Source organism: Pseudoclavibacter sp. JSM 162008 (assembly GCF_041366455.1).
In the GTDB taxonomy this organism is placed as follows: Bacteria; Actinomycetota; Actinomycetes; order Actinomycetales; family Microbacteriaceae; genus Pseudoclavibacter.
In genome coordinates this window covers 1-53,821 of sequence record NZ_JBEWYX010000004.1, presented here as the reverse complement: position 1 = coordinate 53,821, position 53,821 = coordinate 1, and the positions used below count along the sequence as shown (strand labels likewise).

Here is a 53,821-nt window from a genome sequence, read left to right as displayed (position 1 = left end):
GATCCCTGAGACGAGGCCGTCGGCGACCCAGCCGACGCACCCGCGGATGTCAGCGGGGTCGCCGGCGTCGACGACCCGGACCTCGCGGTCGCTGAGCTCGAGCAGCAGCTGCACGAGGTTGTAGGTGTAGGAGTCGCGGTTGTCGACGACGACGATCACGCGCCGCGCCCGTCAGGCGGGCGGCCGTCGAGGAGCGGCACGGCGCTCGTCTCCTCGAGGCGGGGCCGCCAGCGTCGCACGCGGGCGACGTCCAGGCCGAGGCGGGTGCCGTCGAGCATCGAGACGGGGCTGATGCCGTGGAGCGTGTTGAGGTACCAGAGCTCATCCCACCCCCGGTCTGCGGATGCGGCGAGCGGGTCGGCGAGCAGCTCGCCTTCCACGCGCGGGATGCCCGCCGTGGCGAGCAGCTTCTCGAGCACACCCAACGTGGTTCCCGGAACGCGCCGACTCGCGGCGGGGATCACGAGGGTCTCGCCGCGCCAGCCGACGACGGTGCCATAGGCGGCCTCGGTGATGACGCCGCGATCGTCGACGAGCAGCGCGTCCGCGGCGCCTTGCTCGGCAGCGCTCGCACGGAGCTGCGACAGGGACGGGAAGTCGGGGCCCTTGACGGTCGGCCAGCGGCGTTCGTCGAGGCGCGTCGCCAGCTTCGTGAGCGGCCGCGCCTCCGGGGCCGGCCGCAGGGCGAGCTCGATGAGCACGCGGTCGCCGCCAGCATCGCCCTCGCCGTCGAGGCGTGCCGACAGTCGCGGGAACCATGAGTCGGCGAGGGGCACGCTCTCGAACACGTCGGCCCAGATTCGTCGCCAGTCGGCGTCGATGGTGTTGGTGCCGGCGGGGCTTCCCGACCAGAGCAACGGGTGGGCGGTCGCCGCCTCTCCGAACAGCTCGCCGACGGATCGCTCGAAACGCTCGCGGTGGGCGGCGTGGGCGATGACGCGGCCCGAGTCGACGCGCCACGATTCGACGACGCTGACGGCCGCGGACTCCCGGCCGGCGGCGTCGCTGTCGTCGCGCGCGGCACCTTCGCTGGCTTCGGCTGCACCATGACCCTGCATCGCCCCATTCTGCCCCAGGTGCCGAAGGCGCGTCCTCGACGCCGCAACGGTGTGACCCTGCGCTGAGCACCAGAATCCGTCGGGGTCGTCGAAGGCGAGGGCGGACTTGCGGTCGCTTCCCGCCTGTTTTGATGACCACAACGCCGCCCTCGGTAGCGACTCCGCGAGGGCGGCCATCCGTTGCCCGATGACCTCACGGCTACCAGCGTGACGCAGAATGCTCACATGAGCAGCATGAGCACCCCAACGAACGTCGTCTTCGTCTGCAAGAAGAACGGCGGCAAGTCGCAGCTGGCGGCCGCCCTCCTGCGCGCGCTCGGCGACGAGTCGATCAGCGTCACCTCCGCCGGCACCGCGCCGGGCGGCTCCCTCAACGCCGAGTCGGTGGAATCGCTCGCCGAGCTGGGCATCGACGTCGGCGACGAGCATCCCAAGCCGCTCACCTCGGAGATGCTCGACGACGCCGACCTCGTCGTGGTCCTCGGCGACGAAGCGCAGCTGCCGGACGGCGTGACGGTTCCCGTCGAGCGCTGGATCACCGACGAGCCCTCCGAGCGCGGCATCACCGGCATGGAGCGGATGCGGCTCGTGCGCGACGACATCCGCGCGCGCGTCGCGGAGCTGCACACGCGGCTCCGCGACGCCTGAGCGGACGGCCGCCCGTTCCACCCTCAGCTCACTGAGTCCGCGCAGCTCCATCACTCGCGGAGGTCGCGAAGCTCACGAGCCGAGCCACGTGTCGCGCGAGGATGTCTGTCTCGACGTTGACGCGGTGGCCCACATCGAGCGTGCCGAGCGTCGTCGCGCTGAGCGTCTCGGGGATGAGCGACACCTCGAACCAGTGACCGTCCCCGGGCGCGCCGCTCGAGCCCGCAGCTCCCTCGGCGCTGACGGCCCCGACCGCGCTGACCGTGAGCGACACCCCGGACACCGCCACCGACCCCTTGTCGACGAGCAACCCGGCGTGCACCGGGTCGATGGCGAAGCGGATGCGCCGCCACGCGTCGAAGTGCTCGACCTCCAGCACCTCGCTCGTCGAATCGATGTGCCCCTGCACGATGTGGCCGCCGAGCCGGTCGCCGAGCCGCATGGCCCGTTCGAGGTTCACGGCGTCACCCTCCGCTCTGCCCCCGAGGGTGGATGCGCGCAGGGTCTCCCCCATGACGTCGGCCGTGAAGGCATCGGCGTGCAGCTCGGCGACGGTGAGGCACACGCCCTCGACGGAGATGGAGTCTCCCACCTTGGCGTCGCTCACGCTGAGCGGGCCGCGCACCGTGAGGCGCGCATCCGTGTCGTTCCTGATGATGCTCGTGATCTGGCCGAGCTCCTCGATGATCCCAGTGAACACGCTACTGACCCGCCGTTCCAGCTGCTGCCGGGAAGTCGCGAAGGGCGACGGCCGTCGCGATCGCGGCGAGCGCCGCGTCCGCCCCCTTGTCCTCGAAGCTGCCTGGCAGGCCGATGCGTGCCTGCACCTGCTCCTCGTCGTCGCAGGTCAGCACGCCGAACCCGACCGGAATGCCCGTGCGCACGGCGACATCGGTGAGGCCGTTGGTCGCGGCAGAGCACACGTACTCGAAGTGCGGGGTGCCGCCGCGGATGACGACGCCGAGGGCGACGATCGCATCGGGCCCGCTGGCGGCGACTCGGCTCGCGGCGACGGGCAGCTCGAAGGCGCCGGGCACCCGCACGACCCGCACGTCGGTGACGCCGGACGTCTCGAGCGCCCGGTGCGCCCCGTCGAGGAGCGCCGCCATCGCCGTGTCGTGCCATCGAGCCGCGACGATCACGACCCTCAGCCCGGTGCCGTCTGCCTGCACCGCTGGTGCTCCCTGTCCGCTCATCGCCGTGCTCCTCTCGTCAGCGTCTCAGCGGCGCGCGTGCTGGTTTCGTGGTGGTGCTGGTGCTGCGTGCCAGGGAGAGCCGGGAATCCCGGGTGCCGCATCCGGTGGCCGACGATGTCGTCGACGTGCAGCAGCACGAGGTCGTGTGCCGATGCGAGCGCGCCCGCTTCGGCGTACGAGAGCATCTCGCCGTCGTCGCGCACGAGCTCCGAGATGACACCGACCTCGCCTGCACCAGTCAGGCGCACGAGGTCGACGGCGGCCTCCGTGTGGCCGGGCCGCTCCAGCACGCCGCCGTCGACGGCTCGCAGCGGCAGCACGTGGCCGGGGCGGATGAGGTCGCGCGGCGTCGAGCCGGCGGCCGCGAGCGCTCGCACGGTCGTGGCCCGGTCGCTCGCGGAGATGCCGGTCGTCACGCCAGCGGCCGCATCCACGGTGACCGTGTAGGCGGTGCGGCGCGAGTCCTCGCTGTGTTCGACCATGAGCGGCAGCTCGAGCCGATCGGCGAGGTGGCCGGGCAGCGGCGCGCACAGCAGTCCCGACGAGTGGCGGATGATCCACCCCACCCATTCGGGCGTCGCCGTGTTGGCGGCGAGGATCGCGTCGACCTCGTTCTCGCGCGAGGAGTCGTCGGCGACGAGCACCGGCCGTCCGGCCCGCAGCGCGTCGAGTGCGCGGGCGAGCTGGCCGCTCATGCTGCGACCCCCTCGGCCGCGACGGCGCCGACGTGCTGGGGGTGCGCGCGCGTGTCCCGAACGAGGTGGATGAGCGTGTCGACGCCAAGCGGATGCACGGACTCGGTGGTCCACCGGTTCGCGTCGCGCAGACGCCCGACGTCGAGCGACGCGACGGAACTCGCGCCGTCGCCCAGGAGGATCGGCGCGAGGTAGGCGTCGATCTCGTCGACGAGACCAGCTCGCAGGAACGCCGCCGAGATGGTCGGACCGCCCTCGACGATCACGTGGCGGGCGCCGAGCAGGTGCAGCTCCTCGAGCGCGGTGACCGGGTCGTGGGTCCTCAGGTGGACGAACAGCTCGGGGTCGGCGCGAACGGCGGCATCGGCGGCCACATCCCGCATGCCCACGACGACGCGCAGAGGCTGGGGCGCATGGAAGGCCGCGGGCCCGCGGACGGAGAGCGTCGGGTCATCGGCGCGCTGCGTGCCCGTGCCCACGAGGATCGCGCAGGCCTCGGCCCGCCGCTGGTGCGCGTGCAGCCGCGCGGCTTCCGAGGTGATCCACCGGCTCGACCCGTCTGCGGCGGCGACCCGCCCGTCGAGGGTGGAGGCGAGCTTGAGCGTCACGAAGGGCCGGCCTTCGGTGACGCCGGTGAGCCAGGCGCGCAGGAGCGCCTCGCCTTCGGCAACCCGGAGCCCCTCGAGCACCCGCACGCCGTTCGACCGCAGCCGCGCAGCTCCCCCGGAGGCAACCGGGTTCGGGTCCGCGACCGCGAACACGACCTCCGCGAGGCCGGCCTCGAGGAGCGCGTCCGCGCACGATGCTGTCCGCCCGGTGTGGGAGCACGGTTCGAGCGTCACGACGGCGGTCGCGCCCCGCACTTCCGCCCCGGCAGACCGGGCGTCGTCGAGCGCGGCGGCCTCCGCGTGCGGGGTGCCCGCCCCTCGGTGGAAGCCGCGTCCCAGGATGCGGCGCGGGCCGCCGCCCGGAGACGGCGGTGCGAGGAGGACGCACCCGACCCTGGGGTTGGGGTCTCTGATCGGCCCGCGGGCCGCGAGGGAGAGCGCCAGTTGCATGGCGGCGTCGACAGACTCGACGCGGTTGGATTCTTGGATCGGCATCGCCGGTGACCTCCGCATTTCGCGTGCCACGGGGCCATATCCCGGTGCCGGCGCAGCCGGAGATTCCGGCAGCCGACGCCAACGGAGGCCCTCGCCGAAACGAGCGCCTCCCATGCACCTACCATCCGGACTTTAACCGTCGGTCCCGCCTCCTCCCCCAGATAACAGGGGCCGCTGGGTCAACCGCTCGCGGACGAGCGGGTCGCGGACTCTCACCGCCGGTTCGGACTTTCACCGACCCCGGAGCATGTTGCACGGCGAGCCTAAGCGAGACGACCGTCGGAAGACAGCGTGTGACGCCCGGAAACCGACTTCGTCGCGATGTTTCGGGAAGGCGGCCTACGCGACCACTTCGCGCAGGCCAATCGCGAGGTGCACGTCCTGACGCTGACCGCCGGAGTGCACCAGCGCGGAGCCGTCATCGTCGACGGTGAGCTGCGTGCGGTGGCTGCGCAGGGCCGCGACGACGGCGTCGCGGTGCTGCTCGAGGTCGAACCATTCGAGGTCGCCGATCTGGGCCGCGAGATCGCGTTCGCTCTGCTCGACGAGCTCAGCGAACCGCAGGCCGGCGCCCTGCGCGGCGGCGAGGCTCGCCTCCCGGGCTCGAACGTGGTCGGGGTGCCCGTAGCCGCCCGTCGCGTCGTAGCTGATGACGAGGTCGGGGCCGTCGTGGGCGATGACGGCGGCGAGGTCGGCCGTGACCTCCTCGATCGGGGCCACGCTGAACGCCCGCAGGTCGGTCTCGTCAGCGGGACCCGCAAGACCTGGCCGCAACCAGCGCATCCCGGAGTCGTGGTACTCGCGCGCCTCGAGGCCCGCTGCGCGTGCGGGCGGTGTCCCGAGCCACCGGTGCTCGTCGATGCCGAGCGCATCGAGGGACCCGCGCAGCTCACGCTCGCGCACGTCCGCGAGGTCCGCGACCGACGTGTCGGCGGGAAGGACGCCGTCGACGATCTCGCCGAGCTCACCCCGCGTGCAGGTCACCAGCGTCACCTTGGCGCCGCGCTCATGCAGCTCGCGGAGCAAGGCGCCGCCCGCGAGGGCTTCGTCGTCGGGATGCGCGTGCACGATGAGGACGTGGCGCACGGAGTCGAGCAGGCTCGCACGCCGCTCAGGCATGTGTCGGTCCCGGCTCTGCGCGGGCGACCAGCTGGCGGAACACGGCCAGGAGCCCTTCGGCGCTGAGGTCCCATGAGTGGGCGAGCGCGTGCTCGCGAGCTGCGACGCTCATGCGCTCGGCACGCGCCGGGTCGCGCAGGATGCCCGCGATGGCAGCCGCCCAGTCCGCGGGGTTGCGGGTCTCGAGCAGCGTGCCGGTGACGCCGTCGACAACTGCCTCGCGCAGCCCGCCCGCGGCGGAGGCCACAACGGGCACTCCTGAGGCTGCGGCTTCGAGGGCGACCAGACCGTACGTCTCGGAGTGCGACGGGATCAGCACGACGTCGACGAGCCGCAGCTGGGCGGCGAGCGCCTGCCTGCTGAGCGAACCGATGTACTGCACGTGCTCGGCGAGCCCGTGCCGCGCCACCGCCTCGTGCAGCTTCGCTTCGTAGGCGCGCCCGTCGTCGTCCGGAGGGGCGGCGCCCACGAGCACGTAGTCGGGGCGCACGTCGTCGTCGATCTCGGCGATCGCGTCGAGCGCCAGGTCGAAGCCCTTGAGCGGATGCAGGCGACCGGCGGACAGGGCGCGCTTGGGTCGCGACTCCCGGGCGGCTGGCTCGGCCCGCGCATCCCGGGCCGGGAAGAAGAGGTCGGCGTCGACACCGGGCGGCACGATGTGGGTGATCGCCGGGTTGCCGCCGAGCCTCGAGAGGACGGTGTCGCGCTCCGCTCTGCTCACGACGACGATGGCGTCGACCGACTTCGCGAGCATCGCCTCGCCGGCGAGGCGGCCTGGCGACTCGGCGCGCTCCCCGTCGGCGAGCGGCGTCGAGCTGCCGGCGGCGATGGAGTGGAAGCTCTGCACGATCGGGATGCCCAGCTCGCGTGCGACGGGGAGGGCGGCGACGCCGGAGAACCAGTGCTGGGCGTGGAGCACGTCGACGGACAGCTCGACGAGGAGGACGGCCAGCGCATCCCGGAACTCGTCGATGACGTGCTCGTGCTCGCCTTTCGAGATGAGTCGAGCGGGGCCCGCCTGGAGATTGTGGAGACGCAGATTGTCGCCGAGCCGAACGGTCGGCGCGGAGCCGTCGTCGCTGCGCCTCGTGATGAGCTCGACCTGGTGGCCGCGGTCCGCGAGCGCCTCAGCCTGCGCCAGCACCACGACGTTCATGCCACCCGCGTCCTTGGTGCCCGGCTCGTCGAGGGGGGAGGTGTGGAGCACGACAAACGCGATGCGGAGGGGGTGCTCATCGGGGAGGACGTCAGGCATGCCTCCGACCGTAGGCGTCGCGGCCCCGCGACGCCATTCGGGATGCCCCGCGTTACGCGGCCCAGATGAGTGCGGGTTCGGCCGCGCTCAGATATGCAGGCAACGGCACACGGCGTGGCAGCCGTCGAACGATCGCCCGCGTGCGTTGCGGAGCACGTTGATGGCCGGCGGCGACAGATGGCGGCGCACGGCCTCGCGCAGCAGATCGTCCCCTGAGGCCGGATACTCGATCTGCCACAGCAGCTCTCGGATCTCGCCGCGCAGGGGCGCCTCCACAAACGACTCCCGAATGTCAACGATCCCGGCGAGCGCGGTTTCCGATGTCGAGCCGGCGGCGGCTGGACGCTGGTTGGCTTTCATGAGGACCTCCCTGTCCGTCTGATTCCAGGGTCCCGCATCCGGGTCACGGGCGGCAGTGGTAGCACGATTCGAGGGAACGTGGTAGCGGATCCAGTGTCGAGCTCGCTTGGCGAGCTGCCAGGCGGCGCAGCCCGCGGCGCACGCCCAGAGCACCGCGAACTGGATGAGGGTCACGACCCCCGTTAACTCGAGAACCGTCATCGATCACCACCTCCTCGGACTCGGCACCCAGCGAACCTAGAGGGGGACGGAGGAACCTGAAACGGCTTGCGCCAGCGTTGCCGTGCCGCTAGTGATCGCGACGGCTCGCCGGCAGCCGACCGCCTGGGTGCCCCCGCCCCTAGCGCGAATCGGAGCCGGGGGGGAATCCCCGCGTCGCCGTTCGGCGCACTTCCTAGGCTGGACGCACGTGCCACACGCGCGCCGACCGGAAAGGCAGCACGATGGGAACCCTCACGTACGCGTCCTTGCACCTGGAGTTCGAGGACCGACTCCTCCAGCATCTGCAGATCGTGATCATCCAGAAGTTCCGTCGTCACGAGGCGTTTCTCATGTCGTGGAAGGAATCCGCGAGCGCGGGTGATGGGCGGGCGGCGATCTGGCTCACGCCGAACGTCCCGATCTCCTTCAAGTTCTATGGCAGCAAGGCACCGTCGGTGAATCGCGACTGGCTGTCGGCGCTCGGGCGTTCCGCGGACAGCTCGACGGGCCTGATCGTCACCGGGGAGGACGGCGAGCTCGCGCTGGCGTCCCCCGACAGCGGGCAACCAGGAACCGCCCACCATAAGTGGCGCTAGCACAACTCGCCAGCGATCTCTACCCCTCGAATTTTCAACTTCGCCTCGGGACGCTACTAGGAGGCCACGAGGATTGGGGGACCGCCATGGGATACCTGTACTACGGGGCGGACGCCCACGCGATCGAGATCGAAGACCGGCCGTTGGCGCACCTGCGAGTCGCGATCTTGAGCCTCCTCCGGGCCGGGCACAGCGTTGCCTTCACCTGCCCGCGGTCGAAGGACCTCGGTGGCGGCCGCGAGTCGATCTGGATCACACCGCAGACCGACCTCCGCTTCCGCTTCCGTGGAAGCCGTGCACCGAACCTGAACGAGCACTGGGTGCGCGCCATCATCGCGACGAACGACTCAGCCGCGGGGTTGCATCTGGTTCCCGAATGCACGCAGTCCAACGAGCCGGTCCCCTATCAGCCGGCGGCTCGGCAGAGCGCGCCACCGCCGGAATCGAAACTCGAGCATCGGTCAGCACACGAGCGTCAGCTCTCGAAGTCGTAGAAGGAGATATCCGCGAACGGCGCGCCATCATCCTCCTCGGCGGCGGCGACCGGCACCTCTCGGACACTCACGGACGAGGCAGTGGTGATGAGCTCCCACCGCTTGAGGCGCCCGCGCGCCGGGAACCGAACCAGGTCCCCTCCCTGCCTGACCGCATCCACGATCATGTGCTGCAACGTCGGCATCACGTCATCGTCGACGTAGTGCGCACGGTCATCAACCGTCACTAGGAATGGCATGTCCACCTCCGCCGGGAAAAGATGTCTCCGTCAAGTGAACGCCCTCGCGGGCCAGGAATCTGGGCCTGGATCGACGCGAAGTCATGTGCTAGCGAATACGCCCCGACAAGCTGGTGATCTCCCCTAGGATTGTTCCGAGCTTTTCGAGACTGAGAACGGAATCAACATGGCACGAGACGCTTACGACGCGGCAGTGCAGACGCTGCAGGCGCCGCTCGATTCTGTCGATGGCGTGGCTGACTCCCTCGTCGGCCTGTTCCCCGTCTCGGGCGCGGCCGTCTCCACGATCGGCGAGCTGCTCGGCAACCAGACGGTCTCTGCGTCGAACGAGGTCGCCGCACGGCTGGACGAGCTGCAGTTCGACCTCGGCGAGGGACCATGCTGGGACACCCTCGCCACAGGGCGCCCTGTTCTCGAGCCGAACCTCCGAGAGCTGCCAGACACCCGCTGGCCGGCGTTCGGCCCGGCCATCCCTCGCGACAAGGTGGGAGCTCTCTTCGCGTTCCCGATGCTGGTCGGCCCGCTGCGGGTCGGGGCCATCGACCTCTACGCCGCCGCCCCGATCGGCTTCGAGCCGCTCCAGACGCGTCAGGCCACTCACCTCGCCTCGCTCGTCGCGCGCAACGTCCTCCGCCTCGCGCTCGCCTCCTCAGGCGACGAACCCCAACCGGAGGGCAAGCACTCGCGTCGCAAGATCCATCAGGCGACCGGGATGGTGCTGGCGCAGCTCGAGACGACCGCGGACGAGGCGACCCTCGTCATCCAGGGACATGCCTTCGCGACAGGTCGATCCATGATGGAGATCGCCGAGGAGATCCTCGCCGGACAGCTGGCGTTCCGAGCGGGGCCGTCCGGAATCGAGGAGCGGCGATGATCCGCGATGCAAGGGACACGCAGCTGCTCGAGACCTTCGCGGTGCTCGCCGACACGCTCGTCGCGGGCTACGACGTCGTGGACCTGCTGCAGACGCTCGTGGACCGCTGCCAGTCGCTGCTGGAGGTGACGGCGGCTGGGATCCTGCTCGCCGACGAGCACGGCGACCTCGAGCTGGTGGTCTCCACGAGCGAGGCGGCGAGCGTCGTCGAGACGATGCAGATCTCCGCGGATGCGGGTCCGTGCATCCAGAGCTTCAGCGAGGGACGCATCGTCGCGATCGAGGACATCCGGGAGGCCCCGGAATCATGGCGAATGTTCAAGGAGAGTGCGCTCGAGCACGGCTACCTGGCCGTGCAGGCGGTTCCGCTGAAGCTCCGGGACACCACGATCGGCACCCTCAACCTCCTGCGCGCGGCGCCCGGTGAGTTCCCGCGCCAGGAGACCGTCGCTGCTCGCGCGCTCGCGGACGTCGCGACCATCGGCATCATCCAGGAGCGCACGATTCGTCACGCCGACACCGTGCGCGAGCAGCTGCAGGACGCGCTGAAGAGCCGCGTCGTGATCGAGCAGGCAAAGGGAGTCGTCGCCTACCGCCGCTCCATCACGCCCGAGGAGGCGTTCGATGTGATCCGCGGATACGCGAGATCGAATCAGCTGTCGCTCTCGCAGGTCGCCGCGCAGCTCGTGGCGCGCACGCTCGACATCTGACCCACCCATTCTAACGTTGAGGGCGTGCGCTCTCGGTGTTGGCCCAGACCTCGCCGACGCGCCCCGTGCACTCCGCCGGGGGCGCACGGTCGCCGCCAGCCGCTGAACTCGGATCTTGGCGTCGAAACACGAGAGGCCTCCGCCGGGAGGCTGAACCGGGGTCAGCCATGTCCATTCTCATCGCCGTCAATCGTGAGCAGTTCGTGCTGCGCGACCCGGACGCGATCACTCGTGTGCGTGCGGAGATCGAGGACGCGGCCCGGTCCGGTGGGCGCATGCTCGTGATCGGCGACACCGCGGACGGCCCCGAGGTCCTCGTCACGCCGTCCACGAACGTGCGCATCGACATCCTGCCGCTCGACTCGCCAGACCCAGGCACGAGCGACCACCGCGACGACCGCGACGAGATCGTCTTCGTCGACTTCGACGAGTACTGATCCAGACGGGACACTCACCTCGCGCGGAGTAGTTCCCCAGCGATCTGCCGAGGGGATTTGCCAGCCTGGAGGCATGTCCGACGCAACCGCACTGGCCACCGACAACCGCTCGACCGGAGATTCCGACGCCCCTGCCTGGCGGGCTGCCCTCGACGACGATTCACTGTCGTTGATGACGAGAGGCTACGGGTTCGGGGCACACATCTGGAGCAGGGCTCGCGCGCAGGCCAGGGCGGTGCCACTGCGGCTCCTCGGCAGGGAGGCCCTGCTGGTGCGCGGCAGCGACGCCGTCCGGCTGTTCTACGACGAAAACAGCATCGCGCGCCACGGGGCGATGCCCGCGTTCGTGCAGGAGTCCCTCTTCGGCCACGGCTCGGTGCACAGTCTCGACGGGGCCGAGCACCGGCACCGGAAGGCGACGTTCCTGCGCGTGGCCTACGACGACGATCGTGTCGAGGAGCTGGTCCCCCACTTCGAGCGTGAGTGGCGAGAGCAGGTGGAGGCCCGGGCCGGTGGCGACCACGACGCATCGGCGTACGACGCGGCGGTGGCCGCGTTCGGTCGGGCATCCATGACCTGGGCGGGCTTGCCGGGCACGGCGGCCGCGAAATCGCGGTGGGCGGCGCGTCTCGCCCAGATCGTCGACGGGTTCGGTGTCCCCTACTCTCCCGAGTTCCTGCTCGCGTTCGGCAATCGGATGTGGTCGGACCGGCACGCTGCACGCCTCGTCGAGGCGGCACGCGCAGGGACGATCCCTGCCCCCGCTGGAACCGCGCTGCACGAGTGGGCCTGGCACGTCGACGAGCACGGTGAGCTGCTGTCGCCGCGACTGGCGGGGATCGAGCTGCAGAACAGCATCCGCCCGATGATCGCCGTCGCCCGCTTCGTGGCCTTCGCCGCGAAGGAACTGCACGATCGACCCGACTGGAGGCGACGCATCGGCGACGAGGCGGCGGCCCGCGGCTCCTTGCACGGGGGCCCACTCGCCACCGCGTTCGCGCAGGAGGTGCGGCGCACTGCGCCTTTCGTACCGTTGCTGCCCGGCTGGGCGCGCCACGACATCGAGCTCGACGGTGCGCGGGTTCCGGCCGGTGGACGGCTGCTCCTCGACATCCTCGCCACGAACACCGACGACAGCTCCTGGGAGGACGCTGGTGCTTTCCGGCCGGAGCGCTTCCTCGACGTCGACGACTACGAGTCCATCACCGAGTTCATCCCCCACGGTGGGGGCGACGTCGCGGCCGGGCACCGCTGCCCCGGAGAGAAGCTCGCGATCGCGGGCCTCGCGACCGCCATCGCAGCCCTCAGCGACCCCCGCGTCGACATCTCGGGCGTCGGCCTGGAGGTGAACCGGAGGCGACTGCCCACGAAGCCCTCCTCCGGAGGCCTCATCCGCCCGGCTTCGCCATCGGGCCGGTCCAGGTCGGAGCCCGCTGCAGGCCGCTGCCCCGTGCACTGATCGTGCGACGGGACGCCGCGGGACGCGTCAGCGCGTCGAAGCGCCCGCATTCCCATCCGAACCGGCTGGGGTTCCGAAGAACCTTGCGACGCCCCCGTCGGTGGGGGCCGAAGCGAGGTCACCGATGTCGATTGTGCTCACGGTCAACCATGACCGGTTCGTGCTCCATGACGCCGAGTCGATCTCCCGCCTGCACGGCGACATCCGCGCCGCCCTTCAGGCGGGCGGCAGCCTCGTTCCCATCGGCAGCCGGCCGGGGAGCCCTGAGGTGCTGATCACGCCAGCCACGCATGTTCGCATCGACGTCCTCGATGTGCGCGACGTTGATCGCTCCGTCGACGGCTCCGTGGACGGCGCCGACACCGAGGGTGCCGACCATGGCGACGTGGTGTTCATCGACTTCGATCAGTACTGACCCGCCTGTCAGCTCGACTCGCTCAGCGGAGCATGCCGGGGTAGGGCGCGTCCGTGCCGACGAGTGCGAGCTTGCCCTCTTCATCCGTCACGAGAAGCCCCGTGCTGCTCTCGGCTGACTCGCCGAGCCGCTTGAGCCACTCGCGATTGATCTCCGGCACCTTGCCGCCCAGGAACTTGAACTGCATGGACGTGTTCGGGGTCAGCCAGATCGCCGAGCGACCGTCGCCGACTGATGGTGAGTCCTTCCAGGACATCAGGAACGACTCGTTGCGACTCAGCTTCTGGACGATCACGATCTGCAGGTGGGTCAGCAGACGGTCGTCGAAGTGGATCGACGTGCTGTCGTAGACGAGCGTGCCCATGGTGTGCTCCTGTCAGCCTGGGGGATGCGTCCAACGATACGGACCGTCGCCGGGAACGCCCAGGGCTTGTGCTGGGTGCGCTGAGCAGTCAGTCGGCCTCGACGCTGCTCGTGCGGTGCGGCACGCCGACCGGCTTCGACTCGCTGGAGCCCCGCTGGCGCAGGTAGATGGAGAACACCACCATCGCCCCGACCGCGAGGAACTCGGACTGCCAGTTCTGCAGTGATCGATTCCAGAAGTCGGCCGACACCACGTACTCGACCCAGGTCGCGGGAGGCTGGCCGTGCTGCGCACCCTCCTCGTTCGCGACCACACGCCCAGCGATGGACTGCGCCAGCCAGGAGGCCAGGAAGACGCCGCCCATGACGAGCAGCAGGGAGTTCGAGTAGACCCACAGCCTGATCCCTCGACTCTTCGCCCACTTCGGCGAGTCGGCTCGGGCGTGTCGGCCGACGGACTGCTCCGCGTCGGTGCCGACGCCCTCATCACCCGGCTGCTTCGATTCCGGCGATCCGCGCTGCACGAGCCAGATCGTCGCGAGGATGAAGAGGAAGAACTGCAGGAACTCGGACTGCCAGTTCTCGGCGACGTCCACGATGAAGTCCGAGGAGGACACGTACTCGAGATACCCGACCTTCGCGTCCCCGTGCTGCGCCTGCTGCTCGTTCAGGTATGCGTGACCCGCGATCGACTGACCCAGGAGCGCCAGGACGAAGATCACGAGGAAGGCGAGGCTGAGCCCCGCATCGCGGATGCCGCGCCGCATGGTCAGCGCCCCACCAGAGGCAGGATCAGCATGGCCGCGAGACCGGAGCCGATGAGCAGCGTCCAGGCCCAGAACACCACCCTGGGCCCCGACACAGCGGTCCTCGTGCGCTCGCTCATCGCCTCGCCTTCCCGTTCATCGCTCCGCGTCCTAGAACGCGGGCGTGCCTCCGGCGATCGTGATCGTAGCCCCGCTCGTGTAGCTCGACTCCGGGCTGACCAGGTGCACGTACGCGGCGCCCAGCTCAGCGGGCTGTCCCGGTCGCCCGTACGGGGCCTGCTCCCCGAAGTGCGCCACGGTCTCGCCGTCAGATGAGGCTGGCTGCAGTGGCGTCCAGATCGGGCCCGGCGCGATCGAGTTGACTCGGATGCCCTTCGGCGCGAGCTGCTGCGCCAGTCCAGCGGTGAAGACGCCGATCGCGCCCTTCGTGAGTGCGTAGTCGAGCTTGTCAGGCGACGGCTCGGCGCCCTGGATGGAGCCGGTCGTGACGATGGATGAGCCCGGTTCGAGGTGCGGGAGCGCCGCCTGCGTCAGCCAGAACAGCGAGTAGACGTTGGTCTTCATCGTCTGGTCGATGCTCTCGGTGGTCATGGTGGTGATGTCGCCGTTGCTCTCCTGGTGGCCGGCGACCATCACGAGCGTGTCGAGCCCGCCGAGCTCCGCGACGGCGCGTTCGACGAGGTCACGGCAGAACTGCTCGTCGCTGATGTCGCCCGGCAGGAGCACGACCTTCCGCCCCTCGCGGACGAGCAGGTCGCGCACTTCCTCCGCATCCGCCTGCTCGCTGGGGAGATAGTTCAGGGCGAGGTCGGCGCCTTCTCGGCTCAGGGCGATCGCTGCCGCTCGGCCGATGCCCGAGTCGCCGCCCGTGACGATGCCGCGGAACCCCTTCAGCCGACCGAGGCCGACGTAGCTCTCCTCGCCATGGTCTGGTCTGGGGGTCATCTTCCGCGCCAGGCCGGGGAGCTGCTGCTCTTGTTCGGGGAACGGCGGCTTCGGGTAGAGGTCGAGCGGGTTCTTCTTCTCGTAGTGGCTCATGCCCGCGACGCTAATTTCGGGCAGGGCGTGCCGACAACCGCTTGACCTCCCAGCTTTCGCCCGCCGTGGCACCGGCGAGGGTCCACGTCAAGGTCTCGCGGCGCGTGGGCGCATTCGTGACACTGATTCGGAGTCGACCGATGGGTCGCGCGTGACGGCGAGGAGATTCCAGTGGGGAGCACGGGCCGCACGCACCTGCCACAGGAGCAGCGGGAGGCGCTGAGGGCCGCGGTTCGCTGGGAGTGGGCGACCATCGCCTTCACGGCCTGCACCATCACGCTCGTCGCGTTCGTCGTGGGCAACTCGCAGGCGATGAAGACCGCCTGGATCGAGGACATGCTCTCCCTCATCCCGCAGTTCGCGTTTCTGATCGCGCTCGTGTTCATCCGGCGCAAGCCGACCCGCACCTTCCCGTTCGGGCTGCATCGGGCAATGGGCATCGGGCATCTCGTCGCCGGTGTCGCTCTCCTTGCCGTCGGCGGCCACCTCGCGGTGGAGTCCGTCCTGGGGTTGGTGAACGCCGAGCATCCCACCATCGGCAGCGTCCAGCTCTTCGGGACCGTCATCTGGCAGGGGTGGCTCATGGTCGCCGTCATGGCGGTCATCGTCGTCGGACCGCTCGTCTACGGTCGCGCGAAGGCCAGGCTCGCCCCGAATCTCCACAACAAGCTGCTCGCGGCGGACGCCGACATGGCGAAAGCCGACTGGCAGACGAACGCCGCGTCGATCCTGGGCGTGCTCGGCATCGGGGTCGGACTCTGGTGGCTCGACGGCGTCGCGGCGCTCTTCATCTCCGCAGGGATCGTCTGGGACGGGGTGAAGAACACCCGTTCCTCGGTGCGCGACCTCCTCGACGAGCAGGCGCGCACCCACGACGATCAGGAACCGCATCCGCTCATGAAGCGGGTGATCCTGCGCCTCCAGGACGAGACGTGGGTCGACGACGTCGGCGTTCGGATGCGCGACCAGGGTCAGGTGTTCCACGTGGAGGCCTTTGTCGTGCCCGTCGATCGTCGTCCCCCGACCGTGGATGCGCTGCAGGACGTCGCACGGGATCTCGCGCGACTCGACTGGAAGATGCAGGACGTGGTGCTGGTTCCCGTCGCGAGCATCCCGGACGGGGCGCAGACGCTGGCGTCCATCCGCGGGTTCAAGCAGACCTGACGCGGGCGCGCCGCTGCATCCTCACCACCATGAGATGTTCAAGGGGACGTCGGTACCCTCTCCTCATGTCGAACGGCACCCCGGGCATCCCCGCGCGCACGGCCCAGCCCGTCTCGCCGGCGCGCGTCGCGGTGGTCGGGCAGGCCGGCCGGGATCTTGTGCTGCGCGTTGCGGGGATCCCGGACGCGGGGGCGAGTGCCGTGGTCAGCGAACGCATCGAACGTCTGGGCGGAAAGGGCGCGAACATCGCCGTCGGGATCCGCCAGCTCGATCCCACCGCGCGGGTCTCGCTTGTCGCTGTCCTCGGCGACGACGGTGCCGGCGAGGAGATGCTGGGCGACGCCGCCCGCCAGGGGCTCGACACGGGACACGTCGTCAGACGCGGGGTGACGGCGCTGCTCACGGATGTCGTCGCCGATGGCGGCGTGCGCCGACTGCTCGAGCACATCCCGGAGCAGGCGCTCCTCACCCCTGACGACGTCCGCGCCGCGACAGCCCTGACGACAGCGGACGCCGTCGTCCTGCAGCTGCAGCAGCCCTTCGACACGCTGCTCGTCGCTGCGCAGCTCACGAGGCAGCGGCCCGCGAACGGTGCCCCGAGAGCGCTGCTGGTCCTCGACGGAGCCGTCGACGCGACCGAGGACAGGGCCGGACGAGACGAGCTTGTCGGATTCGCCGATGTGGTGCGCGCGAACGCGAGAGAGGCGTCGATGCTGTCCGGGTCCGAGGTCAGGAACCGAGAAGACGCGCTCCGCACAGCCGAGACGCTCCTCGACCTCGGCCCCCGCGTCGTCGCGCTCACGGTCGACGATGCTGAGCTCATCGCCTGGCCTGGTGACCACGTGTTCCTGCCGCACGAGCGCACCCGAACGGTCGACCCCACCGACGCGTTCGTCGCGGCGCTCACGACCGCACTGCTCTCTGGAGCGAGCCCCCGCGAGGCAGGGCAGCGCGCGACGCAGGCCGCCGGCGCGAGCGTGCAACGCCTTGGCGGGCACCCCAGGCTCCGACGGCTCTCTCCCGACAGAAAGGGCAGCATGCTCCCCTCTACCGACCTCCCCTCGACCGACGGCGAGACGCTCGCGTGACCGGCGCGATCCCCTTCGATGTCGCACCGTGGAGCATCGGCTTCACCGGGCTCGACCTCGACGCACCCCAGCTCGCGCATCTCGAGTCGGTGTTCGCCCTCTCCAACGGCCATATCGGCTGGAGAGCGAACTTCGACGAGGGCGACCCGCACGAGGTGCTCGGCACCTACCTGAACGGCGTCTTCGAGGACCACCCGATGCCCTACGCCGAGGACGGCTACGGGTATCCGGACACGGGGCAGAGCGTCGTGAACGTGCAGAACGGGCAGGTGCTCCGCCTGCTCGTCGGCGATGAGCCGCTGGATCTCCGCCGGGGCACGGTCGTACGCCACGAGCAGCGCCTCGACTTCCGCGCAGGTACGCTGCGGCGCGATCTCGAATGGACGTCTCCCGCTGGGCGCACGGTGCGGGTCACCAGCATCCGCCTCGTCTCGCTCACCCATCGCTCGCTCGCGGCCGTGCACTACGAGGTCGAGGCGCTCGGCGATGGCGTGCACGTGAGCGTGCAGTCCGAGGTCGTCGCCAACGAGGACATGCCTGAGGTGCACCCAGACCAGCGGGTCAACGACCAGCTCGACGAGCCGTTCGAGGGCCTCGGACACTTCTCGCTGGGAAGCGCGGCCACGCTCGTGCACCGCACCCTGAGGAGCGGCATCAGCATCGCCGTCGCCATGGACAACGTGGTGGCGGGCACCTGCGCGACGCCCCCGAGCGTCGAGACCGAGACATCCCGCGACCTGGCGCGCACGACCGTGAGCGTGGAGCTGAAAGCCGGGGAGACCCTCGAGATCACGAAGTACGTCGGCCACGAGTTCTCGTCGACGCTCTCCCCGGAGGCGCTGCGCGACCGGGCGGAGGGCGCCGTCGACGACGCGAGACGGGACGGCTGGGAGCGGGTGCTCGCGGACCAGCGCGCGGACCTCGACGAGTTCTGGGCGTGCGCGGACGTGGAGATCGACGGATCGCCGCGACTGCAGCAGGCGACCCGCTTCGCGCTCTTCCACGTCTACCAGTCGGCAGCCCGGCTCGAGGCGCGTTCGGTGCCGGGCAAGGGCCTCACCGGCGCCGGCTACCTTGGTCACACGTTCTGGGACTTCGAGAGCTACGTGCTGCCGCTCCTCTCGGCGACGGTGCCGGCTGCCGCCGAGCAGGCGCTGCGCTGGCGGCACTCCACCCTCGAGTACGCCCGCGAGCGCGCGAAGCTCCTCAAGCTCGAGGGGGCCGCGTTCGCGTGGCGCACGATCGACGGCCGGGAGAGCTCCGGGTACTGGCCTGCGAGCACGGCCGCGTTCCACGTCAACGCGGACATCGCCGCGGCCATGGTTCACCACATCCGCACGACGGGTGACGAGCGCTTCGAGCGGGAGGTCGCCGTCGACGTGCTCGTCGAGACCGCCCGGCTCTGGTGCTCGCTCGGTCGATGGGACCCGGACGGGGGCCTGCACTTCGACGGGGTGACCGGTCCGGACGAGTACTCGGCGCTGGTCGACGACAACACGTACACGAACCTCATGGCGCGCCTGAACCTGCGCGCCGCGGCGTCCGTCGCGGAGCGACACCACGCCGAGGCGGGCGCGCTCGGCGTCGATGACGACGAGATCAGACGGTGGATGCGCGCCGCTGACGCCGTCGTGGTGCCCTTCGACGAGCGCCGCGGCGTCTACGCGCACGCGGCCGGGTCGACGGACCTCGCGCTGTGGGACTTCGCTGCCACCTCCGCCAGCCAGTACCCCCTGCAGGAGCACTTCCCGTACTTCCACCTGTACCGCAAGCAGGTGATCAAGCAGGCCGACCTGGTACTCGCCCTCTACTTCGCGCACGAGGCCTTCACCTTCGAGGACAAGAAGCGGGCCTTCGAGTACTCGGAGGCGCTGACGGTGCGCGACTCGTCGCTGTCCGCCTCCGTGCAGTCGATCCTCGCGGCCGAGGTCGGGCACCTGCAGCTCGCCGCCGACTACCTGGCCGAGGCTGCCACGCTGGACCTCGATGACCTCCGCGACAACACCTCGCAGGGGCTGCACATGGCGTCGCTCGCCGGCATCTGGACGGCCGTCACGGCTGGTCTCGGCGGCTTGCGCGAAAGCGACAGGGGGCTCCGATTCGCGCCTCGCCTCCCGGATCAGCTGACACGCATCCGCTTCGGGATGCTCGTGCAGGGTCGACGGCTGCACGTCGAGATCAGGCCAGAGGCGACCGTCTACCAGCTCAGTGCCGGCGAGCCCCTCCTGATCCGCCACTTCGACGAGGAGTTGGAACTGCGGGCGGGGGACCCGGTGAGCGCATCCACTCCCCCGCTGACCAACCCGGGCACCGCCCCGGCGCAGCCGAAGCACCGGGCGCCGAGACCCTTCGCTGAGGCCATGCGGGAGGAGTGACTACCGCCGGTAGCTCGGCTTCGGCAAGTCGACGCGGTCCGGGTTCCGGAGCACCCACGTCACGGCGAGCTCCGTGAGCGTGTCGACGGCCGGCTCGTCGAAGGATCCGCCGGCGAGCCGATCGACTGCCTGGTCGACGCTCACCAGCTCCTCCTCCTCGAGCGGTGCCCCCGTGCGCACGTGCGCACGGTACGCCTGGAGCATCTTGTCGAAGTCCCTGTCCCAGTTGCCGCCGCCGTTGCCGTTGCCGAGGATCTCGTTGCCGACGCGACCCGCGATGCGCACGACCTCGCCCTGCACGCTCTCGGCGGCGCCACCCCCTGGCACCAGCATCTTCCACAGCTCGCTGTACTGCGCCTTCCATCCCTCAGCGGTGACGGTGATGGGCTCGCCTTGCGCGAGGACCCTCGGCGGCACCGTCGGTTCCACGCCGAGCAGCTCGAACAGCTCGAACAGCTCGAACAGCTCGAACAGCTCGAACAAAATCGCGAGATTCTCCTCCGAGCCGTTCCCCTTCGCAATGAACCCCTGCAGCTGCGACATGGTCTGGCGCAGGTACTTGGGGGTGTCCCCGGAGACCGTCGCACCACGGGCGACGAGGATCCGCGCCACCTCGATCGCGCGAGGCGCCTGGTAGTCGTTCATCCTCGTCATCGCGCGGTCGAGCGCCGTCTCACCGCGACGCCCGAAGTTCACCAGCGGGTCCGCGCCCGCATCCAGGAGCAGGTTGAGGCCATCGATGTTCATGTACTCGGCCGCAGACGCCAGCGGAGAGGAGTGGCCCGTGATGTTGGGATCGGCGCCATGCTCGAGCAGCGCGGCCACGACGTCGAGCTTCGCCTTCCACATCGAATGGTGGGTCAGCGCGGTGTTGCCGAAGCGGTCGACGGCGTCCACCTCCGCGCCGTGCTCGATCAGCCAGCGGATGCCAGCCGCGTCCAGCCGGTCGCTCATGAGCGCGGACTCCTTGTTGAAGTCACGGCCGAGGGCGGTCGTCTCGACCTTCTCGAAGATCTCCTCGAGCTCGGCGACCGTGTAGGTCTCGCCCCGCCTGAATTCCTTTGGCAGGGTGATGCGCTTCTTCGGCAACGTCGTCTCCTCCGGTCGGTTCGCTCTCGTTTTCGAGCGAATTCCCCAAGGGTGATCGAACCCCCTGAGCGGTTCGTGCACGTCGTCAATGTGGGTCAACAGCGAACCTCGTACACATCCCGTTTGCCTTCACGGCGCAGTATGGTCGCCGCATCCCCCCGCCGCAGGCCGCGGCGGGTGGATGCGCGGCATCTGAACCTCGGAGGAACGCATGGCCATCGAACAACCCCAGGACCTGCGCGAGTACATCGAGCACCTGCGCACGCTCGGCTACTCGGTGCGCTACGGCCACACGAACGACCCGGATCTCATCGACCCGCAGGGCAACCCGGTGTACACGTGGCAAGAGGGGTACCCGTACGAGGAGCGCCTCAGCCGCGACGAGTATGAGAGCGAGAAGTACCGCCTGCAGGTCGAGCTGCTGAAGTGCCAGTACTGGATGGAGGACAACGACCAGCGCGCCGTGATCCTCTTCGAGGGGCGAGACGCGGCAGGCAAGGGCGGCACCATCAAGCGCTTCACGGAGCACCTCAACCCGCGCAAGGCGCGCGTCGTGGCTCTCGCGAAGCCGAGCGACCGCGAGCGCGGCCAGTGGTTCTTCCAGCGCTACATCCAGCACCTCCCCACCGACGGGGAACTCGTCATGTTCGACCGCTCCTGGTACAACCGTTCAGGCGTGGAACGCGTGATGGGCTTCTGCACCGACGACGAGTACACGCAGTTCATGCAGCAGGCGCCGGCGTTCGAGAAGATGCTCGTCGACTCGGGCATCCACGTCACGAAGTTCTGGTTCTCGGTGTCGCGCACCGAGCAGCGCACGCGCTTCGCGATCCGCCAGCTCGACCCGGTGCGCCGCTGGAAGCTCTCCCCAATGGACCTCGCCTCGCTCGACCGTTGGGAGGACTACACGGCGGCGAAGGAGGAGACGTTCCGCCTCACCGACAAGAAGCACGCGCCGTGGACGATCATCCGCTCCAACGACAAGAAGCGCGCCCGACTCAACGCCATGCGATTCTGGCTCGGGCAGTTCGAGTACGAGGGAAAGGATCACGACGTCGTCACGAAGCCGGACCCGCTGCTCGTGATGCGCGGCAAGCAGGAGACCGCCGACGAGTAGGCGCGGCGTCACGGCCTAGGATCCGACCATGCGCCACGCAGACTTCATCGACACGACCGAGGACGCAGCGAACGGGTTCGCGCTCCTCCTCGAGTCTGCGGACCACACCACCCCCGTCTCCTCGTGCCCCGGCTGGTCGCTCGTCGAGCTGGCGGTCCACCTCGGCGGCGTGCACCGGTGGGCGTGTGCTCAGCTGCTCGGCGGTGGGCAGCAGCTCGACAGTCAGAAGCCGGATGCGCCGCTCGCCGACCGGGACGCGCTCGTCGCGTGGTTCCGCGGGGGCGCCGCGGACCTCGTGGCGACGCTGCGCGAGCTGCCGGAGGACGCGCCATGCTGGGCCCTCTACCCTCCTGCGCGTGCCTCGACGTGGGCGAGACGACAGGCGCTCGAGACGGCCCTGCACCTGTGGGACGCGAGCGACAGCCTCGGCCTCGCGGTGCCGATCCGCCCAGATCTCGCCGCCGCCGGTGTCGCGGAGGTCGCCGAGGACATGTACCCGCGGCAGGTCGCGCTCGGACGGATGCCGTCGCTCGAGGAGCGCGTCGACCTGCGGATGCTGGACCGGCTCGAACGCCCAGGCGACGGCGGCAGCTTCGGCCTGCGCGTCCGGCTCGGCCCCGTCGACGAGACACCGGCGGGCACCGCGAACACCCTCGGTGGCGCGAGACCGGCCGACGCGACGCTCGAGCTCACGGCCGAGGCCGCGCTGCTCCTCCTCTGGAAGCGCCGCGACCTCGCGGCGGTGGATGCACGGGTCACCGGCTCCCGAGAGGTGCTCGAGCGTGTGCTCGGCAACCCGTTGGCCCCGTGAGCGCAGGAGAGCAAGCCCCTAGACGCTGAGCGTCGCCGCGAACGGGTCTCGCGTGTGGTCGACGAGCGGGACCGGATCGACCGTGCTCTCGATGACCACGACCTCCCCGGCGGCCGCCGATTCCTCGATGGCGAGCATGATGTCGAGCACGTGCAGCGCCAGGTCCCCGGTCGCGACGTGCGGGAGCCCCTCCCGGATGCCCCGCGCCATGTCGAGCGCACCGTAGCCGCGGCCCGTGACCGTGCCCTCCTCCGGGTAGTCCTCCCAGGTCGGTTCGAGCACCTCCGCGTACTCCTGCGGGTGCCTGGCGACCCTCGTGCCCCCATCGGCGTGGTTCGGGTCCGGGGTCAGGAGCATCCCACCCGCCCCGATGATCTCGACCGTGCCCATCTCGGCGAGCGGGGAGTCGTTGCTGAAGGTGAGCTGCGCGCTCGCCCCGCTCTCGAACGTCACCAGCGCATCCACGTGCGTCAGCACCGAGACGGGGAACGACTGCCCGGTGAGCGGGCCGAGCTTGACGGTGCGCGTCTCCTTGGCCGTCGATCCCGTCGCGTAGACCTTGCGGACAGGGCCGAAGGCGCTCACGAGCGTCGTCACGTAGTACGGCCCCATGTCGAGCAGGGGGCCGCCTCCTCGGGCGAACAGGAAGGCCGGGTTCGGGTGGAAGAGGTCGGGGCCCGAGTAGCGCATCATGGTGCGCGCTGTGAGCGGGGTGCCGATGGCACCCGCCGCGAGGTGCCGCAGGGCGGTCTGGATGCCCGGGTTCAGCACCGTGTCGGGCGCCACTCCCACGCGCAGGCCGGCCGCGTCGGCGGCCACGAGGAGGGCCTTCGCCTCCTCCCGGTTGATGCCGATGGGCTTCTCGATCCACACGTGCTTGCCCGCCGCGATCGCGTCGAGGGCAACCGGCACGTGCGCCGCGGGGATGGTGAGGTTGATGACGATCTCGACTTCCTCGTTCGCGAGGACCGACGCCGGCGAGTCGGAGAAGGGAACGCCGTAGGTCTGCGCCTTCTCGGCGGCGAGCGCCTCGTTGAGGTCACCGAGCGCGACGACTCGCACGTCGGGGAAGCGCACGAGATTGACGAGATACGCGTCGCTGATCATGCCAGTGCCGATGATGCCGATGCCCACGGGTCCGCGCTTGGCACCCGGCGCTGATGTGGATGCTGCAGCGGCTGCTGCTGCCTGCGGGAGGCTCATGCGCGGTTCTCCAGGTAGTCGAAGCTGGCGGCGATCGCGGCGAAGATGTCGCCGTCGAAGTGGTCGAACTCGATGACGGCGAACTCCGCCGACGGGGCGGCGTCGAGGGCCGCACCGAGCGGGATGACGCCCTGGCCGGCCGGAACCTGGCCGAGACCGGACGGGTCGAAGGGGGCATCCGTCAGGAACGGGTTCTCGACCTGGGGGCCGTCCTTGATGTGGAGCGCCTTGACGCGGTCGCCGAGGCGAGCGAGCAGAGCGGGAGCCTCCACGCCGCCGATGTGCGCCCAGTAGACGTCGATCTCGAGCACCACCTCGTCGTCGAGAAGCCCAGCGAAGTACTCGAGGGCCGGGACGCCGTCGATGCGGTTGCTGAGCTCCCACGCATGGTTGTGATAGCCGACGCGGAGGCCATGCTCGGCAGCGGCCTTCGAAGCCTCGTTGAGCGCCGCGGCCGTCGCCTCCACAGCCTCGCGAGTCGACCAGTCGAAGACGGCGGGATCGATGACGTACCGCATGCCGAGCTTCTTCGCCGCCTCGAACGTGGTCGCGTGGCCCGGCACCGGCGTCGTCACGCCGTCTCGCATGACCTCGTTCGCGACGAGCATGGCGTGCCCCGTCGGGGCGGCGATGCCGTGCAGCTCGAAGGCCGCGGCGAGCTCCTCGGCGCGGTCGACGAACGCGAACGCCTCGACGTTGCGCACCCCGATCTCGGCGAGTCTCGCGAGGGTGCCGTCGAGGTCGGCCTCGAGGTGCGAGTTGATGCTGTAGAGCTGCAGCGACGTCGCCGGGCGCTGCGATTCCTGTGGGGTGCCGGGTGCTGCTGGTCGGGTGGTGGGCACGTTGACTCCTGTGTCGGTGGGCGCCCGCCGCGTCGCGGTTCGCTCTCACTGGAGACGCTACAAGAAAATTGCCAATTGGCAACTTTCTTTCTCGGCTCAGCCGGTTCGGCCGAGCCTCTCGAGCAACCCCAGCGTGCCCGCGACGTCGACGCTCGGGTCCAGGAGCCAGCGAACCTGCAGCCCGTCGGATGCGGCCATGATCAGGTCGACGAGCATGGCCGCGTCCGCGCGGCGCTCCTCGGGCAGCGCCGCGAGCTGGCCGCCGACCTCGGCCGCCAGCTCGACCCTCGCCCGGGCGAACCGAGCCGTGAAGAACGAACGAGCAGGACCATCCCCAGCCTCGACCGACTTCGCGAGCATCTCCGTGAACAGCGAGACCATGCCGGGGAACCGCACGTTGAACTCGGCGCTCAGGCGCATCCGCTCCACGAGCGAGACGGAATCCGGCATGCGCTCGTCGTTGACGCGGTCGTGCTCGCGGATGACCTCGACGAGCAGCCCCTCTCGGGAGCCGAAGTAGTGCGTCAGCATGCCGTGAGAGACCCCGATGGACTCGCCGATCGCGCGCAGCGAGGCCCCGCTCGCGCCCGTCTCGCGGAGCGTCTCGTACGCCACCGCCAAGATCTCGCGCTTGCGCTCGACACCCTTCGCGTACCGACCCCGCGCTCCGTCTGCTGCCACGCCCAGCATCGTAGCCGGGAGGTGGCAGGGCTGGCGGGAACAAGCCGGACGCACTGACCCCATGGTCCAGACCGATAAGACCTGCTGCCTGATCGGGGTTTTCTCAGCCACTGAGGGCTCGGCGAGCCGAAATGTCGGTGGTGCGGTCCAAGATTCGGGTATGAACTCGTACGACGGTGAACCACTGAAGGTCTTGGGGCTTGATCCTCACGACCCGGTGTCGGTGTTGGCGTGGCGGAAGTTCTTGCTGGATTGGGATGCGGATCTGGCGGTCATGGCGGCCGCTGTGGCCGCGGATCAGGTGCGGGTGCGTGCGAAGTTGGCGGAGATGGCGTCGGTTCTGGATGAGCTTGATGGCACCGAGGAGCATGCCATGCACGTGCAGTCGCTCGCGGCGGAGATCGCGTTGATCGAGCAAATCGGGCAAGCGGCGGCTGAGGGGGCTTTGTCGGATGCTGGGATCGCGGTGCGCGAGTTCCCTGGCTTCGTGGACGCGCTCGGGGAAGGCAAGCTCAACGAGGAGCAGCTTCGGGTCCTCACGGGTGCTGGCTTGTCGGTGTCGCATGCGGACGCGGCTGAGCAGTCCGCGCGACGGGGTGAGTTCGTGCGGGTGATGCTCGCCGAGCTGGATTCGCGGGTGTTGCCGCCGAAGGCATTGCGGATGGCCGCGGCCCGCGTCGCGGAGTCGCTGACGGAGGAGTCCGTCTCCGAGCGGCACGAACGGGCGCGGAAGACGCGGTACGTGTCGGTGACGGCGACGGAGAACGGCATGTGCATGCTGCGTGCCCGGCTCCCGCTGATCGAGGGCAAAGCCATCGCGGACCGGCTGCGGAAGCAGGGCAAGGCGCTCATCAGGGCACGACCGAAGCCCGACCAGGCACGGCGAGCGCCAGAGGCTTCAGACGCTCCGGACGCACAAGAGGCTTCGGGCGTGCCGGACTCTTCAGATGGGCCGAATGTTTCAGACGCGCCGGATGAGCGCACCATGGACGAGGTCAAGGCCGACCTGTTCACGGACATGCTCCTGACCGCCGACCCGATGTCCTGCGCGGCGGCGGCAGGTATCCAGGCGAACGTGCAGTTCACGATCCCGATCCTCACCGCCCTCACCAAGCTGGGCGGGAACGGTGCTGTCAGCGGCACAGGCAGCGGACCAGGCAGCGGCCGAGGCCCAGGCCCAGGCCCACGCGTTCGTGGTGGTGGTGCGGCGAGCTGTGTTGCTGGCGCGGCCCGTCTCACCCCGGCTCCGGCGCTGCTCGATGGCATGATCCCGGTGCCCTTCGAGGAAGCGATCCGCCTCGCCGGCACCGCAACCTCGTTCGTGCGCATCCTCACCCACCCCATCACCGGCACCGTCACGGCCGTCGACACCTACCGACCCAGCGCAGCCATGCGCGCCTTCCTCGCTGCCCGCGACATTCACTGCCGCTGGCCCGGTTGCCGACAGCCCGCGACCCGATGCGACCTCGACCACACCCACGCCTGGGAACACGGCGGCAAAACCACCCTCGAGAACCTGTGCGGCTTCTGTAAACACCACCACGTCATGAAACACGCCACCGCCTGGACCGCCACCCAACTAGACGGCGGCGTCATGCAACTGCGCACCCCCAGCGGCAAGATCCTCACAGACAGACCCGAACACCACGACGTCTACTTCACACGCAACGACGAATACGAGACACCTGCGGCACCGCCCCAAGACTCTGTTGCGGAGACCGAGCGCACCCGAGCCCCAGAACCCAACGATGTTCCCGGCGACCCGCCACCGTTCTGAGAGACACAACGAGGTACTTGCCACGCTCACCGCTGAGCCGAACGCGCCGAACGCGCCGCACACGTACGCACAACATGCCACGGACCCTTCCGGTGCGGGTGGCAGTACAGCGGGCACTTCCGGTGCGGGTCCGGTGCCGTTGCCCGTGCCGGTTCAGCGGCTCTCTAGATCTCGTCGACGGGGCGAGCCTCGTGATGGCGGGCGCCGTGCGTGCGCCGGTCCTCTTTCATCGCAGCCTCGGCGAGGTGACGCCGGCCTGCGACGAGCTGCTCCCTGACGTCGCGTTCTGCCGCCCGGAACGGCTCCCAGTAGGTGTCGTCGTAATCCTCGACGATCTGGAACGTCCACCGCCCTTCGATCACGTTGCGGCCGACCAGCTCCGAGTCGAGCCGGTCGGCGAGCTCAGCGTGCCCCGCGTCCCGCAGGGCATCGGATGCCTCACCCAACGCCAGGTCGGCAGCCCCCGTCAACCGGTGGAAGCTGTACAGCAGCCCGCGCGCCTGGTCGACCATCTCGAGCGCCTCAGTGAGCTTCCCCACGGCAGCGACGGTCGCCTCGGCGACGCCTTCCGGCGGCAGATGCTCGGCGCTTCGGCGCTCCCGCTGATCGTCGTCGGCCCCGGGCGCTCGCGTGTTCTCGTCGCTCATGGTGCGATTGTGGCGGCCGAGCCTGAGCGATCCGTGGACCCCCGCGCGGGACAGGGTCCACACCTCCGGATTGGACCTCAAGTCCAACTGCGAGCGATTGGCACGAGCGCTCCCCGCCACCACACCCCTACGGTTGCCGCACGCGCCTCGTTCGCGCCGCATCCCCTCCGAAAGGATCCACCCGTGACCACCTCGCGCCCCTTCGCCCAAATCGACGTCTTCTCCGAGACCCCCTACCTCGGCAACCCCGTCGCGGTCATCCTCGACGGCGAAGGGCTCACGGGCGACGACATGCAGCGCATCGCACGATGGACGAACCTCTCCGAGACGACGTTCGTGCTGCCCACCACCGACGACGCGGCCGACTACCGACTGCGAATCTTCACGCCTGGCGGCGAGCTGCCGTTCGCCGGGCACCCGACGCTCGGCTCGGCGCACGCCTGGCTCGAGAACGGCGGTACCCCGAAGAAGGGCGGGCGCATCATCCAGGAGTGCGGCGCCGGACTCGTGGAGGTGCGCGTCGATGCGGGGCGCGTGTGGTTCGCGGCCCCGCCGACCCTCCGCAGCGGTCCGCTCGAGCCGGAGCTCCTCGCGCGCATCATCGAGGCGTATGGCATCACCAAGGAACAGGTCGTCGCCCACCAGTGGATCGACAACGGGCCCGGGTGGGCGGTCGTGCAGCTCGCATCCGCGCACGAGGTGCTCGATCTCGACCCCGACTTCTCGTTGCTGCCCGACGACATGGTCGGCGCCGTCGGCGCGTACCCGGCCGGGGCGGCGCACGCGTTCGAGCTGCGCAGCTTCGCGCCGCGCATCGGCGTCGACGAGGATCCGGTCTGCGGCAGCATGAACGCCTCGACGGCCCAGTGGATGCACCGCACGGGCGCCGCACCGGGCTCGAGCTGGCGGGTATCCCAGGGCGCGCGCCTTGGCCGCGCCGGCGACATCACCGTGACCGTCGACGACTCCGGCGCCGTCTGGGTTGGCGGCGCCACGACCACCCTCTTCACGGGAACCGCGCTCGCGTAACCGCTGCCGCTGCGCCTCGCGGCTGCCACGGCCCAGAGCGGACTTATGGTCGTCAAACCCGCTCCTTAGCGACCACAAGTCCGCCCTGGATGGCGGCCCACGCTAGGGTGGCCGGCCCGTGGAGTCAGCGCGGCGCAGCGCCCCGGCTCAGCCCTAGGGCGCCTTGCAGAGGCAGAACGGGTGGCCCGCGGGGTCGGCGTAGACCACGAACTCGTCGGGATTGCCGGGTTTGTCGCTTGCCTTGAGGAGACGGCCTCCGAGCTCGAGCACTCTCCTGTGCCCCTCGTCGAGGTCGTCGATGTAGAGGTCCAGATGGATCTGCTGCGGGGGTTGCCCGTCAGGCCACCGCGGCGCCACGTGGTCGGGAGCGAGCTGGATGCCGAGCCTCCACTCGCCGTCGGCGTAGACACTGTGCCAGTCGTCCTCCTTCTCGACCGTGCCCTCGAGCAGGGACGCCCAGAAGGCACTCTCGGCCTCGATGTCAGCGGCGTCGAACACGACGATCGTGCGGCGAATCTTCATGGCCCCTCCATGGGTGTCAGCCTGTGGAACACGCTCACGCTACGGAAGGACACTGACCGGCATCTGCCAGACGACCCGCACGCTCAGCGTCGGCCTCCCTTCCAGTGGCGGGGCCGCGTGAGCGAGTCCGGAAGCTGGGTCGTTGCGTCACCGAACGCCGCCGCCAGCTGCGGTTGCGTGAGGTGCAGTACGTGGCGCAGGTCGGCACCGTGCAGCTCGGCGTCCCGCAGGTCGGCGCCGAGGAGGTCGGCCCATCGCAGGTCCGCGCCGCGCAGCTTCGCCGCGATGAGCAGCGCCCCGCGTAGCTCGACGGCGCGCAGGTCGCCTCCGGAGAAATCGGTGCCGAGGTACACGCCGCGCGGCTCGACCCGCGACCAGGCCCCGGATGCGCGGCGTCGGGGCGCGTGCGCCCGTCGCACCTCGCGGCTCACGGCTCCCAGCAGTTCGCCCGCGGCGGGCCTGCTCGACTCGACCGCTGCTCGCAGCACCGCGACATCGGGTGACGCGGCTTGCGCATCCACACGATCGAACAGGGCGTCGATTCGGCGCAGCAGCGGCCGGTCGGCGGTGCGCCGCCTCGCTTCGGTCAGCAGCCACAGCACCTCGTGCAGTTGACGCACGAGTGGGAACACGGCGAACATCGCGTCGCGCAGCCCCTCACCCTCGCGCCAGTCGCCGCCGCCGAAGGTCTCCTGGGTGACCCGCTGTCCGGCGCCGTGGCATTCGAAGACGGTGCAGCCCCGGTACCCGCGTTCGAGGAGCACCGCGTGGATGCTGCAGCCGAGGTTCTCGTCGAGGTTGCGGCAGGGTTTGCCTGCTGGCTTCTCGTGGGCGAAGTCGTCGCCCCGAGAGAAGGCGAGGGCCGAGCAGCAGAGCGCCACGCAGCGCGCGCAGTCGCTCTGGAAGCGCGTGTCGTCTGCATCCGGGCCGCGCCCTGCGCCGGAGACGCCCCCGGCGGATCCTCCGGACCGAGGCCCGGCCGCTCGACCCGAAACGGGGTCGACGGTGAGCGGCATCGGCACGCTCGGCCGGTGCCGCAGCTGCTCGCCGGGGTCGCCTGGTGACATCGTGGCCACAGCCTACGTTCGCATCCGCATGACCCGGCTGAGCGCCTTTCACCCTGTGGATCACTCTGAGCGGGCACATGGCGCACTAGCCCGCGCAGTCAATGTTCGGCGCACCGAACATTGTTCTTCCCCAAGCCGTAGCGCTATGCTCTGGTCATGCTGACCCCCGTGCTGCATGCAGCCAGACGGAAGGCCACCCGCATCGTCGCGGCCGGCCTCGCACTCGTCACGCTCGCATCCCTCACCGCCTGCGCCCCCACTGCCGAGGACGACGACCGCCCCGTCGTCCTCACCACCTTCACGGTGCTCGCCGACATCGCCAGACAGGTCGCCGGCGACGAGCTCCGGGTCGAGTCGATCACCAAGGTCGGCGCGGAGATCCACGGCTACGAACCGACCCCCCTCGACGTCGCGAAGGCCTCCGAGGCCGACCTGATCCTCGACAACGGCATGAACCTCGAGGCGTGGTTCGAGCAGTTCGTCGCGAGCATGGATGTGCCGCACGTCGTCGTCAGCGACGGCGTCGAAGAGGTGCCGATCGCGGGTGACGCCTACGCGGGGCTCCCCAACCCGCACGCCTGGATGTCGCCCCTCAACGTGCAGCTCTACGTCGACAACATGGTCACGGCCTTCTCCGACCTCGCGCCAGCAAGCGCGAGCATCTTCCAGGAGAACGCCGCCGCCTACAAGGCCGAGCTGCAGGCCGTGCACGACGAGCTCATCGCCGCGATCGAACCGCTCCCCACCTCGCAGCGCGCACTCGTCACGTGCGAAGGAGCCTTCTCCTACCTCGCCCGCGATGCCGGGCTGCAGGAGGTCTACATCTGGCCCGTCAACGCGGAGCAGCAGGCCACGCCGCAGCAGATCGCGGGCGTCATCGACCACGTGCGCGACAACGACGTACCCGCCGTCTTCTGCGAGTCGACCGTCTCGGATGCACCCATGCGTCAGGTCGTGGACGCCACGGACGCCGAGTTCGGCGGCACGCTCTACGTCGACTCGCTGAGCGAGGAGGACGGCCCAGTGCCCAGCTACCTCGACCTCATCCGGCACGACGTCGACACGATCGTGGCCGGCCTCACCGGCGAGCAGGGAGGCACCTCGTGAGCCCAGCATCCAACGGCGCACCTGCCGGCACCACAACATCGCCCGCCATCGAGGTCGACGCCCTCACCGTGCACTACGGCGAGGTGCTCGCGCTCGACGGCGCCACCCTCGCCAGCTCGCCGGGGCGGGTGTGCGGCCTCATCGGCATGAACGGCTCCGGCAAGTCGACGCTCTTCAAGTCCATCATGGGCGTCGTCCGCCCCGATGCGGGCACCGTCCGCATCCTCGGCGGCACATCGGCGGATGCGCGCAAGCGGGGTAGCGTCAGCTACGTCCCGCAGAGCGAGCAGGTCGACTGGGACTTCCCGCTCTCGGTGCGCGATGTGGTCATGACGGGCCGCTACGGGCACCTCGGCATCACCAGGCGACCGAAGGCGCGCGACCACGCCGCCGTCGATGCGGCGCTCGAGCGCGTCGAGCTGAGTGACCTCGCGGGGCGCCAGATCGGGCAGCTCTCCGGCGGGCAGCGCAAGCGCGCTTTCGTCGCCCGCGGCATCGCCCAGGAGGCCCAGGTGCTGCTGCTCGACGAGCCCTTCGCCGGCGTGGATACGCGCTCCCAGGCGACCATGACGCGCCTCCTTCGCGAGCTCGCGGCGCAGGGCGTCTGCATCCTCATCGCCACCCACGACCTCGGCTCCCTGCCCGAACTCGCCGACGAGGCCGTGCTCTTCAACCGGCGCGTCCTCCTGCACGCGAGCCCGGAGGAGATCATCCGACCGGAGAACCTGGCCCTCGCCTTCGGCATCGACACCGGCAAGGGGGCAGCCGCATGAGCCCGGCATCCACCGCCAGAGTTGTGACGAAGTGCACCTTCCCGCCGCCGGGACAGCAACCATCCACAACTCTCGGCGACGGGCGAGGCGCGTGCGGCGCGCACGGCGAACGCCGCGAGCACCGCGAACCCCGACATGGAGACCGCGCATGAATCTCGTCGACCTCCTCCTCGAGCCGCTCGGCTACGAGTTCATGGTGCGGGCCCTCATCACGACCGTCATTACGGCCATCGTCTGCGCCCTCCTCAGCTGCTGGCTGGTCCTCATCGGCTGGTCTCTCATGGGCGACGCAGTCTCGCACGCCGTCCTCCCCGGCGTTGTGCTCGCCTACATCGTCGGAGCGCCGTTCGCGCTCGGGGCCCTCGTGTTCGGGCTGCTCGCCGTGGGCCTCATCGGCGTCATCCGGGACACGAGCAGGGTGAAGGAGGACGCGGCGATCGGCATCGTCTTCACGACCCTGTTCGCGTTCGGCCTCGTCCTCATCTCGGTCACCCCGAGCCAGACCGACCTCAGCCACATCCTCTTCGGTAACCTCCTCGGCGTGAGCAACACGGACCTCGTGCAGATCGGCATCCTCGCCGCCATCGTCGCGGTCGTGCTGCTCGTGAAGCGGCGCGACTTCACACTCGTCGCCTTCGACGCGACGCACGCCCACGCGATCGGCCTGAACCCGCGCCTCCTGCGCGGCGCGCTCCTCGGGCTCCTCGCGCTGACGGCCGTCGTCGCGCTGCAGACCGTCGGCGTCATCCTCGTCGTCGCGATGCTCATCATCCCGGGAGCCACCGCGACCGTGCTCACGCGCAGCTTCGCGCGGATGCTCGTCATCGCCCCGATCGTGTCGGTCGTCTGCTCGGCCATCGGCCTCTACGCCAGCTACTACCTCGACGCGGCGTCGGGCGGCATGATCGTGCTCGCGCAGGGCGTCGCGTTCCTGCTCGCCTACCTGCTCTCGCCAACGCAGGGGCTCGTCACGTCGCGCTTCGTCGCGCGACGCCGCGCGAAGGCCGCGTAGCGATCACGCTGTCAGGCTGACGTCACCCAGACCGCTCGGGCGGCCACTGGGCCCAGGGCGAACTGGGGCGCGATCGCGATGTCCGCGCCGGGGGCCGCATCCACGACGCTCAGCACCAGCGACTCGGAGTACGGGTCGCTTTCGCCGATCTCGAGTCGCGCCCCGACGGTGACCCCCTTCGCGGCGAAGTACTTGAGCAGCTCGGGGTCGGAGTCGGAGATGCGCTCCACGACAACGCGCGCGCCCACGTCGAGGCTGCTGAGCAGAACAGCCTGCGGGATGCTCACCTCTCCGGCTGCGGACGGGATCGGGTCGCCGTGCGGGTCGCGCTCCGGGTGCCCGAGCAGAGCGTCGATCCGCTCGACCATGAGGTCGGACACCGAATGCTCGAGGTTCTCGGCCTCGTCGTGCACCTCGTCCCACCCGTAGTGCAGCACCTCGACGAGAAACGTCTCGAGCAGCCGGTGCCTGCGAATCATGGCGAGCGCGTGCGCGCGACCCTCAGCCGTGAGCGAGATGCTGCCGTAGCGGGCATGCTCGAGGAGGCCCTGGTCGGCGAGTTTTCGGATGCCCTCGGACACGGTCGAGAGCCGGAGCTGCAGGCGTTCGGCGACGATCGTCGCCGTGACGGGCGCATCCGACCACTCCTGGAGACTCCAGACCACCTTGAGGTAGTTCTGCGCGCTCACCGAGAGTTCTGACACCGACATGCGGACAAGCCTACGGGGCAGGGTGCGCGGCGCGCGGATGCCCGGAACGCGGTCGTCGCGACGGCCGAGGGTCAGGCGCTCCAGCGGTCGCCGAAGCGGCTCTCGCCCGCGAGCATCGTCCACACCGTGGTGCTGAGCGGCGGGTACTCGGTCGCGATGCGGCGCATGAGCTGCGCGTCGTGAGCGCCGCTCTCCGGCGCCTCGTCGCCACCCCGCTCGAGCGCTTCGGCGCGCATGAGCAGCACGACCAGCTCGTCGACGGTCGGCAGCTCCTGCATGAAGCGCCACGGGTCCTCCCCGTTGCGGGCACGTGCGTAGATCATCGTCTCGCGCTCGTCCTGCGCTTCGGCGCGCAGGACCTCCAGGCTGGCTCGCCTGGTCAGTTCATAGCGCTCGGTTTCCACGCGACGAGCCTACGCGCCACCTCGTCATCCCACTGGGACTTGTGGAATGAGCAGCGTTGCCTGTGGACAGAGGTCCGCCAGGGGCGTCCGCGTGAGAGTCTTCTCACCTGCCAGGCTCTGGACTCCTGCGCCCCAGATAATCGATGGATGCGGGTGATGACGGCGGGCGAGGCGAGGCTGGAGGTGCGGCCGCGCTCTTCGGTGCGGGTGCGCATCCTCGCGTCGATCCTGCTCGTCACGATGCTCGGCATGGTCGTCGCGGGCGCCACGAGCTACGTCGCCGCCCGCGAGCGCGTGCTCACGGGCGTCGACGAACGACTCGTCACCGTGGCCGAGAGCGTACGCGGGCTCGTGAGCGGGCAGGAGCTCGCGGCGCCGACGACACCTGACTCGGCCAGTCCGTCTGCTTCGGCCAGCCCGTCATCTACGGCCAGCCCGTCAGCGACCGCACCAGACGCCGCTCGGACGTTCGCGAACTCCACCGAGGCGCTCGAGCTCGTCATGCAGCGCCTCATCCCGGAACGCAACGAGGGAGCCCTCGGGCTCATCGACGGGGCGCCCGCGTTCATCCCGTCCACCGCGACTCCGTTCTCGCTCGTCGACCTGCCCGCGCTCGTCGAACGAGCCGTGAGCGAGACCGCCGACGGCTCGGTGCGTATGGGCACCTTCGTCGACGCCACCCACGCGCTCCGGTATGTGGCCGTGCCGTTCACGGTGGGCGACGGCTCGAGCACGGCCCTCTACCTCGCGGCCTACGACCTGCGTGCCGAGCTCGCCGACACCAACAGCACCTTCCAGACCTACTCTCTGGTCGCCGTCGCCGCCCTCATCGTGGTCGGGCTTGTCGGCTGGTTCGTCGCAGGCCGCCTCCTCAGGCCCCTGCGCGAGCTGCGGGAGACGGCGGCCTCCATCACGGGCAGCAACCGATCCGCGCGCATCCCTGTCGTCGGCCACGACGACGTGTCGGCGCTCACCGCGACGATCAACGGCATGCTCGACCGCCTCGACGGCTCCCTCACCGCCCAACGGCAGCTGCTCGACGACGTGCGCCACGAGCTGAAGACCCCCATCACGATCGTGCGCGGACACTTCGAGATCCTCGACCCGACGGATTCCGCAGAGACCCGAGAGACGGTTGCACTGGCCCTCGATGAGCTCGACCGGATGAGCGAGCTCATCGACGACATCGAGGCTCTCGCCGTCAGCGAGCAGCAGGGGCTGCTGAGTCTGGCGCCGTGCGACGTGCTCGAGCTGACCGAGCAGGTGCATGCGAAGGCGAGCGCCCTCTCGGCGCACCGATGGGTGCTCGAGCAGACGGCCCCCGTTGTCGTCGATGTCGACGCGCGGCGCATCACGCAGGCCTGGCTCCAGCTCGCCGACAACGCGGCGAAGTACTCGCCAGCGGGTTCCCGGGTCGGCCTCGGGAGTCTCGTGGATGCGCGCGGTGAGCTGCGCCTGTGGGTGCGCGACGAGGGCGTCGGCATCCCCGCGTCAGCCCAGGAGCGCGTCTTCGACCGCTTCGGGCGGGCCGAGACGGGGCGCAGCCGGACCGGATCCGGGCTCGGACTGTCGATCGTGCAGTCCATCGCGCGCGGCCACGGCGGGCGGGTCGAACTCGAGAGCGAACCGGGCGTCGGATCGATGTTCAGCATCGTGCTGCCCGGCGCCGACGCCGGACTCGCCTCGAAGCCGACCGACACGACTTCCGAACCCCAGCGAGAGGACCCCGCATGAGCAGCATCCTGGTCGTCGAAGACGAGGCGCGCATCGCCTCGTTCGTCGAGAAGGGCCTGAAGTCGAGCGGTTACGCCGTGACGGTCGCGGCCAACGGCACCGACGGCGTCGACCTCGCCCGCGGCGGTGACTTCGATCTGGTGCTCCTCGACGTCGGACTCCCAGGGCTCGATGGCTTCGAGATCCTCGACCGGCTGCGCGCCGAAGGCAACGCCGTGCCCGTCATCATGCTCACGGCCCGGACCTCGGTCGAGGCGACAGTGCGGGGCCTCGACGGTGGGGCCAACGACTACCTCGCGAAGCCGTTCAAGTTCGACGAGCTGCTCGCCCGCATCCGCCTGCGGCTTCGGGACGCGGGCCAGGTGGCGGCCACCGAGCTCACGCATGACGACCTGCTGCTCGACCTCCGAACGCGCCGTGTGCGGGTGAACGGCGCCGACATCGACCTCTCGGCGCGCGAGTTCGGCCTCGCCGAGCAGTTCTTCGGGAACCCCGGTCAGGTGCTCAGCCGCGAGCAGCTGCTGAGCCGAGTGTGGGGGTTCGACTTCGATCCTGGCTCGAACGTCGTCGACGTGTACGTGCGCTATCTGCGCGGCAAGATCGGTGCGGACCGCATCGAGACGGTGCGCGGCATGGGCTACCGCCTGCGCTGAGGCGAACTCGGGCGCCCCGACGGGAGGCGTCCGCGCCGCAGGTCAGTCCTCGTCGTCCCCATCGTCGTCGTCATCATCATCATCGTCGTCGTCGATCTGCGACGGCCCGACGGGGTCGACCGGCACCGGAGCCTGGATGCTCCCCGTCGGCAGCGAGGGCGGCACCGGGTCCGGCACGTTGCTGGGCGACGGCGAGCCGGTGCCGGCCGGGGCAGTCGGCGACGGGGTCACGCTGATGGTCGTCACGGGCGTCTGCGCACCGACGATGGGCCCGACGTCGAGGGACTCACCCGGTGACGAGCGCAGCGACATGGCCTGAGCGAACGTGACCCCGGCGAGCGCGATCGCGAGCGCGCCGGCGCTCGCGAGGGCAAGCACCAGCCAACGCGGGCGGGGCTTCTGGGTGGTCATCGTCTCGGCTCCATCGAGAGTGCGACGGCGAAGTCGAGGATGCGGTCCGGCAGCGCGTCGAGCCCGGCCCCGCCGCGGACCGCCGCGCCGAAGGCGTGCGAGAGCAGGTGGGTGAGGGCGACCGCGTTGGCGCGGATGCTCAGGTCGGGGTCGTCGGTGAGCGTTCCGGCCTGTCCTGGGCTGTTCCAGGTGTGCGCGAAGTCGCCCCACGCGAGGCGCACGAGTTCGGCGAGCTCGAACGTCGAGGTCCGGAGCTCGGCCCTTCCGCGGAGGTCATGCGTGAGGGCGGTCACGATCGCGTGTGCATAGAGTCCGCCGAGGTCATCGGCGAGGTCGCCGACGCCCGCCGTGTCGATGTCGACGACGCCCGTGATCGTGGCGCGGCCGTCGGTCTGGGCGTGCGGCTCGACGAAGATCTGGCCGAGGTGGAGGTCGCCGTGCACGGTGCGCGCCGGCCCCGGGCGCGCACGGGCGACCTCCGCGCGGATGCACGCGGCCACCCCATCGATGTCGGCCCTGCGCGCGGGGAGGAGGTCGTAGAGGCGCAGCAGGTACCAGTCGAGTCCCGCCGTCAGGCTCGCGCGGGCCCCGCGGGAGACCCTGGCGGCGCCGATGGACGCGACCAGTGACTGCAGCTCCCGCAGGAACGCGAGCCGCGCATCCGGTGTTCGTGGCACGTGTGAGTCGGCGGGAACGCCCGGCATGCGCTCGAGGGCGACGAGGCCCGCCTCACTCCAGCCTCGGCTTCGCGGCACTGCCACGCCGGCACCGGCGAGTTCCTCGTGGATGCGATGCAGCGGTTCCGCGTGCCCCGGTCGGACGACCTTGAAGAAGAGGGTCCCCTCGGGGCCGGCGAGACGCAGCACCGCCCGGCGCCCTGGCCGGTACGCGAGCATCTCGAGCTGCCCATCGCCGACGGCGCCGAAGCGCGCCGCGGTCTCGCGCGCGGAGTCGGGGAACGCCGTCGCGGGGAGGGCGGGAAGGGCGGGGTCGTGCGGGTAGCGCCACACGCGCACCTGCTCGCGGGTCGCGGGGTTCTGCACGGTGGTCCACTGCTGCGATTCGCCGGCGACCGAAGCGGCCGCGGGGTTCGTCGCCGTGTCGATGAACAGACGGATGCGCTCGTCCGGTCCCTGCAGCGACGCGAGCTCGACGTCGTAACCGGCAAGCACACCGTCGCCGCTCGGCTCAGCGCAGGCGAGCGTGACCGACGCCACCTCGCGGCCGGTGCCCGTGGCGACGGCCTCGATCACCTGCCTGGCTGCTGCGAACATGTGCTCCTCCTGCGGCGCTGCGCTGAGCTGCTGTCGTGCTGAGTGTCGAACTGGATTTTCCGCCGCAACGTCCCGCGGCTCTGCCTCGAACCTACCGGGGTCGCAGCGCGACAGCCCGGGAACGTGCTCAGTTGTGGAGAACGCCGACTACGCGCTCGGCACGGACGGCGGCGTCTGCGCGCTCACCGGGCTCTGGGCGGAGACGGGGCTCTGGGCGCTCACGGGACTCTGGGCGGAGACGGGGCTCTGAACAGTCGGAACGCTCTGCGGGGTCTGCGCCGAGACGGGGCTTGGGGAGCTGAAGACGGGCGTCGCGGTCGGTGAGGCGCTGGTGCCCGTCGATGGGGAGGCCGACGGTGTGGTGGATGCGGCTGGGCTGCTCGTCGCGGACGGCGTCGAGAGGTTGAGCTGCTCGCCGGGCACGTCGCGCACTTCGAGGGCGTTGGCGACGCCAGCCCCGCCGACGGTCAGGATGCCGAGGCCGAGGGCGCTGGCCGAACCGACGATGATCCAGGTGTTCTTCTTCTTGTTCATGGCTGCTGCCTCCTGTTGTCTGCCGAGGCGTGACTTCGCCTCGGTAGCCCCAAGTTTCGTGAGCGTTCATGAGACGCACAGTGCCTGAAGATGAGAGCGGCCTCATCTTCGCGCGGACGCCGTCGTGCAGACACGCGAGGGGCGAGTGGATGCGTGCATCCACCCGCCCCTCACGTCGGGAGCCCGAGCCGGGTCAGGCGGTCTGGCCCCGGTGCTTGCCCTCCGCGACCTCTTCGACGAGCTTCGCGTTGAACGCGGGGAGGTCGTCTGGCGTTCGACTCGAGACGAGGCCCTGGTCGACATGGACCTCCTCGTCGACCCACGTCGCGCCCGCGTTGATGAGGTCGGTCTTGAGGCTCGGGAAGCTCGTGAGCGTGCGCCCGTCGAGCACCTTCGCGTCGGTGAGGATCCACGCGCCGTGGCAGATCACTGCGACCGGCTTGTGCGCCTCGAAGAAGTCGCGCACGAAGCTGACCGACGCCTCGTCGAGGCGGAGCAGATCAGCGTTGCCGACGCCACCGGGCAGGACGAGCGCGTCGAAGTCGGCCGCTCTGGCGTCGCCCGAGGCGAGGTCGACGGCCTGCTCGTGCCCGTTCTTGCCCTTCACGCTGCCGGACTCGGGTGAGACGAGTGACGCATCGCCTCCGGCTTCGGTCACGGCGCCCCATGGGCTCGTGAGCTCGCTGTCCTCGAAGTCGTTCGTGAGGAGGAAGGCCACGCGCTTGGTGTCGAGAGTCGTCATTACTGATCGTCCTTTCGTCGGGGGAAAGAGTGTGCTGCTCAGTCGCAACCGGGATGTTCTCCCGCGACGAGCAGGCATCCACCGTCTCGCACGGACCTCCCCGAAACGTGGACGGCCCGTGTGCGCGACCTGGCTGTCAGCTGGACGAACCCAGGAGGAGCTTCCGCAGCGCCGCCTCCCCAGACCCACGCCCCACCTCGACGACCCGCCCCTCGTCGTAGGCCTCGATGACCCTCGGATCGATGTAGCTCGAACGCGCGACCGCCGGCGTGTTCCCGAGCAGCTCGGCAGTGTCCCGCACCGCTTGCGCCACAAGTGACGTGCGCTCGCGCACCGTTCCCCCAACTCCCAGCTCGGCCAGTCGACTCGCGGCGAAGACCGTGCCGTGCAGCGTGCGGAAGTCCTTCGCCGTGAACTCGCCCCTCGTGCGCGCCCTGATGTCGTCGTTGACTTCGCGAGCCGAGAGGCGACGCCACGCTCGCCCGTCCTTCCACGACAGGATGCGCCGCCCCGGCGACCCGCTCTCCCTGCGCTCGCCGAGGAACGTGACGAGTTCGAGATCCTCGATGAGGGCGCTCCACGGCACCCCACTCTTGCCCTTGAACTCGAGCAGCACCTGCTCATCCTGCAGCGAGATGTGCCGGTTCAGGAGCGTCGTCAGTCCGCGGTGCCCGAACTGCTTCGCCGACCGCTCACTCCCGACGCGCAGGAACGCCGTGTCGAGGAGCTTGAAGCTCGCCGCGAGCGATGCCTCACGTCCGTCATGCACCGTGCGAAGCGCGCGGGTCGCCGCGCGGCGCGCCGACGGCAGCACGCGCGAGAGCTCGAGGGCCCGGTCGAAGGTCACGATCTGGCGCTTCGCGGTCCAGTCGGGATGGTAGATGTACTGCGTGCGGCCAAGCGCATCCACGCCCACCGCCAGCACGTGCGCGTTGTCGTGCGGCGCGATGCGCACGTCTCGCCACGCCGGCGGGATGGCGAGCGATGCGAGTCGAGCGCGCACCACGGGGTCGACGATGCGCTCACCGCGCTCGTCCCGGTAGCTGAAACCGCTCCCGGCTGCCTGCCGCGTCCACGCGGATTGAGTCGGCGTCCACCTTCGCAGTCGAACCATCTGTCTTGGCTAGCACCTGCGCGCCCCGCGAAGCAAGAGCTGAACGGCCATCGGCTGGATGGCGTATTTCTAGGAGGTATCGCCTTCCCACAGATGTGGTGAGAACCCTCCACAGATCCCGTGGAAGTGGCTCCGCGCACATGTCGATGCGCGAGGATGCGACTATCCGTTCGAGACGGTCGCCAATGACGGCAGGAGCCTCATGCCATTCCCCGTTCCACCTCTCACCGCGACGATGCCCGCCGAGGGCCGAGTCGACCGCCTCTCCGAGCACACGTATCGCGTCGTCAAGGACGGCCGCATCCTGGGTTTCATCAACAAGATCGACGACCTCTGCGTCGTCTCGGCCGGATCCGACGCCGGGGCCGCCCTCGAGGTGCTGCAGACCCGCGACTTCGCGCGCGCGGTCAAGGAGCTCCAAGACCGAGCCTGACCCATGACCTCACGCCGCAACTCCCCGGCCCGCTGGAAGACAGCGGGCCTTGGAGTCGTGGCCACCCTCACGGCGGCCTTCGCGCTGACCGGATGCACTGCGGCCGGATCGGGAGCGAGCTCGGAATCAGCCACCGGCACGTTCGCGCCGGCTCCCCCCGCCTCGTCGGCTCCCCCTGACCAGCCGGGCGGCGCCACGGAGGCCGCCGGCGACCTGATCTTCGCCGCCACCGCCGACGACCGGCATTCGTGGATCACGGCCGAGGCCCGCGTCTCGGGCGTCACTCGATCCGGCACCTGCGAGTACACCGCGAGCGCCGAGGGCGTCGACACGATCACGCGCACCGCCAAGGCCCTCGCCAGCAACTACGACACCGTCTGCGGCGACATCTCCTTCGAGCTCGGCACGCCGGGGACCTACACGATCACGGTGACCGTCACGGAGGTCACGGACCAGCCGCTCACGGCCAGTACCGACGTCGAGTTCCTGGGCGCATCCGCCGACTGACCCCGGGCGCGCGAGCCTACCGTCCGCGGCGCACGAGGTGGCTGGCCCTCGCGCCCGCCCCGCGCAGGAGCCGCTCGAGCTCATCCGAGCGGTGGCCAAGACGCGGTGACTCGAGCGACAGCGCCACCGCTCCGATCACCTCACCCGAGGCGCTGCGCACGCCGACGGCCGCGCACGTGTGACCCGGCACGAACTCCTCACGCTCCCAGGCCACGCCCCGCAGCCGTACCCGTTCGAGGTGTCGCTCGAGCTCGTCGCGCGACGTGATCGTCGCATCCGTGAACGAGGGCATGCCGTTCGCGTCGAGGAATGAGTCACGCTCCTCCACGCTCATGCCGGCGAGGATGATCTTGCCGAACGCTGTCGCGTGTGTCGCCTCGTGGAAGCCGAACTCGAGGGGGCGGATGCGCTGTGCACGCGCCGAGTCGGCGACGTGCGCCACGACCACATCCGTGCCCCGGTAGACCGCGAAGTACGCCGCAACGTCGCCGGCCTCGTGCAGCGCCTGCACGACCGCCCGCATGGGTGGCGAGACCCCGAGCTGCTGGTGCAGCGCCCGGCCGAGCTCGTGCACCTTGTAGCCCAGCTCGAACCGGCGCTCCTCGCGCAGGTGCACGAGGTAGTCCGCATCCACCAGCAGCTGGGCGAGCCGGTAGACGGTTGGCAGCGAGAACCCGAGCGTCTCCTTGATCTCAGTCGCGGTCGCGCCGCCGTTCTGGGCGACGAGCTCCAGCAGCGACAGCGCCTTGAGCGTGCTCGAGGAAGGCGCGGCCGACGCCGCACCCGGGCCCGCGTCGCCCTCGAGGGGAGGCACGGCGGCGATCGAGGGGGCGGATCTGCTTTCGGGGGCATCCACGTCGACACTCACCGCAGCAGTATGCGCAGTGAAGACTGGACCCGCGGTGAGTGTCGCGTGGCTCATGACGTCTCCCTACAGCTCGCCGGCGCGCAGCTGCGTCGCCAGGTAGTCGGCCTGGCGCATGGCGAGCGCCACGATCGTGAGCGTCGGGTTGGCCGCGGCGCTCGTCGTGAACACGGATCCGTCGCCCACGAACAGGTTCGGCACGTCGTGGGATGCACCCCACCGGTCGACGACCCCGTCCTCGGGTCGCTCGCTCATGCGCGCCGTCCCGAGGTTGTGGGTCGACGGATACGGCGGGGTGCGGTGCACGTGCTCCGCACCGACGGCCTCGTAGAGCAGCGTGCCACGGTCGTAGCCGTGCTCGCGCATGGCCGCGTCGTTGGGGTGGTCGTCGTAGTGCACGTTCGGGACGGGCAGCCCGTTCGCGTCCGTCACCGAGCGGTTCAGGGTGATGCGGTTCGACTCCTGCGGAAGGTCCTCACCGACGATCCACATACCTGCCGTGTTCTCGTACGCGTCGAGCACCGAGGTGAAGGACTTGCCCCACGCGCCGGGGTCGGCGAAGCTCGCCAGGAACGCGGGCCCGAGCGACAGCGTCTCCATGAAATAGCCGCCCACGAAGCCGCGGCTCGGGTTGTGGCCTGACTCATCCCGGATCACGCCGGCCATCGTCTCGCCGCGGTACATGCGCACCGGCTTGTCGAAGCGGGCGTACAGCGAGCCGGTCGTGTGGCGCATGTAGTTGCGCCCGACCTGGCCGGATGAGTTCGCGAGCCCATCGGGGAACAGCGAGCTCGCACTCAGCAGCAGGAGGCGTGGCGTCTCGATCGAGTTGCCCGCCACGACGACGACCCTGGCCCGCTGGCGCTGCAGGTTCCCGTCCCGGTCGAGGTACAGCACCCCATCCGCTCGCCCGTCGACGTCATGCGTGATCTGCACGGCGTAGCTCTCGGTGCGGAGGTCGAGCAACCCCGTCTCGAGGGCACGCGGGATCTCGCGCACCATCGTGCTCCACTTCGACTTGTTCTTGTCTCCCTGGAAGTTGAAGCCGTCCTGAATGGATGCGGGCCGCCCGTCGTACGGCTCCGCGTTCGTCCCATACGGCCCCGTCGAATAGTGCGTGTACCCGGCCCGCTTCGCACCCTCGGCGAGCACCTTGTAGTTGTTGTTGGCCGGCAGCGGCGCCCGCCCGCCCGTGTGCGTCGAGCCGATCGCATCCTCGGCCCTCACATACCAGGGCGCGAGCTCGTCGAGGGTGATCGGCCAGTCGAGGAGGTTCGCCCCATCGACGCGGCCGTACGTGCTGCGCGCCTTGAACTCGTGCTCGTAGAAGCGCGGCGTCGCGCCGGACCAGTGCGTCGTCGTGCCACCGACCGCCTTCACGATCCATGCGGGGAGATTCGGGAAGTCCTTCGCGATGCGCCACGAGCCGCTCGTGGTTCGCGCATCCAGCCACGCCATCTGGTTGAAGGCCTGCCACTCGTTGTTCTCGTAGTCCTCGTTCTGCAGGTACGGTCCGGCCTCGAGCACCACGACGGGGATGCCCTTCGCGGTCAGCTCGTGCGCGATCGTGCCGCCTCCCGCCCCGGAGCCGACGATGACGACGACCTCGTCGTCCTGCGAGATGGGCTTCCCGAACTGCGTGGGGCGTGCGCCCGTGTCCTCGGTCATCGCTCGACTCCTTCGTGGCTCGCGGCGAGATCGCCCGGCTGGTTGGTGGAGATGGGGTTGCCGTCGCCGGAAGCGGCGCCTGCGGATGCCGCCGGGATGCGCACGGCACCCGTCTGCGGACGCTTCAGTCCGGGCAGCGGCGAGAACGGCACATCCGCCGGCTCCTCTATGAGTGGCTCAGGCACCCAGTCGAGGTCGTTGAAGCCCCGGTTCACGTACCCGCCGAGCTCGAACGAGGAGCCCTCGTAGCCGACCGCCTTCCACACCTCCGGGTCGTCGTAGAGGTTCAGCACCGTCGTGCGGCGGATGAAGCCGAAGAAGTCGGTGTGCTCGATGCTCCGCAGCACGGCCGTCGCTTGGTCCTCGTCGAGGGCGGTGAAGTCGCCCGCCGACAGGGAGTCGAGCGTGAGGAGCCCCTGCGTGAGCGTCACCCGAAGCCACGTCGACGACTTCGACTCCTCGAGGATGATCTGCGCGGTCCGCTCGTACGGCGAATCGGGGAAGGACGGGTGCGGGAATGCCACCCGGATGACGCGCACGAGCAGATCTCGAGCGTGCTCGGTGAGCTCTGTCTCGTTGAGCTGGGGGTACTTGGCCGGATATGCCATGGGTGTCGCTCTCCTCTCCATTGAGGTCTTGGTCTGCAGTGGTCCCGATAGGCCCGTCGAGGCCGGACTCGAACCGTCCCGTGCCGGTGGGGGCCCGCATCCGCCTCGCGTCATCGGCGACGCGGCGGTGGAGGCGGTGCTCATACGGTGCCCCGCACGATCCTCTCCTCACCACTCGCATTCTCGACATGCAAGAAACGGCGTTGCCTGGGTGGTCGCAGCGACGAGAGTCTGTGACGTGTCGGGGCGGATGAGAACGGCCCCGCGCATCCCGCAGGCAGCACCCTTCGCGCCTGCAGCAACTGAGAACAGGAGACAACGATGTCCAAGGTCCTTATCCTCGCCGGTGACTTTTCCGAGACCCTCGAGGTGTTCTACCCGTACGAGCGGCTCCGCGAGGAGGGCTACGAGCCCGTCATCGCCGCGCCGACCAAGAAGCGCCTGCAGTTCGTGGTGCACGACTTCGAGGGCTACGACACGTTCACGGAGAAGCTCGGGCACGGCTGGAACGCCGACATCGCCCTCGCCGACGTGAACCCCTCCGACTACGTCGCCCTCGTCGTTCCCGGTGGGCGCGCCCCCGAGTACCTGCGCAACAACGAGGACGTGAAGCGCATCGTGAGGCACTTCTTCGGCGAGGACTCCCCCGTCGCCGTCACCTGCCACGGGCCGATCATCCTCGCGAAGGCGGGCGTGCTCGAGGGGCGTACCACGTCGGGCTTCCCCGAGATCGCGGCCGACATCGAGGCCGGCGGCGGCACCTACGAGAGCTCGGAGGCCCTCGTGGACGGCAACCTCGTGAGCGCCCGCGCCTGGAACGACAACGGCCCCTGGTTCGGCAAGTTCATCGCGCTCCTTCGCGAGAAGGCCCCCCTCTCCGCGTAGCGCCCGCAGGCGCGCTCCCCCTGCCCCGCTCGCTCCCGTCCCCGTCCCCGTCCCCGTCCCGGCGTAGACCTGGGGCTTGTGCATCCGCCATACTCGCCCGGCGTGCGCAAGCCCCAGGTCTCACCCGCGCTTCCCACCGCGCCAACGCCGGGGTTGACTGCGTTGTCACAGGGGCATAGCCCGTTGTCTCTCCACAGGCAGGAGTTCACCAAGACCGTGGATGCTGGCCCGCGTCTAGCGTCAGCGTGTGACTTCCGACAACAGACCCCCTCGATTTCGGACAGAGCTCCCGGCTGAGCTCCGGGGTCAGAGCTTCACGGTCGCGGATGCGCAAGCGCTCGGGGTGGGCAGGGGCCGGCTGCAGAACCGCAGCCTTGAGCGCCCCTTTCGCGGAGTGCGCGTCGACGCCCTCGCGCTCGCGCCGACGATCGAGCATGAGGCCAGGGCCGCTGCCATCCGCCGCAGGTTGCGAGCCCACGACCTGCAGTACGCACCGCTCTTGAAAGAGTCGCAGGCATACGGGGCGATCTCGGCGGCTCGCGTGCTCGGTCTCCCGCTGCCGTGGCCGCTGCTCAGCGACACACGCGTGCATCTCATCGTGCCGGAAGGCAGGAACCTCCCGCGGCGACCCGGCGTGGTCACACGAATCGTGCCGCTGCGGCTCTGGCGCACGTTTGCGTTCAAGGGAGTCCTCCTGCCGCACCCGACACTGCTGTACTGCCTGATGAGCCGTGATCTGCTGCGGTCGAATGCCTTCGCCGTGCGGTCGGACCTGCTCAGTCTCGGCGACGCGCTCGTGACGGTCGCACGGAACTACCCGAACCGTGTCTGGAATGGCAACCTCACGACTCGCGCGGCCCTCGCCAGCGCAGTCGCTGAGTGGTCGCCCGGTTTCGGCTCCTCCGTGCTCCGCGAGATGACCCCGCAGATTCGCGAAGAGGTGGAGTCGCCGTATGAGAGCCTCATGCGCTTCGCGCTCCACGATTCCGGGTACCCGGAGCTCGCGGTGCAGCACTCGCTGCAAGTTGACGGCGTGGAGCTGGCTCGGCCCGACTGTGCCGACCTCAAAGCCAAGATCGCCTACGACTTCGAGGGCCTCGGTCACTTGGTGAGCCCAAGCCAGTGGCGACGGGACGTGAAGCGAGCGCGGCTTGTCACCAACCTGGGCTGGCACGGTGAACGCCTCACGCACTCGGACCTCTGGCCGGACCCCAGTGAGTTCATCAGGCACGCGCACGGTCTCCGTGAGCGGCGAATGCGTCTCCTCGGCGAGATGTGACTCCCTGCGTGCGGTGAAATCTGACGCAATCCGCGCGCGCATCCCAAGGTCTCCGCGGGCGACGCCACAAACCTTGGCCCGGTGCACCCACACCGCAGAAAGCGAATGCGCAAGACCTAGGTCTGCCGAAGGGCTGCTTCAACAGTGCTGCCCGGGACCGGCCCCTGGCTCGGGCGGGCGGGCGGTACACAACGCGCGGATCCGCCACCCCTCAGCCAATCCTGCGCGTAGACCTGGGGCTCCCGCATCCACCCTTCGCGCAGACCGTGCGCAACCCCAAGGTCTCCGCCGGCGACGCCACAGACCTTGGGCAAGCGCACCCCCAGTTCATTGAAAGGATGCGCAATGCCCAGGTCTGCGGCGGGGCGACGCGGGCGCGGGAGAGGGGCGGGGGCTAGCTGAACTGGATGCCGCCGTCGACGAGGATCGTCTGGCCGGTGACGTAGTCGGAGTCCTCGGACGACAGGTAGGAGACAAGCTGAGCGACGTCGTTCGGCACGGAGACGCGGCCGAGGAGGATGGACTTCGCGTTCTCCGCGAGCGCCTCACCCTTCGCGAGGCCCTGCTTCGCGCCGAGCTTCTCGTCGATGAGGTCCCACATGGCGGTGCCCACGATGCCGGGACCGTACGCGTTGACCGTGATCTTGTGCTCCGCCCACTCCATCGCGGCTGCCTGCGTGAGGCCGCGCACGGCCCACTTCGACGCCGAGTACGGGCCGAGGAGCGCGAACGGGCGGAACGCGACGATCGACGCCGCCCCGATGATCTTGCCGCCGCCGCCCTGCTTGATGAACTGCCTGGCCGCCGAGCGGTACTGGTAGAAGACGCCGGTGACGTTCACGTCGAGCACGCGCTGGAAGTCGGCGCTCGAGTAGTCGAGCAGCGACTCGACCTGCGCGATGCCGGCGTTGGCGATGAACACATCCAGCTTCCCGGCCTTCTCGGCCGTGAACTCGACGAGGGCGTCGACGGATGCCTCATCCGTGACGTCGACGACAGCTCCTGTCGCCCGTCCCCCCGCGTGCTCGATGGCGGTGACCGTCTCCTCGACGCCGGCCTGGGCGCCCTCCAGGTCGGCGACGATGACGTGCAGTCCGTCCCGGCCGAGTCGCTCTGCGATTCCCTTGCCGATGCCCCGTGCTGCTCCCGTGACGATGGCGACGCGCTGTTCGGTGCTCATGAATCCTCCTTGACTCGAGCGGCGCCTGCGCTCCGATGCGCGGCGCTCGCTGCGAGGCTATGGAGGACGCACCGCCCGACGAAAGCATCCCTCTCGCTGAGCGAGAACGCGCATCCGCATCCAGGCCCGCCACCCTTCATCCGTCACCCCGCACGCAGACACACGGAAAGCGCCGGTTCGTCGAGCAACGAACCGGCACTTTCCGTGTGGATGCGGGGCCCCAGAAGGTCGCCCGGAGGGACCAGCCGGAGGGACCGGCCGGAGGGATGTGAGTGGGAGTCCTCAGTCGTCCGCGTTCGCGGCTGCCGTCGCGACGATGCGGGAGGCCATCGTCGCGAAGATGAAGCCGTGGAAGGGGAAGACGGCCGCCCAGTAGAGGCGGCCGAGCAGCCCCTGCGGGAAGTAGACGGCGCGCTGCTCGTAGCGCGAGCGGATGCGTTCCCCGTCCTTCTCGCCGTCGCCCTGCGCATCCGTCTCGCCCTCGCCGTCGCCGACGGGCACTGCCCGCATCTCGAGCCAGGCGAGCCCGGGGACGCGCATCTCGGCGCGAAGGCGGAGCAGCGACCCGTGCTCACCGCCACGTTCGATCGTCTCGACGCGCCAGAAGTCGAGGGCGTCACCTTCGGCGAGACGGTCCGGGTTCGTGCGTCCGCGCCGCAGTCCGACACCGCCGACGAGCTTGTCCATGACGCCTCTGGCTCCCCAGAGCAGCTTCGACGAGTACCAGCCGTTGTCGCCGCCGATGCCCTCGATGACGCGGAACAGCTGCTCGGGCGGCACCGTGCTCTCCTTCGACTGCTCGTCGGTGAACACCGTCTGCCCTGCCCAGTCGGGGTCGGCGGGCAGCGGGTCGCTCGGCGAGTTGTGCACGTTCGCGTCTCGCCAGCTGGTCTCGGTCGCGCGCAGCTTCTCGCGGCCGAGCGCCAGCTCGACGGCTCGCAGGTACGTCGTGAGGCCTTCCTCGGGCGGCGGGATGAGCGCGTCCACGTCTCGGTTCTTGACGACGCACTCGTTCTGGAGCGACTCGACGAGCGGGCGGGCGATCGATTTCGGGATGGGCGTGACGAGGTTCACCCACCTCGATGCGAGGCCGGGCGTGAAGACGGGGAGCGAGGCGATGGCACGCTGCGGAAGGCCGGCTTTCACCGCGTACCCGTTCATCATCTGCCCGTACCTGAGCACGTCTGGCCCGCCGATGTCGAGCGGACGGTTCACATCCGCTTCCACTCGGGCGGCACCTAGGAGGTAGTGGAGCACGTCACGCACGGCGATGGGCTGGATGTGGTTGCGCACCCACTGCGGGGCCGGCATGTAGGGAAGCACGTCGGTGAGGTGGCGGACCATCTCGAACGACGCCGATCCTGAACCGATGACGATGCCGGCCTGCAGCACGATCGTCGGCACGGGCGAGTTGAGGAAGACCTCGCCGACCTCCTTGCGGGAGCGCAGGTGCTTCGAGAGCTTCGCGTCGTCGGGATGCAGGCCGCCGAGGTACACGATGCGGGAGACGTTCGCTTGCGCGGCCTGCTCGGCGACGTTCTCGGCGAGCTTCAGGTCGGTGCGCTCGAAGTCGGAGCCTGAGCCCATGGCGTGCACGAGGTAGTAGACGACGTCGATGTCCTGCATCGCTTCGCCAACGGCCTTCGGGTCGTCGGCGTCACCCACGACGACATCGACCTGGTCGCCCCAGTCGTAGGCGGCGACGCGGCCCGCGTTGCGGGCGAGCACGCGCACGCGGTAGCCGGCGGTGAGGAGGCGCGGCACGAGGCGCCCCCCGAGGTAGCCGGTGGAACCGAAGACCAGAACGCGGGGAGCGGACCCGTCGGGGCGCGGCTTGGCCTTGAGCGCGGGCTCGTTGCCGGTCGGCGCGGGGGTCGCGGGAGTGGTGTTGTTGGCCGGGGCGTCGCCGGTCGTGAAGTCGTTGCCTGCGGGGCCGGATGGGGACGTGCCTGGGGATGCCATGCTCGCGAGGCTATGACTTCAGACTGACCGAAAGATGATGGGTTGACATCGCGAAGTTCGGGCCGTCCGGGACGGGGAAAACCCCCGAGCGGCCGAGCCGCTCGAGGGTCTTTCCGGCTGTGTTCTGCTCGGCGTCTAGCTCTGCACGACCGCGACCGGGTCGGTGGTGGGGAGGCCCGTCTCCGAGCCGCCCTTCGACTCGACGGTGACACCGACGGCCATGCCGGGCGCGAATGTGCCGTCGAGCACGCGCACTGCCGGGGATCCGTCGGCCATCGTCAGGATGCCGGCAGGTGCCGGCCCCTCGCCGTCGATGTACCAGAGCTCGTAGTCGTTCTCAGCTGGCAGCTGGGCCATGCCGTGGGCGACGACCGCCGACTGGCCGAGTTCCTCGGACCAGTAGACGGTGACGGTCCCGCCGCCGGCGACCTCGGTGCGGGCGCTGTCGACGTCGGGGGCGGCGAGGATCAGCGCGACGCCACCGTCGGCGGTCGGCGGCTCCTGCCCATCCTGCCCGAACCCGCCGAAGGCGAAGCCTCCGCCGAGGAACAGGCCGACGGCCAGCACGACGGCCGCGGTTGCCGCGAACATCGCCTGTGCGCTGCTGCGGAACCAACGGCCACGGGCACGCGTCTCGACGGGACCGAAGTCGTCCTCGCCGTGGCCGGTGCTGGATGCGCCCCCGCCAGCCGAGGCGACGCGACGATCGTCGTGGAGGTCACGATCGTCGTCCTCGTCGGTCTGCGGCTCCGGGACGAGGGATAGCTTGCGCCGTCCCTCGCCGTCGGTGTCTTCGTTCGCCACGTCGGCTCGCGAAGGAACTCCGGTCGCGTCCGAGGCGTCGGCGGAGGACGTCGCATCCCGCTCGTCGCCGATCGGGTTCTGCTGCGGGAAGCTGTCGAGCTTCGCGAACAGCGAGTCCTTCATGGAGAGGGGCGGTCGGATGGGGTCCGTGGCCAGCGCGAGCTGGGCTGCGGCCTCCTGGTAGCTCTCGAACTCCTCGGAGAGCTCGCCGTCTTCCAGGAGCTTGTTGAGCAGCGCCCGGTCGGCGGCATCGTCGAAGTCGTTGGCGGAGAGCGCCTCTGCAGCAAGCAGCTGCTCGAGCTCTTCGCGTTCGCGATCCTGTTCGTTGCTCATGACTCCACCCCCAACTCTCGTCGCAGCCGATTCATTCCGTCTCTGATTCTCGTCTTCACCGTGCCGAGCGGCACCTCGAGCCGTTCCGCGATCTCACTCTGCGTGAGACCCCCGTAGTAGGCAAGGGTGACGGCTTCACGTTGTTGATCGCTGAGCTTCGCGAGCGCCTGCTGTGCGCGCTTGTGCTCGATGCTGATCTCCGCGGATTCGGCGACGTCGTCGCGTTCCCCTTCGAAGTCCCGCACCCCGATCTTCAGGTCACGGTCCTTCGACGCCTGGGATGCACGCACCCGGTCGATGGCTCTGCGGTGCGCGACAGTCAGCATCCAGGTGGTCGCCTTGCCCTTGCTCGGCGAGTACGACGCGGCGGTCTGCCAGATCTCCAGCAGCACTTCCTGTGCGACCTCTTCGGATTGCGCCTGGTCGACAAGCACTCGCCGGATCAGCCCCAGAACTCGCGGGGCCATGAGGTCGTAGAGGGTGGAGAAGGCTTCCTTGCTTCCTGTGGCGGTACGCACGAGAAGTTCCTCTATCTCTCCGATGGCTTCGCTCACCAGCTCAGCTTGCCATCTCTCGAAGCTTTCGCGAATTCGGTTGACTTCAACCTGTGAACCGGCGGGAGCTCTGGTGGGGGCTGGGTCGTTCGGCCTGGCCTCAACCGAAGGTGAATGAGTAAGCATCCACGCCACCCCCCCAGCGTCACGGTCAGCTCTCCCTGCTTGCTCTGGTCCCCTTCGAAGAGGAGGTACGAGCCTGGGTTGCCTTCGACCTGGATCTCGCGGGGGCCCGTGCCGTCGTCGACGGTCACCGTGCCCGATCCGCCGAGCACCATCCGGATGGTCGAGGCCGTGTACGAGAGCTTGATCTTGCCCTCGTCGTCGCTTCTGATGCCCTGCGAGTCGAGGTTGAAGTCGCCTTCGAGGGAGAACGTGTCCTGCTGCTGCTCGGCGGGGAACGTGAAGCTGCGGTCGCCCTGGCCGTAGTCGCCCTCACCTGCGTAGTTGACGACCTTCGTCGGCATCAGGTAGGTCTCGGGGGTCGTGCTTCCGAGCTCGGGCGTCGTGTCCGAGGTGTCGGTCTCACCCGGCAGCTGCACGTCGGGGTTGGCTTCCTTGAGGAGGTCGCGGATCTGCGCCTCGGTCTCCGCGTATCCGCCTTCACCGAAGTGGATGGCGCGGACGGTGCCGCTCGCGTCGATCAGGTAGTGGGCTGGCCAGTAGCGGTTGCGGTAGTTCGTCCACGTGCCGAGGTTGTTGTCGAGTGCGACGGGGTACTCGATGCCGAACTCGTCGATCGCGTTTGAGACGTTGGATGCTTCCTTCTCGAAGGCGTACTCGGGCGAGTGGATGCCGATGACCTGCAGGCCGGCGTCCTTGTAGGCCTGGTCCCAGGCGGTGACGTGAGGGATCGAGCGGATGCAGTTGATGCAGGAGTAGGCCCAGAAGTCAATGAGCACGACCTTGCCCTCGGCTGCCTGCGCAGCGAGCTGCACCTCTTCGCCGTCGGGAGTGTTCATCCACTCCTGGATGTCGAGGATCTCGGGCGCGGGACCGCAGTCGCCGAGCTCAGGATCGCCGGGCGTGCAGTTGGTGAGCTGCTCGTTCTGGTCGTTGACGAGGCCGCCGAACGCGAGGGCCTCTTCGACCTGCTCGTTCGAGTTGAACTGCTCCTGCAGGCCCGCCGTGTAGTCGGGGACGAGGCGCTGGAGCAGCTGTGGGAGGTTGAAGACGAGGCCGATCGCGAGGGCGATCATGACGACGCCGGCCGTGATGCGGATGCCGCGCTGGTGCTTGCGGAACGACTTGACGCGCTCGCCCACCCGGCGCCCGGCGAGGGCGAAGATGAGGAGCGGGATCGCCGCACCGATGCCGAAGGTCACCGTGAGGATGACCGTCTCGATGCCGATCTGGCCGGTCGAGCCTGCAACCGTGATGGCGGCGAGCACGGGGCCGGCGCACGGCACGTAGACGGCGCCGAGGGCGATGCCGAGGAGGAAGCCGCCGCGGTCGGTGTTGACCTGCTTCTGCGGGATCCACGAGAACGGCTTCTCGAGGAGGTGCTCGAACTTCGGCACGATGAGGCCGACTCCGATGAGCACCAGCACGATGATGCCCGCCCAGCGGAGCACATCCTGGGGGAGGCCCAGGAGGCTGAGGAGCAGCGAGCCGAGCAGCGTGAAGACGCTGAAGCTTGTAACGAGGCCCAGGATGACGAGGTACGGACGGGCGGATGCGCGCCGCTTCGTCTTCTGCTCGCTCTTGACGGCTCTTCGGAATCAAGGGTGTAGGTGGGGCCTGAAGCCCCCGGCTTCGAGCAGGCTGCGCGCGACGTAGTTCGTGAGGTTCCGGAACCCGAGCGCCGAGCCTCGAAGATGCTCGAGGCGACCGTTG

Annotated in this window: 59 protein-coding genes (1 of these 59 cut by a window edge); 24 read left to right on the top strand and 35 right to left on the bottom strand. The window is 69.5% G+C overall.

Features of this window, described 5'->3' with window-relative positions:
• Together ABVF28_RS04445 and ABVF28_RS04440 are read right to left on the bottom strand one after the other, a co-directional pair.
• Positions 1–159, bottom strand: partial view of a chorismate-binding protein gene (locus ABVF28_RS04445; protein ID WP_371029618.1) — the beginning only. Its footprint begins 2,004 nt before the window's first position; only the first 159 of its 2,163 coding nucleotides appear in the window; the start codon lies at positions 157–159; its stop codon lies beyond the left edge, outside the window.
• Positions 156–1,058, bottom strand: coding sequence for an aminotransferase class IV (locus tag ABVF28_RS04440; protein ID WP_371029617.1), 903 nt, complete (start codon positions 1,056–1,058; stop codon positions 156–158). The genes ABVF28_RS04445 and ABVF28_RS04440 overlap by 4 nt, the downstream gene beginning before the upstream one ends.
• A 225-nt stretch (positions 1,059–1,283) precedes the next feature.
• Between ABVF28_RS04440 and ABVF28_RS04435 the strand changes: the two genes are divergently transcribed.
• Entirely contained in the window at positions 1,284–1,706 is a 423-nt protein-coding gene (locus ABVF28_RS04435; RefSeq protein ID WP_371029616.1) for a low molecular weight phosphatase family protein, read from the top strand.
• 28 nt (positions 1,707–1,734) lie between these two features.
• On the opposite strand, the gene ABVF28_RS04430 is transcribed toward ABVF28_RS04435, so the two are convergent.
• The 7 genes from ABVF28_RS04430 to ABVF28_RS04400 form a co-directional block, all read right to left on the bottom strand.
• The gene (locus tag ABVF28_RS04430) at positions 1,735–2,406 is read right to left on the bottom strand and encodes a riboflavin synthase (protein WP_371029615.1); all 672 of its coding nucleotides are present in this window, start codon (positions 2,404–2,406) and stop codon (positions 1,735–1,737) included.
• 1 nt (position 2,407) lies between these two features.
• Positions 2,408–2,902, bottom strand: coding sequence for a 6,7-dimethyl-8-ribityllumazine synthase (gene ribH, locus ABVF28_RS04425; protein WP_371029614.1), 495 nt, complete (start codon positions 2,900–2,902; stop codon positions 2,408–2,410).
• Positions 2,899–3,597, bottom strand: a complete 699-nt coding sequence (gene ribB, locus ABVF28_RS04420; protein WP_371029613.1) for a 3,4-dihydroxy-2-butanone-4-phosphate synthase — start codon at positions 3,595–3,597, stop codon at positions 2,899–2,901. Before ribB ends, ribH begins: the two co-directional genes overlap by 4 nt.
• Positions 3,594–4,700 carry a bifunctional diaminohydroxyphosphoribosylaminopyrimidine deaminase/5-amino-6-(5-phosphoribosylamino)uracil reductase RibD gene (gene ribD / locus ABVF28_RS04415; RefSeq protein WP_371029612.1) on the bottom strand — a complete coding sequence of 369 codons (1,107 nt, stop codon included), beginning with the start codon at positions 4,698–4,700 and terminating at the stop codon, positions 3,594–3,596. Before ribD ends, ribB begins: the two co-directional genes overlap by 4 nt.
• 339 nt (positions 4,701–5,039) lie before the next feature.
• Positions 5,040–5,819: a PIG-L deacetylase family protein gene (locus ABVF28_RS04410; protein ID WP_371029611.1), complete on the bottom strand. Its 780-nt coding sequence runs from the start codon at positions 5,817–5,819 to the stop codon at positions 5,040–5,042.
• Positions 5,812–7,074 (bottom strand): glycosyltransferase, encoded by a 1,263-nt coding sequence (locus ABVF28_RS04405; RefSeq protein WP_371029610.1) that lies wholly within the window; start codon positions 7,072–7,074, stop codon positions 5,812–5,814. The genes ABVF28_RS04410 and ABVF28_RS04405 overlap by 8 nt, the downstream gene beginning before the upstream one ends.
• 87 nt (positions 7,075–7,161) lie before the next feature.
• The gene (locus ABVF28_RS04400; RefSeq protein WP_371029609.1) at positions 7,162–7,635 is read right to left on the bottom strand and encodes a hypothetical protein; all 474 of its coding nucleotides are present in this window, start codon (positions 7,633–7,635) and stop codon (positions 7,162–7,164) included.
• A gap of 242 nt (positions 7,636–7,877) precedes the next feature.
• Here ABVF28_RS04400 and ABVF28_RS04395 point away from each other — a divergent pair, with 242 nt between their 5' ends.
• Both ABVF28_RS04395 and ABVF28_RS04390 read left to right on the top strand, forming a co-directional pair.
• Positions 7,878–8,231, top strand: a complete 354-nt coding sequence (locus ABVF28_RS04395) for an ATP-dependent DNA ligase (protein ID WP_371029608.1) — start codon at positions 7,878–7,880, stop codon at positions 8,229–8,231.
• A gap of 86 nt (positions 8,232–8,317) precedes the next feature.
• Positions 8,318–8,725 carry an ATP-dependent DNA ligase gene (locus tag ABVF28_RS04390; RefSeq protein WP_371029607.1) on the top strand — a complete coding sequence of 136 codons (408 nt, stop codon included), beginning with the start codon at positions 8,318–8,320 and terminating at the stop codon, positions 8,723–8,725.
• Here ABVF28_RS04390 and ABVF28_RS04385 read toward each other — a convergent pair.
• The gene (locus ABVF28_RS04385; RefSeq protein WP_151424193.1) at positions 8,707–8,964 is read right to left on the bottom strand and encodes a hypothetical protein; all 258 of its coding nucleotides are present in this window, start codon (positions 8,962–8,964) and stop codon (positions 8,707–8,709) included. The genes ABVF28_RS04390 and ABVF28_RS04385 overlap by 19 nt on opposite strands.
• Positions 8,965–9,130: 166 nt before the next feature.
• Between ABVF28_RS04385 and ABVF28_RS04380 the strand changes: the two genes are divergently transcribed.
• The 5 genes from ABVF28_RS04380 (at position 9,131) to ABVF28_RS04360 (ending at position 12,859) form a co-directional block, all read left to right on the top strand.
• Positions 9,131–9,838 (top strand): GAF and ANTAR domain-containing protein, encoded by a 708-nt coding sequence (locus tag ABVF28_RS04380; RefSeq protein ID WP_371029606.1) that lies wholly within the window; start codon positions 9,131–9,133, stop codon positions 9,836–9,838.
• A complete protein-coding gene (locus ABVF28_RS04375) occupies positions 9,835–10,548 on the top strand; it encodes an ANTAR domain-containing protein (RefSeq protein ID WP_371029605.1) in 714 nt (237 codons plus the stop codon). Before ABVF28_RS04380 ends, ABVF28_RS04375 begins: the two co-directional genes overlap by 4 nt.
• A gap of 167 nt (positions 10,549–10,715) precedes the next feature.
• Entirely contained in the window at positions 10,716–10,985 is a 270-nt protein-coding gene (locus ABVF28_RS04370) for a hypothetical protein (protein ID WP_371029604.1), read from the top strand.
• Between the two features lie 73 nt (positions 10,986–11,058).
• A complete protein-coding gene (locus tag ABVF28_RS04365) occupies positions 11,059–12,444 on the top strand; it encodes a cytochrome P450 (RefSeq protein ID WP_371029603.1) in 1,386 nt (461 codons plus the stop codon).
• 124 nt (positions 12,445–12,568) lie between these two features.
• The gene (locus ABVF28_RS04360; protein ID WP_104312938.1) at positions 12,569–12,859 is read left to right on the top strand and encodes a hypothetical protein; all 291 of its coding nucleotides are present in this window, start codon (positions 12,569–12,571) and stop codon (positions 12,857–12,859) included.
• Positions 12,860–12,881: 22 nt separating this feature from the next.
• Here the strand turns inward: ABVF28_RS04360 and ABVF28_RS04355 are convergent, their stop codons facing one another.
• The 3 genes from ABVF28_RS04355 to ABVF28_RS04345 all read right to left on the bottom strand — a co-directional run bounded on the left by ABVF28_RS04355 (position 12,882) and on the right by ABVF28_RS04345 (position 15,027).
• Positions 12,882–13,223, bottom strand: coding sequence for an ATP-dependent DNA ligase (locus tag ABVF28_RS04355; protein WP_371029602.1), 342 nt, complete (start codon positions 13,221–13,223; stop codon positions 12,882–12,884).
• Between the two features lie 88 nt (positions 13,224–13,311).
• Positions 13,312–13,989: a DUF6766 family protein gene (locus tag ABVF28_RS04350; protein ID WP_271984266.1), complete on the bottom strand. Its 678-nt coding sequence runs from the start codon at positions 13,987–13,989 to the stop codon at positions 13,312–13,314.
• Between the two features lie 150 nt (positions 13,990–14,139).
• The gene (locus tag ABVF28_RS04345) at positions 14,140–15,027 is read right to left on the bottom strand and encodes an SDR family oxidoreductase (protein ID WP_151424197.1); all 888 of its coding nucleotides are present in this window, start codon (positions 15,025–15,027) and stop codon (positions 14,140–14,142) included.
• 171 nt (positions 15,028–15,198) lie between these two features.
• Between ABVF28_RS04345 and ABVF28_RS04340 the strand changes: the two genes are divergently transcribed.
• From ABVF28_RS04340 to ABVF28_RS04330, 3 genes are all read left to right on the top strand, one after another.
• The gene (locus ABVF28_RS04340; RefSeq protein ID WP_371029601.1) at positions 15,199–16,191 is read left to right on the top strand and encodes a cation diffusion facilitator family transporter; all 993 of its coding nucleotides are present in this window, start codon (positions 15,199–15,201) and stop codon (positions 16,189–16,191) included.
• Between the two features lie 65 nt (positions 16,192–16,256).
• Positions 16,257–17,279 (top strand): PfkB family carbohydrate kinase, encoded by a 1,023-nt coding sequence (locus ABVF28_RS04335; protein WP_371029600.1) that lies wholly within the window; start codon positions 16,257–16,259, stop codon positions 17,277–17,279.
• Entirely contained in the window at positions 17,276–19,654 is a 2,379-nt protein-coding gene (locus ABVF28_RS04330; protein WP_371029599.1) for a glycoside hydrolase family 65 protein, read from the top strand. The genes ABVF28_RS04335 and ABVF28_RS04330 overlap by 4 nt, the downstream gene beginning before the upstream one ends.
• On the opposite strand, the gene ABVF28_RS04325 is transcribed toward ABVF28_RS04330, so the two are convergent.
• Positions 19,655–20,743: an ankyrin repeat domain-containing protein gene (locus tag ABVF28_RS04325; protein WP_371029598.1), complete on the bottom strand. Its 1,089-nt coding sequence runs from the start codon at positions 20,741–20,743 to the stop codon at positions 19,655–19,657.
• A 211-nt stretch (positions 20,744–20,954) separates the two neighbouring features.
• Between ABVF28_RS04325 and ppk2 the strand changes: the two genes are divergently transcribed.
• Together ppk2 and ABVF28_RS04315 are read left to right on the top strand one after the other, a co-directional pair.
• Entirely contained in the window at positions 20,955–21,860 is a 906-nt protein-coding gene (gene ppk2 / locus ABVF28_RS04320; protein ID WP_371029597.1) for a polyphosphate kinase 2, read from the top strand.
• A gap of 28 nt (positions 21,861–21,888) precedes the next feature.
• Positions 21,889–22,671, top strand: coding sequence for a maleylpyruvate isomerase family mycothiol-dependent enzyme (locus ABVF28_RS04315; RefSeq protein ID WP_371029596.1), 783 nt, complete (start codon positions 21,889–21,891; stop codon positions 22,669–22,671).
• Positions 22,672–22,689: 18 nt separating this feature from the next.
• On the opposite strand, the gene ABVF28_RS04310 is transcribed toward ABVF28_RS04315, so the two are convergent.
• The 3 genes from ABVF28_RS04310 to ABVF28_RS04300 all read right to left on the bottom strand — a co-directional run bounded on the left by ABVF28_RS04310 (position 22,690) and on the right by ABVF28_RS04300 (position 25,397).
• Positions 22,690–23,874 carry a Gfo/Idh/MocA family protein gene (locus tag ABVF28_RS04310; protein ID WP_371029595.1) on the bottom strand — a complete coding sequence of 395 codons (1,185 nt, stop codon included), beginning with the start codon at positions 23,872–23,874 and terminating at the stop codon, positions 22,690–22,692.
• Complete coding sequence (locus tag ABVF28_RS04305) at positions 23,871–24,716, bottom strand: sugar phosphate isomerase/epimerase family protein (protein WP_371029594.1); 846 nt, start codon at positions 24,714–24,716, stop codon at positions 23,871–23,873. Before ABVF28_RS04305 ends, ABVF28_RS04310 begins: the two co-directional genes overlap by 4 nt.
• 96 nt (positions 24,717–24,812) lie before the next feature.
• Positions 24,813–25,397 (bottom strand): TetR/AcrR family transcriptional regulator, encoded by a 585-nt coding sequence (locus tag ABVF28_RS04300; RefSeq protein WP_181027045.1) that lies wholly within the window; start codon positions 25,395–25,397, stop codon positions 24,813–24,815.
• On the opposite strand from ABVF28_RS04300, the gene ABVF28_RS04295 reads away from it, so the two are divergent.
• Entirely contained in the window at positions 25,348–27,174 is a 1,827-nt protein-coding gene (locus ABVF28_RS04295; RefSeq protein ID WP_371029593.1) for a DUF222 domain-containing protein, read from the top strand. The two genes, ABVF28_RS04300 and ABVF28_RS04295, sit on opposite strands and share 50 nt — an antisense overlap.
• A gap of 164 nt (positions 27,175–27,338) precedes the next feature.
• Here the strand turns inward: ABVF28_RS04295 and ABVF28_RS04290 are convergent, their stop codons facing one another.
• Positions 27,339–27,821, bottom strand: coding sequence for a hypothetical protein (locus tag ABVF28_RS04290; protein ID WP_371029592.1), 483 nt, complete (start codon positions 27,819–27,821; stop codon positions 27,339–27,341).
• A 183-nt stretch (positions 27,822–28,004) separates the two neighbouring features.
• On the opposite strand from ABVF28_RS04290, the gene ABVF28_RS04285 reads away from it, so the two are divergent.
• A complete protein-coding gene (locus tag ABVF28_RS04285) occupies positions 28,005–28,850 on the top strand; it encodes a PhzF family phenazine biosynthesis protein (RefSeq protein WP_371029591.1) in 846 nt (281 codons plus the stop codon).
• A 153-nt stretch (positions 28,851–29,003) separates the two neighbouring features.
• Here ABVF28_RS04285 and ABVF28_RS04280 read toward each other — a convergent pair whose 3' ends face one another.
• Both ABVF28_RS04280 and ABVF28_RS04275 read right to left on the bottom strand, forming a co-directional pair.
• Positions 29,004–29,372 (bottom strand): VOC family protein, encoded by a 369-nt coding sequence (locus ABVF28_RS04280; RefSeq protein WP_371029590.1) that lies wholly within the window; start codon positions 29,370–29,372, stop codon positions 29,004–29,006.
• Positions 29,373–29,455: 83 nt separating this feature from the next.
• Positions 29,456–30,439: a pentapeptide repeat-containing protein gene (locus ABVF28_RS04275; protein WP_371029589.1), complete on the bottom strand. Its 984-nt coding sequence runs from the start codon at positions 30,437–30,439 to the stop codon at positions 29,456–29,458.
• Positions 30,440–30,595: 156 nt separating this feature from the next.
• On the opposite strand from ABVF28_RS04275, the gene ABVF28_RS04270 reads away from it, so the two are divergent.
• From ABVF28_RS04270 to ABVF28_RS04260, 3 genes are all read left to right on the top strand, one after another.
• A complete protein-coding gene (locus ABVF28_RS04270) occupies positions 30,596–31,546 on the top strand; it encodes a metal ABC transporter substrate-binding protein (protein ID WP_371029588.1) in 951 nt (316 codons plus the stop codon).
• Positions 31,543–32,319, top strand: coding sequence for a metal ABC transporter ATP-binding protein (locus tag ABVF28_RS04265; RefSeq protein ID WP_371029587.1), 777 nt, complete (start codon positions 31,543–31,545; stop codon positions 32,317–32,319). The genes ABVF28_RS04270 and ABVF28_RS04265 overlap by 4 nt, the downstream gene beginning before the upstream one ends.
• A 148-nt stretch (positions 32,320–32,467) precedes the next feature.
• A complete protein-coding gene (locus ABVF28_RS04260; RefSeq protein ID WP_371029586.1) occupies positions 32,468–33,331 on the top strand; it encodes a metal ABC transporter permease in 864 nt (287 codons plus the stop codon).
• 11 nt (positions 33,332–33,342) lie between these two features.
• On the opposite strand, the gene ABVF28_RS04255 is transcribed toward ABVF28_RS04260, so the two are convergent.
• Both ABVF28_RS04255 and ABVF28_RS04250 read right to left on the bottom strand, forming a co-directional pair.
• Positions 33,343–34,041, bottom strand: a complete 699-nt coding sequence (locus ABVF28_RS04255; protein ID WP_211891016.1) for a metal-dependent transcriptional regulator — start codon at positions 34,039–34,041, stop codon at positions 33,343–33,345.
• Positions 34,042–34,112: 71 nt separating this feature from the next.
• Complete coding sequence (locus ABVF28_RS04250) at positions 34,113–34,445, bottom strand: tryptophan synthase subunit alpha (RefSeq protein ID WP_244296265.1); 333 nt, start codon at positions 34,443–34,445, stop codon at positions 34,113–34,115.
• Between the two features lie 147 nt (positions 34,446–34,592).
• Between ABVF28_RS04250 and ABVF28_RS04245 the strand changes: the two genes are divergently transcribed.
• Both ABVF28_RS04245 and ABVF28_RS04240 read left to right on the top strand, forming a co-directional pair.
• Positions 34,593–36,179, top strand: coding sequence for a sensor histidine kinase (locus ABVF28_RS04245; RefSeq protein ID WP_371029585.1), 1,587 nt, complete (start codon positions 34,593–34,595; stop codon positions 36,177–36,179).
• A complete protein-coding gene (locus tag ABVF28_RS04240; protein WP_371029584.1) occupies positions 36,176–36,832 on the top strand; it encodes a response regulator transcription factor in 657 nt (218 codons plus the stop codon). The genes ABVF28_RS04245 and ABVF28_RS04240 overlap by 4 nt, the downstream gene beginning before the upstream one ends.
• Before the next feature lie 42 nt (positions 36,833–36,874).
• Here ABVF28_RS04240 and ABVF28_RS04235 read toward each other — a convergent pair whose 3' ends face one another.
• The 5 genes from ABVF28_RS04235 to ABVF28_RS04215 form a co-directional block, all read right to left on the bottom strand.
• Positions 36,875–37,243 (bottom strand): hypothetical protein, encoded by a 369-nt coding sequence (locus ABVF28_RS04235; RefSeq protein WP_371029583.1) that lies wholly within the window; start codon positions 37,241–37,243, stop codon positions 36,875–36,877.
• The gene (locus tag ABVF28_RS04230) at positions 37,240–38,517 is read right to left on the bottom strand and encodes a phosphotransferase family protein (RefSeq protein WP_371029582.1); all 1,278 of its coding nucleotides are present in this window, start codon (positions 38,515–38,517) and stop codon (positions 37,240–37,242) included. Before ABVF28_RS04230 ends, ABVF28_RS04235 begins: the two co-directional genes overlap by 4 nt.
• Before the next feature lie 147 nt (positions 38,518–38,664).
• Positions 38,665–39,051 carry a hypothetical protein gene (locus tag ABVF28_RS04225; protein ID WP_371029581.1) on the bottom strand — a complete coding sequence of 129 codons (387 nt, stop codon included), beginning with the start codon at positions 39,049–39,051 and terminating at the stop codon, positions 38,665–38,667.
• Positions 39,052–39,244: 193 nt separating this feature from the next.
• Entirely contained in the window at positions 39,245–39,793 is a 549-nt protein-coding gene (locus tag ABVF28_RS04220; RefSeq protein ID WP_371029580.1) for a type 1 glutamine amidotransferase domain-containing protein, read from the bottom strand.
• 136 nt (positions 39,794–39,929) lie between these two features.
• Positions 39,930–40,907 carry a DNA topoisomerase IB gene (locus ABVF28_RS04215; protein ID WP_371029579.1) on the bottom strand — a complete coding sequence of 326 codons (978 nt, stop codon included), beginning with the start codon at positions 40,905–40,907 and terminating at the stop codon, positions 39,930–39,932.
• Positions 40,908–41,109: 202 nt separating this feature from the next.
• Here ABVF28_RS04215 and ABVF28_RS04210 point away from each other — a divergent pair, with 202 nt between their 5' ends.
• Positions 41,110–41,340 (top strand): hypothetical protein, encoded by a 231-nt coding sequence (locus tag ABVF28_RS04210; protein WP_104312961.1) that lies wholly within the window; start codon positions 41,110–41,112, stop codon positions 41,338–41,340.
• A gap of 3 nt (positions 41,341–41,343) precedes the next feature.
• Positions 41,344–41,847 carry a hypothetical protein gene (locus tag ABVF28_RS04205; protein ID WP_371029578.1) on the top strand — a complete coding sequence of 168 codons (504 nt, stop codon included), beginning with the start codon at positions 41,344–41,346 and terminating at the stop codon, positions 41,845–41,847.
• 16 nt (positions 41,848–41,863) lie between these two features.
• Here the strand turns inward: ABVF28_RS04205 and ABVF28_RS04200 are convergent, their stop codons facing one another.
• Genes ABVF28_RS04200 through ABVF28_RS04190 form a run of 3 tightly spaced genes read right to left on the bottom strand, consistent with a single transcriptional unit; the run spans position 41,864 to position 44,988 of the window.
• A complete protein-coding gene (locus tag ABVF28_RS04200; RefSeq protein WP_179557807.1) occupies positions 41,864–42,769 on the bottom strand; it encodes an IclR family transcriptional regulator in 906 nt (301 codons plus the stop codon).
• Between the two features lie 9 nt (positions 42,770–42,778).
• Positions 42,779–44,380 (bottom strand): GMC family oxidoreductase, encoded by a 1,602-nt coding sequence (locus ABVF28_RS04195; protein WP_371029577.1) that lies wholly within the window; start codon positions 44,378–44,380, stop codon positions 42,779–42,781.
• Complete coding sequence (locus ABVF28_RS04190) at positions 44,377–44,988, bottom strand: hypothetical protein (RefSeq protein ID WP_371029576.1); 612 nt, start codon at positions 44,986–44,988, stop codon at positions 44,377–44,379. Before ABVF28_RS04190 ends, ABVF28_RS04195 begins: the two co-directional genes overlap by 4 nt.
• A gap of 321 nt (positions 44,989–45,309) precedes the next feature.
• On the opposite strand from ABVF28_RS04190, the gene ABVF28_RS04185 reads away from it, so the two are divergent.
• Both ABVF28_RS04185 and ABVF28_RS04180 read left to right on the top strand, forming a co-directional pair.
• The gene (locus ABVF28_RS04185) at positions 45,310–45,873 is read left to right on the top strand and encodes a DJ-1/PfpI family protein (RefSeq protein ID WP_104312965.1); all 564 of its coding nucleotides are present in this window, start codon (positions 45,310–45,312) and stop codon (positions 45,871–45,873) included.
• A 247-nt stretch (positions 45,874–46,120) separates the two neighbouring features.
• Positions 46,121–47,152, top strand: a complete 1,032-nt coding sequence (locus tag ABVF28_RS04180; protein ID WP_371029575.1) for a hypothetical protein — start codon at positions 46,121–46,123, stop codon at positions 47,150–47,152.
• Between the two features lie 394 nt (positions 47,153–47,546).
• Here the strand turns inward: ABVF28_RS04180 and ABVF28_RS04175 are convergent, their stop codons facing one another.
• From ABVF28_RS04175 to ABVF28_RS04155, 5 genes are all read right to left on the bottom strand, one after another.
• Entirely contained in the window at positions 47,547–48,332 is a 786-nt protein-coding gene (locus ABVF28_RS04175; protein ID WP_104287516.1) for an SDR family NAD(P)-dependent oxidoreductase, read from the bottom strand.
• A gap of 282 nt (positions 48,333–48,614) precedes the next feature.
• Positions 48,615–50,294, bottom strand: a complete 1,680-nt coding sequence (locus ABVF28_RS04170; RefSeq protein ID WP_371029574.1) for a DUF2867 domain-containing protein — start codon at positions 50,292–50,294, stop codon at positions 48,615–48,617.
• A 135-nt stretch (positions 50,295–50,429) separates the two neighbouring features.
• Positions 50,430–51,431, bottom strand: a complete 1,002-nt coding sequence (locus ABVF28_RS04165; protein ID WP_371029573.1) for an anti-sigma factor domain-containing protein — start codon at positions 51,429–51,431, stop codon at positions 50,430–50,432.
• Entirely contained in the window at positions 51,428–51,988 is a 561-nt protein-coding gene (gene sigK, locus ABVF28_RS04160) for an ECF RNA polymerase sigma factor SigK (RefSeq protein WP_249312354.1), read from the bottom strand. Before sigK ends, ABVF28_RS04165 begins: the two co-directional genes overlap by 4 nt.
• Entirely contained in the window at positions 51,982–53,637 is a 1,656-nt protein-coding gene (locus tag ABVF28_RS04155; protein WP_371029735.1) for a cytochrome c biogenesis protein CcdA, read from the bottom strand. The genes sigK and ABVF28_RS04155 overlap by 7 nt, the downstream gene beginning before the upstream one ends.
• Positions 53,638–53,821: the final 184 nt, after the last annotated feature.

Excerpts from the sequence above, each read along its gene's own strand:
- ABVF28_RS04440 (WP_371029617.1), bottom strand. The coding sequence starts at position 1,058 with ATGCAGGGTCATGGTGCAGCCGAAGCCAGCGAAGGTGCCGCGCGCGAC.
- ABVF28_RS04435 (WP_371029616.1), top strand. The coding sequence starts at position 1,284 with ATGAGCAGCATGAGCACCCCAACGAACGTCGTCTTCGTCTGCAAGAAG.
- ribH (WP_371029614.1), bottom strand. The coding sequence starts at position 2,902 with ATGAGCGGACAGGGAGCACCAGCGGTGCAGGCAGACGGCACCGGGCTG.
- ribB (WP_371029613.1), bottom strand. The coding sequence starts at position 3,597 with ATGAGCGGCCAGCTCGCCCGCGCACTCGACGCGCTGCGGGCCGGACGG.
- ribD (WP_371029612.1), bottom strand. The coding sequence starts at position 4,700 with ATGCCGATCCAAGAATCCAACCGCGTCGAGTCTGTCGACGCCGCCATG.
- ABVF28_RS04410 (WP_371029611.1), bottom strand. The coding sequence starts at position 5,819 with ATGCCTGAGCGGCGTGCGAGCCTGCTCGACTCCGTGCGCCACGTCCTC.
- ABVF28_RS04405 (WP_371029610.1), bottom strand. The coding sequence starts at position 7,074 with ATGCCTGACGTCCTCCCCGATGAGCACCCCCTCCGCATCGCGTTTGTC.
- ABVF28_RS04400 (WP_371029609.1), bottom strand. The coding sequence starts at position 7,635 with ATGACGGTTCTCGAGTTAACGGGGGTCGTGACCCTCATCCAGTTCGCG.
- ABVF28_RS04395 (WP_371029608.1), top strand. The coding sequence starts at position 7,878 with ATGGGAACCCTCACGTACGCGTCCTTGCACCTGGAGTTCGAGGACCGA.
- ABVF28_RS04390 (WP_371029607.1), top strand. The coding sequence starts at position 8,318 with ATGGGATACCTGTACTACGGGGCGGACGCCCACGCGATCGAGATCGAA.
- ABVF28_RS04385 (WP_151424193.1), bottom strand. The coding sequence starts at position 8,964 with ATGCCATTCCTAGTGACGGTTGATGACCGTGCGCACTACGTCGACGAT.
- ABVF28_RS04380 (WP_371029606.1), top strand. The coding sequence starts at position 9,131 with ATGGCACGAGACGCTTACGACGCGGCAGTGCAGACGCTGCAGGCGCCG.
- ABVF28_RS04375 (WP_371029605.1), top strand. The coding sequence starts at position 9,835 with ATGATCCGCGATGCAAGGGACACGCAGCTGCTCGAGACCTTCGCGGTG.
- ABVF28_RS04370 (WP_371029604.1), top strand. The coding sequence starts at position 10,716 with ATGTCCATTCTCATCGCCGTCAATCGTGAGCAGTTCGTGCTGCGCGAC.
- ABVF28_RS04365 (WP_371029603.1), top strand. The coding sequence starts at position 11,059 with ATGTCCGACGCAACCGCACTGGCCACCGACAACCGCTCGACCGGAGAT.
- ABVF28_RS04360 (WP_104312938.1), top strand. The coding sequence starts at position 12,569 with ATGTCGATTGTGCTCACGGTCAACCATGACCGGTTCGTGCTCCATGAC.
- ABVF28_RS04355 (WP_371029602.1), bottom strand. The coding sequence starts at position 13,223 with ATGGGCACGCTCGTCTACGACAGCACGTCGATCCACTTCGACGACCGT.
- ABVF28_RS04350 (WP_271984266.1), bottom strand. The coding sequence starts at position 13,989 with ATGCGGCGCGGCATCCGCGATGCGGGGCTCAGCCTCGCCTTCCTCGTG.
- ABVF28_RS04345 (WP_151424197.1), bottom strand. The coding sequence starts at position 15,027 with ATGAGCCACTACGAGAAGAAGAACCCGCTCGACCTCTACCCGAAGCCG.
- ABVF28_RS04335 (WP_371029600.1), top strand. The coding sequence starts at position 16,257 with ATGTCGAACGGCACCCCGGGCATCCCCGCGCGCACGGCCCAGCCCGTC.
- ppk2 (WP_371029597.1), top strand. The coding sequence starts at position 20,955 with ATGGCCATCGAACAACCCCAGGACCTGCGCGAGTACATCGAGCACCTG.
- ABVF28_RS04315 (WP_371029596.1), top strand. The coding sequence starts at position 21,889 with ATGCGCCACGCAGACTTCATCGACACGACCGAGGACGCAGCGAACGGG.
- ABVF28_RS04310 (WP_371029595.1), bottom strand. The coding sequence starts at position 23,874 with ATGAGCCTCCCGCAGGCAGCAGCAGCCGCTGCAGCATCCACATCAGCG.
- ABVF28_RS04290 (WP_371029592.1), bottom strand. The coding sequence starts at position 27,821 with ATGAGCGACGAGAACACGCGAGCGCCCGGGGCCGACGACGATCAGCGG.
- ABVF28_RS04280 (WP_371029590.1), bottom strand. The coding sequence starts at position 29,372 with ATGAAGATTCGCCGCACGATCGTCGTGTTCGACGCCGCTGACATCGAG.
- ABVF28_RS04275 (WP_371029589.1), bottom strand. The coding sequence starts at position 30,439 with ATGTCACCAGGCGACCCCGGCGAGCAGCTGCGGCACCGGCCGAGCGTG.
- ABVF28_RS04270 (WP_371029588.1), top strand. The coding sequence starts at position 30,596 with ATGCTGACCCCCGTGCTGCATGCAGCCAGACGGAAGGCCACCCGCATC.
- ABVF28_RS04260 (WP_371029586.1), top strand. The coding sequence starts at position 32,468 with ATGAATCTCGTCGACCTCCTCCTCGAGCCGCTCGGCTACGAGTTCATG.
- ABVF28_RS04255 (WP_211891016.1), bottom strand. The coding sequence starts at position 34,041 with ATGTCGGTGTCAGAACTCTCGGTGAGCGCGCAGAACTACCTCAAGGTG.
- ABVF28_RS04245 (WP_371029585.1), top strand. The coding sequence starts at position 34,593 with ATGCGGGTGATGACGGCGGGCGAGGCGAGGCTGGAGGTGCGGCCGCGC.
- ABVF28_RS04240 (WP_371029584.1), top strand. The coding sequence starts at position 36,176 with ATGAGCAGCATCCTGGTCGTCGAAGACGAGGCGCGCATCGCCTCGTTC.
- ABVF28_RS04235 (WP_371029583.1), bottom strand. The coding sequence starts at position 37,243 with ATGACCACCCAGAAGCCCCGCCCGCGTTGGCTGGTGCTTGCCCTCGCG.
- ABVF28_RS04230 (WP_371029582.1), bottom strand. The coding sequence starts at position 38,517 with ATGTTCGCAGCAGCCAGGCAGGTGATCGAGGCCGTCGCCACGGGCACC.
- ABVF28_RS04225 (WP_371029581.1), bottom strand. The coding sequence starts at position 39,051 with ATGAACAAGAAGAAGAACACCTGGATCATCGTCGGTTCGGCCAGCGCC.
- ABVF28_RS04220 (WP_371029580.1), bottom strand. The coding sequence starts at position 39,793 with ATGACGACTCTCGACACCAAGCGCGTGGCCTTCCTCCTCACGAACGAC.
- ABVF28_RS04215 (WP_371029579.1), bottom strand. The coding sequence starts at position 40,907 with ATGGTTCGACTGCGAAGGTGGACGCCGACTCAATCCGCGTGGACGCGG.
- ABVF28_RS04210 (WP_104312961.1), top strand. The coding sequence starts at position 41,110 with ATGCCATTCCCCGTTCCACCTCTCACCGCGACGATGCCCGCCGAGGGC.
- ABVF28_RS04205 (WP_371029578.1), top strand. The coding sequence starts at position 41,344 with ATGACCTCACGCCGCAACTCCCCGGCCCGCTGGAAGACAGCGGGCCTT.
- ABVF28_RS04200 (WP_179557807.1), bottom strand. The coding sequence starts at position 42,769 with ATGAGCCACGCGACACTCACCGCGGGTCCAGTCTTCACTGCGCATACT.
- ABVF28_RS04195 (WP_371029577.1), bottom strand. The coding sequence starts at position 44,380 with ATGACCGAGGACACGGGCGCACGCCCCACGCAGTTCGGGAAGCCCATC.
- ABVF28_RS04190 (WP_371029576.1), bottom strand. The coding sequence starts at position 44,988 with ATGGCATATCCGGCCAAGTACCCCCAGCTCAACGAGACAGAGCTCACC.
- ABVF28_RS04185 (WP_104312965.1), top strand. The coding sequence starts at position 45,310 with ATGTCCAAGGTCCTTATCCTCGCCGGTGACTTTTCCGAGACCCTCGAG.
- ABVF28_RS04175 (WP_104287516.1), bottom strand. The coding sequence starts at position 48,332 with ATGAGCACCGAACAGCGCGTCGCCATCGTCACGGGAGCAGCACGGGGC.
- ABVF28_RS04170 (WP_371029574.1), bottom strand. The coding sequence starts at position 50,294 with ATGGCATCCCCAGGCACGTCCCCATCCGGCCCCGCAGGCAACGACTTC.
- ABVF28_RS04165 (WP_371029573.1), bottom strand. The coding sequence starts at position 51,431 with ATGAGCAACGAACAGGATCGCGAACGCGAAGAGCTCGAGCAGCTGCTT.